Raw genomic sequence first — 57,671 nt, 5'->3', positions numbered from 1 at the left:
ATTGGTGCGCTGATAATCGCCACGCTGAACAACGGCATGACGCTGATGGGCGTTTCTTACTTCTGGCAGTTGGTCATTAAGGGCGCTGTGATCATCATTGCCGTACTCATCGATAAGTACCGCACACGTCATCACGTGGGTTAAGGGTGTACTTGCAACAGGCTGTCACACAACGGCGATCTGCTGGATCGCCAACATAATCAAAAAAGCAGGAGAACATCGACTATGCGTTTTAATCCGATTCTGACCGGACTGCTGGCGGCGACGTTGTTGAGTGCGCCACTGGTGCAGGCAAAAGAACTCAAATCCATTGGTGTCACCGTCGGCGATCTCGCCAATCCGTTCTTCGTGCAGATCACTAAAGGTGCTGAGCTGAAGGCGCGTGAACTGGCCGGCGACAAGGTCAATGTGACGCTGGTTTCCAGCGGTTACGATCTTGGTCAGCAGGTGGCGCAGATAGATAACTTTATCGCCGCCAAAGTGGACATGATCATCCTTAACGCCGCCGATTCCAAAGGCATCGCTCCCGCGGTGAAACGTGCGCGTGATGCCGGCATCGTGGTGGTGGCGGTCGACGTGGCGGCTGACGGTGCCAATGCCACCATTACCTCCGATAACACCCAGGCAGGTGCGATGGCCTGTAAATACATCTCTGATCGCCTGAAAGATAAAGGCAACGTGGTGATCATCAACGGACCGCCGGTGTCAGCGGTGCAAAACCGGGTTGAAGGCTGTATGAACGAGCTGAAAACTCATCCCGATATCAAACTGCTCTCCTATAACCAGAACGCCAAGGGCAGTCGCGATGGTGGCCTGGAGGTGATGACCGGACTGCTGTCTGCCAATCCGAAGATCGATGCGGTGTTTGCGATTAACGACCCAACGGCGATTGGTGCCGATTTGGCTGCCAAGCAAGCCCAGCGCAGTGAGTTCTTTATTGTCGGCGTCGATGGTTCGCCAGACGGCGAAGAAGCCCTGAAACGTAAAGGCTCGCTGTTTGTCGCCACCCCAGCGCAAGACCCGCAGGTGATGGCAGCCAAAGCGGTGGAGATTGGCTACGACATCCTGCAGGGCAAACCCGCACCTGACAAACCGGTGCTGATTCCGGTCACGATGATCGATCGCAATACTGTCAGCAGCTACAAAGGCTGGACGGTGAAATAACGTTGATTTCTTGAGGCGGTCTCTGGGCCGCCCACATTGGGAGCGGAGTTATGCATCGATCCGAAGTGAACGCCATTCTGCAACTCACCCGCGAATTCTTTATGCGACAGGATGTGCACCTGCCGCCCTGGGCCGACTATGGCCTCAGCCAATGGCGTGCGCTGGATAAACGCCACGCAGAAGAGCTGCTGGCGCTGCATCTGGGCTGGGATGTCACCAGTTTCGGCGCTGATGATTTCTCGCAGACCGGTTTAACCCTGTTTACCTTGCGCAATGGCTCGCGCGGCGGTCAGCCGTGGGGAAAACCTTACGCTGAAAAAATCATGCACGTGCGGGAAGGGCAGGTGACGCCGATGCACTACCACCCACAAAAGATGGAAGACATCATCAATCGCGGTGGCGGCAATCTGATCGTCACGCTGCATAACCGCGCGGGCGACCGGCTTGATGACTCACCGGTAAACGTCACTTTAGATGGCATTCGCCAAACTCACGCGGCGGGATCGCAACTGCGTCTTTCCCCGGGCGAGAGTGTCACCTTGCTGCCCGGTATCTGGCACAGTTTCTGGGGCGAAGAGGGCTATGGCGATGTGCTGGTTGGCGAAGTCTCGATGCCCAACGATGACGAGCATGACAACGTCTTTCTCACACCGCTGGCGCGCTTTAATCCGATTGATGAGGATGAAGATCCGCGCTGGCTGTTGTGCAACGAATATCACCGCTGGCTGGCATAAAGGAGTTCACGATGGCACTGATTTCACTGGCGCAGGGCCTGGCCCACGCGCAGCAACATCAATACGCGCTCGGCGCATTTAACGTACTGGACACCCATTTTTTGCGTGCGCTGTTCCAGGCGGCTGAGCAACAACGGTCGCCTTTTATCATCAACATCGCGGAAGTGCATTTTAAGTATGTCAGCCTCGAGCATCTGATTGCGGCGATTCGCACAGAAGCGGCGCTGCATGATATCCCGGTGGTGCTCAATCTTGACCATGGTTTGCATTTTGAGGCGGTAATGCAGGCGATTCGCCTCGGATTTACTTCGGTGATGTTTGATGGCTCCACCCTCAGCTATGAGGAGAATATGCGCCAGACCCGTGAAGTGGTGAAGATGTGCCACGCCATTGGCGTATCGGTTGAAGCGGAATTGGGCGCGGTGGGCGGCGATGAAGGTGGGGCACTGTTTGGTGAGGCTGACAGCAACAAATTCACCGATCCTGCTCTGGCGGCGGAGTTTGTCCAGTCAACCGGGATCGATTGTCTGGCCGTAGCGATTGGCAACGCGCACGGCAAATACAAAGGTGAGCCGAAGCTCGACTTTGAGCGTCTGGCGGCAATTCGCTCGGCGGCAGGCATTCCTTTGGTGCTGCATGGCGGTTCAGGGATCAGTGATGCCGATTTCCGCCACGCCATCAGTTTGGGCATTCATAAAATCAATTTCTATACCGGCATGTCACAAGCCGCACTAGGCGCGATAGAAAAGCAAATTACTCAGCGTGATGCGCGCTACGACTCGTTTGCTGAACTGCTGATGGCGGTAGAACACGATATTGCCAATGTGGTGGCGCAGCAGATGCAGGTGTTTGGCAGCGCCGGGAGGGCCTGACATGGTGCAACGCAACGGTATTCTCGGTGCGGGCAGTATGCTGGTGGATCATGTACAACGTATCACGCATTGGCCAGAACAAGGCTGGTTAGCGGAGATCACCCACAGTGAGAAGTGCAGCGGAGGCGCTGCACTGAATGTGCTGTTCACCCTGGCGCGCATGCAGGTCAATTTGCCGCTGGCCGGTGTCGGCATGGTGGGCGGGGACAGTGACGGTGATTACATCGTGCAGTTGCTGGACGATCATCAGATTGATCGTCAGTTTGTACAACGCACGCGCAATGTTAGCACGGCGATGACACAAGTGATGACCACGCCCGATGGTCAACGCACGTTTTTCCATGCCCGCGGCGCCAATGCCGAACTGGATTTGCCCCATTTTGCTGAAGTTGTCACTTCACATCGTATATTTCATCTCGGCTATTTGTTGTTGCTGGATAGTCTCGACCAGTCTGATGAGATTTTTGGTACGCGCAGCGCGCATCTGCTGGCACAAATGCAGCAACGGGGTTACCTCACTTCGCTGGATTTGGTGTCGCGAACCGGGGAGTATCGCCCGTTGGTGGTGCCGGCGTTACGCTGGCTCGATTATCTGGTGATTAATGAACTGGAGGCGCAGTCACTCACTGGCGTGACGCTGCGCAGCGCTTCGGGGCTGGCAGCACCCAGCGCGTTTGCCGAGGCCGCCGCCTGGTTACTGGAACAGGGCGTGCGCCAACGCGTGGTGATCCATGCCCCTGAAGGTGCCTGGGGACAAGAGAGCAGGGGTGAAGCAGGGTGGCAGCCGGCGTGGTGCCTGAAACCAGAAGAGATTGTCGGCAGCGTTGGGGCGGGAGATGCGTTTTGTGCTGGGGTGTTATATGCCAGTCATGAAGGTTGGCCCCTGCTGGAGACATTGAAGCTGGCACATACCTGCGCTTGTTTCAATTTGCATGCAGCGAATGCGCTGGACGGCACGCGGCCATTGGCCGAGATGCAGCGCTGGATGAATCAGGCAATCTGTGTTTCACGCGCGGCTGAAGCCGGACGCAATACATCAGCGGAAAATACGTAACCGAGGCCACGGATGGTGCGGATAAGGCTGGGTTGGTGTGGATTGGCTTCGATTTTCCGCCGCAGTCGCATGATGAGCACGTCTATGGTGCGGTCGAACACCTCAAGACTCTCATTGTGAGTCAGTTCCAGCAGCTGATCGCGCGTCAGCACTTTGCGTGCGTGACCCACCAGGGCGCGCAACAGGGTATATTCGCCTTGAGTGAGGGCGACACTTTCGCGCTGAGGATTAAACAGCTGACAACGCGCATCATCCAGCCGCCAGCCATTGAATTGCCATCCTTCATCCTGCTGTGCATCAGCTTGTGTCAGACGTCCACAGCGGCGCAGTGCTGCACGTGCACGCGCGACAACCACCCGAGGATTAAAGGGTTTGGCGATGTAATCATCCGCACCCATCTCTAATCCCACCACCATATCTGCTTCCGACCCCATCCCGGTCAGCATGATGACCAACAGGTCCGGCCGCTGCCGCTGCATCTGTTGCAGCACCAGTAAGCCGTTGGTGTCCGGTAGCATCATGTCCAGCATCACCAGGGAGATCTCGGGATGCAGGCTGAGCAGCGCAAGGGCATCTTTGCCCTGATGGCAGCTGTAGACGGTAAACACATGTTCACTCAATACATCGTGCAGCAATTCACACACGGCACGATCATCATCAACGACCAAAATCGCGGGCTTCATTGCGCTGTCTCTTATGTTGCGAAAGGGTTAAAAGCAGTGTAACCCGATGTTTTTGAGCTGCTGTCCTGTGCTGCAGAAACGTGAGCGCCATCGCTGAGCAGTGTGCGAAAGCGTGCGTTGCCGCAATCTTTTTCCTCTGGAAGGCAGTAGAAGGGAAAACGATTGCGCAGCCATGGTGCAATGCACCATAATCGCGCCCTGTTCGGGTTCAGAATTATCCTAACCGCAACCGCATTTTGAAACGTAAACGATTGCGTACGGTGATGGCATAGCTATTGCTATGTGGACAGGGGAAAGCGGAAGGTGTGTCTGCCTTGGGTCCAGCGTGTGTCGCTTTCATCAATACAATAATTAGTTTGTTAACCACATTGGCAAGAGAGAACGTGCACCCGTGCCGTCTCCGCTCATGAGAGATGATGATGTTAGAAAAACTCTTCAAACTTAAAGCGCACAACACCACCGTGCGCACCGAAATCATTGCGGGTATCACTACCTTCCTGGCCATGGCCTACATTCTGTTTGTTAACCCGAGCATTCTCGGTGCGACCGGCATGGATAAAGGTGCGGTCTTTGTGGCGACCTGCTTAGCGGCGGCAATTGGCTGTGTGCTGATGGGGCTGATCGCCAACTATCCCATCGCGCTGGCACCGGGCATGGGGCTCAATGCTTTCTTCACTTATACCGTTGTGCTGCACATGGGCTACACCTGGCAGATCGCACTCGGCGCGGTGTTCCTGTCAGCGGTGATCTTCTTTGCGCTGTCAATTTTCAAAATTCGTGAGTGGATTATTGCCAGTATTCCGCTGCCTCTGCGCGCGGGTATCGCTGCCGGTATCGGCTTGTTCCTGGCACTGATTGCGCTGGAAGGCGCGGGCATCGTGGTGGATAACCCGGCAACACTGGTTGGCCTGGGCGATCTGACCAAACCGGGTCCGCTGCTGGCACTGTTAGGCTTCTTCATCATTGTGGCACTGGAAGCGCGTCGCGTGACCGGCGCAGTGTTGATCGGCATCCTGGTCGTGACCTTTATCTCGATGGGCATTGGTCTGACGCCATTTGGTGGCGTGTTCTCAGCACCCCCTTCTATTGCACCCACCTTTATGCAACTGGATATCGCCGGTGCGTTTAACGTGGGTCTGGTGAGCGTTATCTTTGCCTTCCTGTTTGTGGATGTGTTCGATAACACCGGTACGCTGCTGGGCGTGACCAAGCGTGCGGGACTGGCGGATGAGCAGGGCAATGTGCCGAAAATGGGCCGTGCGTTAATCGCTGACAGTGCGGCTGCGCTGTTTGGTTCACTGCTGGGTACCTCAACGACCACCAGTTATGTTGAATCTGCTGCGGGTGTCAGTGCCGGTGGTCGTACTGGTTTAACGGCGATTGTGGTTGCTGTACTTTTCCTGCTGAGCCTGTTCTTCTCGCCGCTGGCGGGTAGTGTTCCGGTTTACGCTACCGCACCAGCATTACTGTTTGTGGCGGTGTTGATGGCCTCTGGTTTGGCCGAAATTGACTGGAAAGACATCACCACGGCTGCGCCAGTGACCGTCACCGCGCTGACCATGCCTTTGACTTACTCCATCGCCAACGGTATCGCCTTCGGTTTCATTACCTGGACCGTGGTAAAACTGCTGAGTGGTCGTACGAAAGAGATCAATGCTGCACTGGTGATTCTCTCGATTCTGTTCGTCATCAAACTGGGCTGGCTGAGCGCTTAAGTTTTGGTTTCCGGAAGCCCGATCGGGCTTCCGTGTTTTCTGTTTCATCCCCACCAATATTTTATGTGCCATCTCTCGCAATCCCTCACTGTGACTGCTTTTGTTATTTCTCTGCCAGTTTTAACCTGCGCGACGTATTGATGCCTGCCTGAACTTTTTTGCCGCGAATGGCGGGTTCGTGGAATGTTTAAGCGGCTCGAATCTGTTTCACTACGCTGCAAGGTGAAGAGATAGCCGGGACTCTCTGGAGGTTTGTAATGGAATACGCCATGCGTACTGCCCCGTTTCTTCCACCACTTATCTATGTCGTCAGGAATATCGGAGATTCAAAAATGGAAGAATTAACTCAACGAGTCGGATTGCTGGAAAAAACTACGCATCAAATTCAACAGGATGTTGCCGTCCTGACCGCGCGATCCGAGAATTTTGCGACTAAGGCCGATATCGGCACGCTGCGTACCGAATTGCTGGGAGAAATGGGAAAGTCGGAAAAGCGTACCGATGGTAAGTTCGAAAAGATGGCGCTGCACTTTGACGATAAGCTGGGGGGAATGGCGCGGCATTTCGACGATAAACTAGGGACAATGGCGCTGAATTTCGACGATAAGTTGGGAGGGATGGCGCGGCATTTCGACGATAAACTAGGGACAATGGCGCTGAGTTTCGACGATAAACTGGGAAAAATGGCGCTGCATTTCGATGATAAATTGGGAAAAATGGCGTTTCACTTTGACGATAAACTTGAAAAGTTGGAAGTGCGCATCGACGACAAGTTGGACAAAATGGAACTGCGCATCGACGACAAGCTAGACAAAATGGAACTGCGTATCGACGACAAGCTAGACAAAATGGAACAGCGCATCGATGTGAAGTTTGAACGCATGGATGAAAAATTTGAGAAGAAGTTTGTCAGGATCGATGAGAGGTTTGAAAAGCTCAATGTGAAATTTGAAAAGCTGAATGACCGACTCACCTGGTCGATTATGGTGCCCGCTATTCTGGCTGTGCTGGCCTGGTTTGTGAAAGACCTGTTGGTTAAAGTTTGAACTGAAATCCCATGTAATTCCGGCCCCAATGGGACCGGAGTTAAACCTTTACCTGAAAGGGGGTTCATTAAAGGTGCGCAACTTCCTTGAATGCAACTTATCGCCCTCAGCACGCAGCAGTTCTACCGCGCAAATGCCAATCTGCAGGTGCTCAGAAATAGCCCCCTCATAGAAACGATTCGCCTGGCCCGGCAATTTAATCTCGCCGTGCAGTGGCTTATCCGAGACGCACAGTAAGGTGCCGTAAGGTACACGGAAGCGATAGCCTTGCGCGGCAATCGTGGCACTCTCCATATCAACTGCCACCGCGCGACTCAGGTTAAAGCGCAGTGCAGAAGCGGAGTAACGCAACTCCCAGTTACGGTCATCTGTGGTCACTACCGTACCGGTGCGCAGACGCTGTTTCACCTCTTCTCCCGGCATGCTGCTCACGGCTTTGGTGGCGTCATAGAGCGCGCGCTGCACTTCAGCAATGCTTGGAATAGGAATGTCCGGCGGCAGCACACTATCCAGCACATGATCGTCACGCAAATATGCATGCGCCAGCACGTAATCACCGATGGTCTGGCTTTCACGCAGGCCGCCGCAGTGACCAATCATCAGCCAGGCGTGGGGGCGAATCACTGCCAGATGGTCGCAGATGGTTTTGGCATTGGACGGACCCACACCAATGTTCACAAGGGTGATGCCACGGCGATTCGGTGATGTCAGGTGCCAGGCCGGCATCTGGTGCTTCTTCCAGGCCAGATCAGACATCATTGCCGTGGGATCCTGGGTGTCAGCGGTGATCACCACATCGCCAGCACAGGCAAGGCTGTCATAGGGTGTGGAAGGATCCTTAACCTGCTCAATCGCCCAACGCACAAACTCATCGACATAGCGCGTGTAGTTAGTGAAGAGCACAAACGGCTGGAAATGCTCGACGGCTGTACCGGTGTAGTGGCGTAAACGCGCCAGTGAGAAATCAGTGCGCAGTGCATCGAAGTGTGACAGCGGGAAAATGGCATTCGCATGGAACAGGCCATCTGCGGTTTCATCGCCAATCTGCGACAGTTCGGTGGTAGGGAAATGGCGCGCAATGCTGGCGCTCATCGAGCGATCCAGTGTCAGGCCATCAATGACGTACGGGTACGGAATCTCCTGCTGAGAAGGCACCACTTCAACCAGGACGTCGTACTCTTTCTCCAGCATCTGTAATTGCTCACTCAGGTAGTGACGCAACAGTGCCGGGCGGGTAATGGTGGTGCTGTAACTGCCGGTGTGGGTAAAACGTCCCCATGCACGAGTGCGGTTTTGCTGTGGGCCTTCACCCAGCCAGGTGATGCGCAGTTCCGGATAAACAAACAGACCTTTCTGTCGCGCATCTTCATCCGGCAGCGTGCCGGTTGTCGTGAAATCGCGAATCGCGTTGCGCAGTGCTTCCACTGCGCTTTCATACAGGCGCTCCAGTTCATCCAGTGCCTGCTGGCTACTCAATCCGTTCCGTTGCGTATTCATAGATTCTCCTTCAGGAAACGTGGACCGATTTGACCAGAGCATAGCGGATAAACACCCCAGCACGATGAATAATCTGTGATCGACCGCATTCTGCACCATCACGGTGCTGGTGTGCGGCGCAACTCTGGCTATGTTTATGATTAGCAGGGATGTCACCTCGCGCCTCGTCTGCCCTGGCGCGATGCCACTGCAAAAAGCTGCCACCGACCGTCTTCTTTGGCGAGTTTCTTGCTTGATCCTAAATCGTGGCCCTATCGGCTGCATACAGTGCTGCAAAAGTTTCAGAAATTGATTTCTCCCAGGCCGTGGTATGGCTCCGTTCCTGACCCGTTGAGGATTGAAAGCATGTCTTTGAAATTCATGAAACACCCAGTGAAGGTGGTACTTGCAGGTTGTCTGAGCATGGCATTTTACGCTCAGGCGGATATCAAGATTGGTGTGGCAGGCCCGTTCTCTGGTCCAAATGCGACCTACGGGGCGCAATACTGGAAGGGCGCTAGTCAGGCTGCCGATGATATCAATGCCGCTGGCGGTATTAACGGCGAAAAAATTGTGCTGGTGCAGGGCGATGATGCCTGCGAACCCAAACAGGCGGTATCAGTAGCAAACCGACTCGTCGATCAGGACAAAGTGATGGCGGTGGTGGGTCACTTCTGTTCCTCCTCCACCATGCCCGCGTCAGAGGTGTATGACGAAGCGGGCGTGTTGGCGATCACCCCCGGGTCCACCAACCCGCAAATCACCGAGCGCGGCATGAAAACCATGTTCCGCATGTGTGGCCGTGACGATCAGCAAGGCGCGATTGCGGCGGACTTCATTATCGACAAACTGAAAGCGAAAAAGGTGGCGGTAATCCATGACAAAGACACTTACGGTCAGGGGCTGGCCGATGCCACCAAAGCTGCGCTGGAAAAACGTGGCGTGAAAGAGGTGCTGTATGAAGGGCTTTCACGCGGTGAGAAAGACTTCAATGCGCTGGTCACCAAGATTGGCGCGGTGAAACCCGACGTGGTCTATTTCGGTGGTTGTCATCCAGAAGCCGGTCCGCTGGTGCGTCAAATGCGTGAGCAGGGTGTGAATGCCGCCTTCTTCTCCGGAGACTGCATCGTGACGGAAGAGATGGTAACAGCGGCTGGTGGCCCTCAATACACCAAAGGGGTTTATATGACCTTCGGTAATGACCCGCGCACCATTCCGGATGGCAAAGCGGTGATTGAGAAGTTCCGCGCCAGCGGCTTCGAACCGGAAGGTTACACCCTGTATGCTTACGCCTCTGTGCAGGCTATTGCGGCGGCTTACAAAGCGGCGGGTAAAGACAACGCCAAAGCCAGTGACTGGTTAAAAGCCAACAGCGTCGATACCGTGATGGGTAAAAAAGCCTGGGATGGCAAAGGCGATTTGAAAGTCTCGGATTATGTGGTTTATCAGTGGGATGATAAAGGCAAGTATCACCAACTGTAATTCGATACGCGGCCCCGTATCACGGGGCCTTTCGCCATTGGGCGCGAGGTATGCGCTCCCTTTACGCGCGGGATGGATTTATGGACGCCTTTTTCTTACAGCAGCTGATTAACGGCCTGACGCTGGGCGCAGTGTATGGGTTGATCGCCATCGGTTACACCATGGTTTACGGCATTATCGGCATGATCAACTTCGCGCATGGCGAGGTGTATATGGTCTCCGCCTATTTGTGCGCAATAGGCTTAGCACTCCTGAGCTTCTTCGGTATTCACTCCTTTCCATTACTGATTTTCGGCACCTTGCTGTTCACTATTATTGTCACGGCGGCTTATGGCTGGGTCATCGAGCGTATTGCTTATCGACCCCTGCGTAATTCCACGCGCCTTGCACCGTTGATTTCCGCCATCGGCATGTCGTTGATTCTGCAAAACTACGTGCAGCTTAGCCAGGGGCCCAACCAGCAGGGCATCCCGACGCTGCTGACGGGTGTGCTGCGCATGGAAGTGGATGGCGGCATTGTGCAAATCACCTGGACCAAAGTCTTTATTCTGATTGCCGCTTTCTGTGGCATGGCGCTGCTCACCTGGATCATTCAGTACACCAAACTTGGCCGCGTCTGCCGTGCCGTTCAGCAGGATCGGCGCATGGCATCGATTCTCGGCATCAATACTGACCGCGTGATTTCGCTGGTGTTTGTCATCGGTGCAGCCATGGCCGGACTGGCGGGCGTGCTGGTGACCATGAATTACGGCACGTTTGATTTTTATGCCGGATTCATTATCGGTATCAAAGCCTTTACGGCGGCAGTACTGGGCGGTATCGGTTCTCTACCCGGAGCCATGCTCGGTGGACTACTGCTTGGGGTAGCGGAAGCGCAGTTTGCGGGGCTGGTTAACTCTGACTACAAAGATGTGTTCTCGTTTTCGCTGCTGGTGGTGATTTTAATCTTCCGTCCGCAGGGACTGCTGGGTCGTCCGCTGGTCGCAAAAGTGTGAGGAAGCCACGATGAATGCAATGACGCAAAAAGCGGGCGTGCGTGAAGCATTGCTCGACACACTGCTGGCGGGAGTGATTGCGCTGGTGGTGTTTGGCCCGATTGTGGGCGTGGTGCTGGAGGGTTACAGCTTCACACTGTCGCCGCAACGTGTGGCGCTGTTAGTGGGATTAGTGATGGTAGGGCGCTTAATGCTCAGCCTGTTCACCCGTACGTCCTATGGACAACGCTTTACACGCAAGTTTGAAGGCAATGACGATGGCGTATATGTCCGCGAACCGGGTTATCGCTCGCGGATGCGCTGGATATTGCCGCTGTTATTGATTGCCGCATTTGCCTTTCCATTTCTATCGAGTAAATACCTGTTAACCGTGACCATTCTGGGGCTGATTTATGTGCTGCTGGGGCTGGGGCTCAATATTGTGGTGGGGTTGGCGGGATTACTTGATTTGGGTTATGTCGCATTTTATGCCATCGGCGCTTATGGCCTGGCACTGGGCTACGAGTACCTCGGCCTGGGATTCTGGAGTATGTTGCCGATCGCGGCATTAATGGCGGCCTTTGCCGGAGCGCTGCTGGGGTTTCCGGTGTTGCGCATGCATGGTGACTATCTGGCGATTGTGACCCTCGGCTTTGGTGAAATCATCCGTCTGGTCTTAACCAACTGGTTGTCGTTTACCGGTGGACCCAATGGCGTATCGGTGCCTTCCCCGACATTTTTCGGCCTCGAATTTGCTCGCCGGGCGCGGGACGGGGGCGTGCCTTATCACGAGTTTCTGCATCTCGATTACAACCCGAATATGAAATTCATCTTCATCTATGTGGTACTGGTACTCGTGGTGCTGCTGGTGCTGTTAATCAAGCATCGGTTAACGCGCATGCCCATTGGCCGCGCCTGGGAGGCATTGCGGGAAGATGAAATTGCCTGCCGCGCCATGGGGCTTAATCATGTACTGGTCAAACTCTCCGCCTTTATGTTAGGTGCCTCGATGGCCGGGATTGCCGGGGTGTTTTTCGCCAGCTATCAGGGGTTCGTGAATCCAACTTCCTTTACTTTCTTCGAATCAGCGTTAATCCTGGCGATTGTGGTTCTGGGGGGGATGGGCTCGACACTGGGCGTGGTGCTTGCCGCTTTTGTACTGACAGTCGCGCCTGAACTGCTGCGTAGTTTTGCCGAATATCGTGTGCTGCTGTTTGGCATGCTGATGGTGTTAATGATGATTTGGCGACCACGCGGATTGGTTCGTACTGCACGTGTGGGTGTTCCGCTGCGGAAAGGAGTACGCCATGAGTGATGCCATTCTACAAGTTGATCATTTAATGATGCGCTTCGGCGGCATCAAAGCCCTGAACGATGTCAGCCTTTCTGTGGCGCGCGGTTCGGTTACCTCATTAATCGGCCCTAACGGGGCGGGAAAAACCACGGTGTTCAACTGCCTGACCGGGTTTTATCGCGCCACCGGCGGGCGCATCATACTTAATGCCCAACAGCGCAGTACCGATGTGATCCAGGTGCTGGGGCAAAAAATTCATCCGCAGGACTGGCTTCATCCGGCACGGCTGGGTTCGCGCGTGTGGTACAAAATGTTTGGCGGCGCGCACCTGGTTAACCGTGCTGGGCTGGCGCGTACCTTCCAGAATATCCGCTTGTTCCGCGAGATGTCGGTGGTAGAGAACCTGCTGGTGGCGCAGCACATGCAGGTCAATCGTCAACTGCTGGCCGGCGTATTGAATACCCGTGGTTATCGCGAAGCGGAAAATCGGGCGTTAGACCGCGCTTTTTACTGGCTGGAAAATGTGGATTTGGTCTCCAGCGCCAATCGACTGGCTGGCACGCTCTCGTATGGTCAGCAGCGCCGACTGGAGATTGCGCGTGCCATGTGCACGCGACCGGAACTGATTTGTCTGGATGAGCCGGCCGCGGGATTAAACCCGGTCGAAACCGATGCGCTGAGTCAGATATTGCATCGCTTACGCGCTGATCACCGTATCAGCGTGTTGTTGATTGAGCACGACATGCCGATGGTCATGCGCATCTCCGATCACATTGTGGTACTGGATCATGGCGATGTCATTGCACAGGGGACGCCGCAGCAAATTCGCCACGATCCCAACGTTATCGCCGCCTATCTCGGCGCAGATGAGGAGAGCGACCATGACTGAACCGATGTTGAGTTTTGAACAGGTGGACGTGTTTTATGGTCCGGTTCAGGCGCTCAGGCAGGTTTCCCTGACGGTGAACCAGGGGGAAACGGTGGCGCTGATCGGTGCTAACGGCGCGGGAAAATCTACGCTGCTAATGTCGATTTTTGGCCAGCCGCGCATTGCCAGTGGTGACATTCGCTTACGTGGCGAGTCCATCAGCCATCGCAGCACCCATTTCATCGCCGCCAGCGGCATTGCACAAGCGCCTGAAGGCCGCCGCATCTTTCCCGATATGACGGTGGAAGAGAACCTGCTGATGGGCACGATCGCGGTGGGCGATCGCTTTGTGAAAGAGGATAAAGATCGCATGTACCAACTGTTTCCGCGCCTGCTGGAGCGGCGTAAACAGCGTGCCATGACGCTCTCGGGTGGAGAGCAGCAGATGCTGGCGATTGCGCGTGCGCTGATGAGTCGCCCAAAACTGCTGCTGCTGGACGAACCGAGTCTGGGTCTGGCGCCGATTGTGGTGAAGCAAATTTTCAGCATCCTGCGTGAATTGACCCAGCAGGGCATGACGCTGTTCCTGGTAGAACAAAATGCCCGTCATGCGCTGCGACTGGCCGATCGCGGTTATGTGATGGTCAACGGCGAGATCAAACTGAGCGGCAGTGGGGAAGAACTCCTAAATAACGATGAGGTGCGCAGCGCTTATCTCGGTGGTGCAGCGGATCCTGCGGTGGTGGCGACAAAAAGTTTGTAATAATGATTAAATGGTGATGGGAAACACTTTGCATATTTCTTAGTGGCCTATCATCATTATTACTCTTCTTCCTCTCCAAAGTGATTTGGTACTCCCTTGCAAAATCCTGGCGTAGCAGTGATGCGGGCGGTCAGAAATACGGCGTGGTATCCGAAACGTCGCTCTTATCGCACGCTGTTGTGGCGTGAAATTACCCCATTAGCCGTGCCCATCTTTATTGAAAACCTCTGTGTGATGCTGATGGGCGTCCTGAGTACTTTCCTCGTGAGCTGGCTGGGGAAAGAGGCGATGGCGGGGGTCGGTCTGGCCGACAGCTTCAACATGGTGATTATCTCCTTCTTTGCGGCGATTGATCTCGGCACCACGGTGGTGGTGGCCTTTAGCCTCGCCAAGCGCAACGGCAAACGCGCGCGCGCAGCTACGCGGCAGTCGCTGGGCTTGATGACGGTGCTGGCATTCGTGCTGGTGATCGTGATTGAGATCTGGGGACATCTGATTATCGATGTTATCGCGGGCAGCGCGGAACCCAAGGTGAAGGAACTGGCGCTGAGCTACCTGCAAACGTCGGCGTGGAGCTATCCAGCCGCGGCGATCGCCCTGATCGGTAGCGGCTCGTTACGCGGAGCGGGAAACACTAAAATTCCGATGCTGATTAATGGCGGCATGAACATCCTTAACATCGTGATCAGTAGCGTACTGATTTATGGTGCGATGGGGTGGGAAGGGATGGGCTTCGTTGGGGCCGGGTTAGGATTAACCATCTCACGCTATATCGGCGCGGCGGCGGCCATTTATGTGCTGTATCGTGGCATTACGCCGGCGTTAAGAATCAGCATCGCCAGCTATTTCCGACGCTGGGATCGCAACATCCTGATGGAAGTGCTGGGGATCGGGGTGCCGGCCAGTATTGAGTCAGTGCTGTTTAACGGCGGTAAATTGCTGACGCAGATCTTTGTGGCAGGCATGGGCACCAATGAAATCGCCGGTAACTTTATCGCCTTCTCCATTGCCACGTTAATTAACCTTCCGGGCAACGCCCTCGGTTCGGCTTCCACCATCATTACCGGTAAGCGGCTGGGTAAAAATCAGGTGATGCAGGCGGAAAGGCAGATTAAACATGTGTTCTGGCTGGCGATGATTGGGCTGTGCACACTGGCCTTGATCACCGTACCACTGGCGGGCACGCTGGCTAGATTCTACACCCGCGACCCTGAAGTTATTGAAGTCACCAAACACCTCATCTGGCTTAATGCGGCCTTTATGCCGATCTGGACCGCATCCTGGGTGCTACCTGCTGGTTTGAAAGGCGCGCGCGATGCGCGATACACCATGTATGTGTCAATGTTCAGCATGTGGGGTGCGCGCGTGGTTGCCGGCTACGTGCTGGGGATCATGCTCGGTATGGGCGTGGTCGGGGTGTGGCTGGGCATGTTCCTCGACTGGACAGTGCGCGGTGTGTTCTTCTGGTTCCGTTTGACCAGCGGCAAATGGCTCAATAATTACCGTCGTATGCTGGCGAAGAGCCGGGCATAACGGAGTGGGCCGTCGTAGCAGACGGCGGCCTTCAATATATGCATTAATTGGGATTCAATCGCATATCTTATCGTTTTGGTTATAAAGCAAGTTAGGTTTTACTGTCAGGGTCAACCCTTACTGGAGAACCTGACGATGAAAACGACGCTGTCACAGTGGTTCCATCGCCTGATCAACGCCACATCACAACCCGCTGAAGAGCGTGAGTTCGATCTCAGCAATCATATTGATTTGCTGATTCCGGTCAGCCAACTTTATGGCATTGAATTCCATCCGTCGGTGTATCGCTACTATGAGCGATGAACGCCTGCATCACGCTATGCGATACAGTTACTGGAATGAACTGTGCGCGCTGCTTAAAAACCCGCTGCCCTGTCCAGCGGGTTTTTTGTGCCTGAATATTAGCCCTTCCTGACGACTTCTTGAGCAAACCCTGACGCAACCCTCCTGCTGGCACTGATTGTATTAATTATGTAAGGCTACCGTAAAGAAACTTATTCCCAAGCCGTTGCGCTTCATGCAAGAATAAAAAAGTAAATGATAACCATTGGCGTTATCGTTTAGGTGTTGCATCTCAAGGCAGTGGAGATCATGGCACCTTGAGTGTTTTGGTTTGCTTGATGCAATAAGCCCGTCAATAACGATAAGAAATTTACTTTTTAAAATGGATAACAATCGCAATTTGCCGTTTGGCAGTTTCAATTCGCTGACCCTGTTCACCGGGCTATGTATTGGTATTTCTCCTGCTGCTGCTCTGGCCGCTGATAATGCCAACAAAAAATCTGACGACACTTTAGTGGTGACGGCGCAAACGCCTTCTCTGTATGCGCCTAATACTTCTGCCGACCCCAAATTTACCCGTCCGCTGGTGGATACCACCCGCACCATGACGGTCATTCCTGATCAGGTGATCAAAGATCAAGGTGTCAATAACCTGACCGATGCGCTGAAAAATGTGCCGGGGGTGGGGGCGTTCTACGCCGGGGAAAATGGCAGTTCTTCGACCGGTGATGCCGTGTATATGCGTGGCATGGATACTTCAAACAGCATTTACGTGGACGGCATTCGTGATATTGGTAGCGTGACACGCGATACCTTTAATACTCAGCAGATTGAAGTGATTAAAGGGCCGTCTGGCACTGATTACGGTCGTAGCGCGCCGTCGGGTTCAATTAACATGATCAGTAAGCAGCCGCGTCTGGATACGGGCCTGGATGCGTCGGCCAGTGTCGGTAGTGCGTGGATGCGCCGCGGTACGCTGGACTATAACCAGGCCTTCAACGACAACAGCGCGTTTCGCCTCAATCTTATGGGCGAGAAAACCCACGATGCCGCACGCGATAATGTGCAAAATGAGCGTTATGGTGTCGCGCCTTCACTGGCATTCGGTCTGGATACGTCAACGCGTTTGTATCTGAACTATCTGCATGTGCATCAGAACAACACACCAGATGGCGGCATTCCGACCATCGGCCTGCCGGGATACTCGTCACCGACTGCCGCTACCTCTGCACTTAATCATTCGGGTAAAGTGGCGACCAGTAATTATTACGGTACCGATTCCGATTTCGACAAATCCACCACCGATAGCGGCACTATTCGCTTCGAGCACGATCTTAGCGACAGCACCACGATTCGCAACACCACGCGCTGGTCGCGAGTGAAGCAGGAGTATCTGCTGACCGCGGTAATGGGCAGCACCATTACCACGCCAAATCCTAATGATGTTGGCACCTGGACCTGGACGCGCAACGCAAACCTGAAAGATGTCAGTAACCGCATCCTTACTAACCAGACCAATATTACCTCGAAATTCTATACCGGTTCAGTGGGGCACGATGTCAGTGCTGGCGTGGAGTTCACGCGTGAAAACCAGACCAACTACGGCGTCAACGCCATTACTGCGCCTGCGGTTAATATCTACCATCCGATCAGCAGCATTTCCGTGGGTGGGCTGGATCGCAATGGCGCCAATGCCAACGGGCAGACCGATACCACCGGAATCTATGCCTTCGATACGCTGGCTATGACCAAAAACTTCGAGCTGAACGGCGGCATTCGTCTTGATAGCTATCACACTGATTATGACAGTGCTACGGCGTGTGGCGGCAGCGGGCGCGGTGCGCTGGCGTGTCCAACGGGCATCGCACGCGGCACGCCTATCACCACCGTTGATACCGCCAAGTCTGGCAATCTGGTGAACTGGAAAGCGGGTGCGCTCTATCGTTTGACCGAGCAGGGCAATGTTTATGTCAACTATGCGATTTCTCAGCAGCCTCCGGGTGGTAGCAGTTTTGCGCTGGCGGCAGGTGGCACCGGTAACAGTGCAAACCGTACTGATTTCCAGCCTCAGAAAGCTAAATCAAGCGAAGTGGGAACCAAATGGCAGATTCTGGATAAACGTCTGCTACTGAATGCTGCGCTGTTCCGCACCGATATCGAAAACGAAGTCACCGCGAATGACGACGGCACTTACTCACAGACCGGTAAAAAACGCGTTGAGGGCTATGAGCTTTCAGCTACTGGCAACATCACCCCAGACTGGGAAGTGATTGCCGGTTACACCCAGCAGCACGCTTCGGTGAAAGAGGGCGCAGCCGTCGCTCAGGATGGTTCATCTGCTATCGCTTATACACCGAAACACGCCTTCACCTTGTGGACGCAATATCAGGCCACTGATGCGATTTCTGTTGGTGCGGGGGCGCGTTACGTGGGCAGTCTGCGTCGCGGCAGCGATGGCGCGGTAGGCACGCCAGACCATACTGAAGGTTATTGGGTGGCAGATGCGAAGCTGGGCTACAAGGTTAATAACAACCTCGATCTGCAGCTCAACGCGTACAATATTTTCGATACCCACTATGTGGCTTCCATCAATAAGAGTGGATACCGCTACCATCCGGGTGAGCCACGTACCTTCTTGTTAACGGCAAACGTACATTTCTAAGAGTCAACGTGGGGCGTTCGCGCCCCTATTTATGAGAGAACACCGCGATGATGTATCACATTCCTGCAGTGCTGACGCCTGAAGAGGTGGCAAATTTCAGTTCGCTGCTGCAACAGGCCGAATGGATTGACGGACGCGCCACGGTGGGCAGCCAGGGCGCAACGGTAAAAAATAATCAGCAGATTGATACGCGTACGCCGCTTTATGATCGGTTGCAAACAGCAGTGATGCAGGCTTTAAACAACAACCCGCTGTTCTTTTCTGCTGCACTGCCGCGCTCTATTTCTACACCGCTGTTTAACCGCTACGAACAGGGTGAGACCTACGGTTTTCACGTTGATGGCGCGGTGAGACATAATGGTGCTGCCGGGTGGATGCGTACCGATCTCTCGGCCACGCTGTTTCTCAGTGAACCTGACAGTTATGACGGCGGCGAACTGGTAATTGAAGACACTTATGGTCAACATAAGGTGACATTGCCTGCCGGACATCTGGTGCTTTACCCTTCGAGTAGTCTGCACTGTGTTACACCGGTGACGCGCGGCGCACGTGTGGCCTCGTTTCTGTGGATTCAGTCGATGGTGCGTGATGATAAACAACGCGCCATGCTGTTTGAACTGGATCGTAATATCCAAAGCCTCAAAGCGCGTCATGGCGATAGCGAGGAGCTGCTGTCTCTGCTGAACATGTATCACAACCTGCTGCGCGGTTGGACGGAAGTGTAGCGAATGAGGGCAGTTGCCGAGTGCTCGTACACAACCTGATGGCTCAAAGGTTCATTTTTGAACCTTTGGCGTGTTTTCATTGGGAACGTGGGCGTCAAAAATACATAAAAGGGTATGCAAGGTTCAAACATGACCCTTTTGCGATCAGAATCTGGCACAGGATGTCGATGCCAGTTTTTTAGAGACGAGGGAACGCAACGTGATGAAAAGCAAAAAAACCGCTCAGGTTTCCCTGAGCGGGTTTCTTTAAATATGGCTCCTCTGACTGGGATCGCCTTAGCCAGTAACTGGCTAATAAATAAGCTAAACCTGAATAGTAGTTCTGTCAAGACCACCATAATGACCACCACTTGTTGTTGGTTACATAAATCTGGCATGGGGACTTCCACTGCATGGGATGATCATTCATCAGATGGCTGCAACATTAGCAGGCACAAGTTAAGCTACTCGGCTATGTCACCGGTAATGATTGATTCAATGCTTAATGCCATTGGCTATACCTTACTGACGATGCTGGTTTCTGGCCTGGTTTGAAGGGGTTAACGGGTTCAACTGGTTTAACTGGTTGCCGGGTCGCCATTGGGTTTGATAGTGGTGACCAGCTCCGGTGGCATTGCCGAGCATCGGCTGATTGAACATGTGTTGAGGATCATTATCAACGGATTTCGATCCTACCATTTAATATTCTACTGGTGGCGCTGATTCCTTTTACGCGTTTTCTGGTTGGCACGTCGCTTGGAACCTGAGCAGCGATTGTTCCACTGTTGATCACCGCGACGCTTTATTTTGCCCGCGTGGCGAACGTGTCATTGCGCGAGGAGGATCGTGGTTTGATTGATGCCGTACGTATCATGATGGTCAGCTAATTGCGTATCGTCTGGGAAATGTTGGTACCGGAAGCGTTACCGGGCATTCTGGCAGGACTCGTTATTACATTAGTGGCGCTGGTCGGGGCATCCGCGATGGCCGGGGCAATTTGTGCCGGGGGCAGGGTGTTCTCGCGAGTCGTTATGGCTATCAGCGGTTTGAAACTAATGTGATGCTGGCGGTAATCACGGGGTTGATCATTCTGGTGTGCGGTATTCAATGGCTGGGCGATCGTCTGGTGCTAAAGTGGATAAAACGTCATTAGTGACGATTTCCCTGTAAAGGCGCGGTTTATCGCGCCATTTTTTATCTTTCTTCCGTTCATTCCTGCCTGAACCATCCATTCATTTCATTTCCTTTACATTCATGCCGGGCGTTTCTGTCTAAGATGCAGGCGAAATTCTGCGATAAACGGACAAAATATCCGCTTCGTAATGTTTTTTAAGTATAAAAACCTGACCTGTCATGGTTAACCCAAATTGAGTAAACACTTCTTCAATCAGTGCCACTTTGTTTGTGAATTTTTATGAATTTTTGATGGATGGTTTTTTATCTTAAGTGGTAATTTTCTTATGTATTCAATGTTTTTTTGAGAAAAATCTGATTTCAGTAGCGCAAGGCGGGGTAAGTTTCCATTAAATACATTTGTTAAGCAATGTTTATGTATGTTTCTAAGGGGAGCGGACGTTGATATTTTGTCAGGCTTATGTAAATCTTTCGCGGATGTAAATACATGGATGATTATTTGTGCTCGCGAGCGGATTTAACTGAGCTCGTGCGGTAGCTATGGAGCTACAAGTTGATCTTAAATTATTGATTTAGATCGATTGCGATCCATGTTTCTCGCGATTAATATTCGTCACGACTTTTGCACCCTGATTGAGTGGTTTCATATGGCAGGGTGGATTTCAGACCAGGAATGTCATTAGTAAATCTTGTGAACGCTGCTTTACCCTATTTTTGTTGCAAATATTGATCACTTTGATGAATGTTTTCATTGCAACCTAAAATCCTTCCTGGTCTTGCACTCCCTTTTATTGCATCTCAATTACATAATTTGTATTGATCTATTTTAACTTGATATTTGATCTAAAGGTTCCAGAAAACTCCGGAGCCAAACTATCAAATGGTCCTGAATGTATAGGCTTGTCCCTGCATTTAGTGATTTGTTTTGCTAACAACCGGCCAATGGCCATTTTTTAGAGATTAATGGAACTAAACATGAAGAAAATGGTGAATCTCCGCATCGCGTTAAGCCTGCTGTTTGTCCTTGCTATGGCAGGTTGTAAAGCGCCACCGCAAATCACTGATGACACCCTGGAGACCAGCACCGTTGACGGTGTAGCGTTGGTCCACCGCCATGCTGTTATACCACCTGGGCAATTCAGCCCCATCAACGAGGCCTATCGTGCGCTTTACCCGACGTCTGTTATGACCCGTCCTGATTTCGGCGGCAAAGTGGTGACCAGTCTTGAAACCGGTGGAACCTACACCGTACTCGGTATGGTAGAGAACAATTGGCTAGCAATTGGCGAGTTGCCTCAGCAGGCAGAAGCCCCGGCTGAAGGCCAGAAAACCGACGATGCAAAAGCTGTAGCCTCACCAGCCGCAGCTCAGCTCACAGGCTATGTACCGTTCCGTGCGTTGGTGAAAAGCGATCTTTATGATCAAACCCTGAAAGCGGATCAGCCTAAACGCCGTGTACGTAGTGCCAAGAAAAAGACCTGCGTCTCGGTTGATGGCGACAGCAAAGCCTGCCAGAACGGAAACAGTGGTACCTGGATCATCAACTAAGCGCGCTGAAGAAGATGGAGGGAAAGGTGATGGTGATAAACCGTCTGAGAATGTGCTTTCTTCCGCTGTTCGCCTTGCTACTGGCCGCATGCAGTAGCGGGCAGCCTTCAGTGGCGCGTTACAACCTGCATATGCAGGCGCATCCGCAAATCAATTCGGGCGCGCCGCTCAAAGTTCGGGTGATGCTATTAACCTCTGATGCCGCATTTATGTCTGCGGACTTCTATTCTCTGCAAAACCAGCCAGTCACGGTACTGGGCAATTCACTGTTGAACAATCAAGAGTTTTTCCTGAGGGCAGGGCAGCTTAGCAACACGCTCAGTGGCAAAAGCCTGGAGGAAGCGCGCTTCATCGGCATCATGGCGGAATACCAGACATTGGATAGAAAAGTCTGGCGTCTGGCGCTGCCCTTCCCGGATGGGAATAACGGTGCGTTCTGGCAATTCTGGAAAAGTCATGATGGCGAGCTGGATGCCAACATCGTTGCCGATATCAATGGCCTGCGCCTGGTTAAGCAGTAAAGGATGATTATGAACAGAGCCGAAAAGGTGGTGTGGACGGAAGGTATGTTTCTGCGGCCACATCACTTCCAGCAGTCAGAAAATTTTCTGCACAGTACCTTACGTGAATGGGGTCAGTCCCAGCGCGTCTACACCTGGGGATTTTTTGACGTTGAATTTGATGAGGCGCTGTTGCGTCAGGGCAAGCTGGCCTTAAATGCGGCCAGCGGCTGCCTGCCGGATGGCACTTTTTTTGCCTTCAGCCAGCCTCAGCAGGGACCGGCTCCGTTGGATCTGCCAGACAATGTCGATCGGGCAAAAGTGGTGCTGGCGATCCCGACGCGACGCAATGGACGTGAGGCTGTGACATTTCAGGATTCACAAGACTCACTGGCGCGTTATCTGGCATGGGAAAGCGAGGTGGAAGATGACAACGCAATGGCGGTGGGGGCAGCCACGGTTCAATTCGGTAAATTGCGCCTGCGCCTGATGCTGGAGCAGGATCTCACCGCAGAATGGACGGCGATGGGGGTGGCGCGCGTAGTGGAAAAGCGCAGTTATAATCACCTTCGTCTCGACAGCGATTATATCCCACCGATGCTCACCCTGACCGAGAGTCACGGGCTGCAAAGTATGATGAACGATCTGCATGGCTTGATTCTGCAACGCAGCCAGCAACTGAGTCAGCGCACACCGGGTACCGGTCGTTTTAACAGCGCCGATATGGTCGATTTCATGCTGCTGGCCTTGTTAAACCGGCAGTTGGGTCTGCATGCACATCTGCAAAGCTTACCGTTACTGCATCCTGAATCTCTGTTTAGTCATTGGCTACAACTGGCGTCGGAGCTATGCACCTGGTCATCCGCCCGCACGCCGGATGTGTTTCCGCGTTATGACCATGACGATCTGCATGGCTGCTTTACGCACTTGACCTTGCAAATGCGGCAGGCGTTGTCGCAGGTGATGGAGGAGAGCGCCATTCAACTGCCTCTGACCCAGCGCTCACATGGATTGAATGTGGCAACGGTGCCGGAAAGCAGCATGGTGCGCGAATTTGGTTTCGTGCTGGCGGTAAAAGCCAATGTACCTGTCGATGCAATAAAAACCCATTTCCCAGCGCAGATGAAAGTCGCCCCTGTCACCAAAATTCGCGATCTGGTGCAACTTCAGTTGCCTGGCCTGACGCTAATCAGTATGCCGGGTGCGCCACCGCAAATCCCATGGCATGCAGGTTACAGCTACTTTGAACTGGATAAAAACAGTGAGTTGTGGAAGGAGATGGAACGATCAGGCGCCTTTGCGCTTCATCTCGCCGGAGAATTTCCTGGCCTGAATATGGAGTTCTGGGCCATTCGCAGTCAGTCAGAATAATCAAAACTGAGCACGCATGATGCAGCCACAACAGAAATCGAATAGCGATGTCACACAGCCCGACGTGAGCCACCAGAATGCGTTGGTGGCAGCGGCCAACCCGCTGATTAACGCCATCCCGCAGATCCGGCACTCCGTTTCCCATGACGATCCCGCACGTCTGCGTCAGCAATTGATAGACCAGATCCGTCACTTTGAACTGCGTTGTCAGCAGTCGGGCCTGAGTTATGAAGTGATCATCGGTGCGCGTTATTGCCTGTGCACCGCACTGGATGAAGCCGCCGCGCTGACGCCTTGGGGCAGCCGCGGCGTCTGGACCAGCAAAGGTTTGCTGGTCACTTTTCATAATGAAACCTGGGGCGGAGAGAAGTTTTTCCAGTTGCTGGCAAAACTGTCGCAGAATCCGCGTCAGCATATCCTGTTACTGGAATTGATCTACTTTTGCCTGCTGCTCGGTTTTGAAGGGCGCTATCGGGTACTGGACAATGGGCGCTCGCAGCTGGAAACCATCAAACAACGACTGTTGCAGATGATCAAAAGCGTACGCGGCAGCTATGCGGCGGCGCTGTCGTTGCATCCGACCGATCAACCGGTGTTGCGCAAGTTGTGGCGTCCGATGATCCCGCTGTGGGCCTGCGCTGCAGTGGCCGCGCTCGGTGCCTGTCTGTTCTATATCATTCTCAACTGGCGGCTGGGGGACTACACCACACCGGTGCTGGCCAACATCTACCAAACTTCATTACCGGAAATACAGATTCGTCATCCGGCACCGCCGCCACCGGCTGCGCTCAATCTGAAAACGTTCCTCAAACCGGAAATTGATGCTGGCCTGGTCGTGGTGCGGGATGAAGCCGATCAAAGCGTCGTGACGCTAAAAGGGGATGGCTTGTTTACCTCCGGCGCAACCACGGTGCGGGGCCGTTATGAAGCGGTTATCGAACGTATTGCGGCGGCGATGAATAACGTCAGCGGCAAGATTCTGGTGGTGGGTTACAGCGATAACGTACCGATCCGCAGCGCCCGTTTTGCTTCCAACTATGAACTCTCGCTGGCACGTGCCCAGACGGTTCAGAGCTTGCTGCAAAAGCAATTGACCCAACCGGCACGCGTGAAAGCGGAAGGGCGTGGCGAGAGCAATCCAATTGTGCCAAATACCAGTGCTGAGAACCGTGCGCGTAACCGTCGTGTGGAGATTACGCTGCTGGTGGCGCCGGATGCGACGCTAGCTGAACTCAACGGCCTGGCGAGAGGGAACTAATCCATGCTGAATATGCTTTTTGCCGTGCTGACCAGCCGCCTCGCCTGGGGTTTTGTCGGTATCACGGCGCTATCATTTATCATCTGGGTGATTGGCCCGGTGTTCTCGATTGTCGATTCGCGGCCGCTTGAACCTGAGCAGAATCGCGTGATCAGTATTGCCTTGCTGTATCTGGTGTGGGGTTTGAGCCAGGCGATTCCTCGCCTCTACAACATGTGGCTCAACCGTAAACTGATGTCGAGCCTGGAAACCCGCCCGAGTGGCGAATCTGAACAGGACAGAAAACGCCTCACCAACGAGGAGCAAGTGCTGGCGAGCCGTTTTGGCGAAGCGACGGAGATGCTGAAAAAAGCGCATTTCCAGCGTCATAACAGCAAAGGGACGCCGTTTTGGGCACAGCGTTTCAGCCGTCAGCATCTCTACCAATTGCCGTGGTACATGATCATCGGCGCTCCGGGGGCCGGTAAAACGACTGCGCTGGTCAATTCGGGTCTGCAATTCCCGCTGGCGGATAAGTTTGGTAAGGCCGCGCTGCGGGGTATCGGGGGCACGCGCAACTGCGACTGGTGGTTTACCAATGATGCTGTGCTGCTGGACACCGCCGGACGCTATGCCACCCAGGAGAGCCAACAGGAGCGTGATGCCAGCGAGTGGCACCACTTTTTGGGGTTGCTTTGCAAATACCGTGGTCGCCAGCCGATCAATGGTGTCATCGTCACCCTGAGCGTGGCGGATTTACTTAGCCAGACGCCGGAAGCCTTGCGCAATCAGGCCCTAACCTTACGCCAGCGTCTGATGGAGTTGCACGACCGCCTCGGTATTCGTTTCCCGGTCTACGTGCTGGTTACCAAAGCGGACTTGTTGAAAGGGTTTCGTAGCTATTTTGCCGGGCTGGATAAAACCCAGCGCGAACAAATCTGGGGCTTTACCTTTCCCTGGGCGCAGGCGTCTACGGCTGATTTCGAACTGAGTAGCCAGTTCCAGCAGGAGTATTCGCTGCTGCAACAACGTCTGGATGCCGGGCTAGCCGATACCTTGCTGGCTGAAGGCGATGCCCAGTCGCGCGCGGATAGTTATCTGTTCCCGCAGGAGTTTGCCGCATTACGTCCGTTGCTGGCCGAAGCACTGGAGACCTTATTCGCCCGCTCCGATTTTGAAACCCAGTTCGCTCCGCGCGGTATCTACTTTGCCAGTGGTACCCAGGAAGGACTGCCGTTTGACCGCGTGATGGGGGAGTTAACCCGCGCGTTGCATTTGCCGGGACAACAGAACGGTGAATTAGGTCGCTGGGATCAGGTTGGCAAAGATGCACCCATCCCCCCGACCAAAGGGCAAAGCTTTTTCCTGAAAGACATGCTGGAAGATGTGGTATTTCAGGAATCCGGCCTGGCAGCCAGCAATCGCTGGTGGGAACTGCGCAATCGTGCGGGATTATGGTCCGGCTATCTGGCGCTTTTGGTCATTGTGGTCGTTGCAGGGGTGTTGTGGCTGACCAGTTACAGTAAAAATAAAACCTATTTACAGGAGATGGCAGCAAAGACGCCGCAAGTTGAGCAACTTGGCGAACAACTGCAACGCCAGGGTAATGGCGATTTGTTTGCGCTGGTGCCTTACCTCAATACGCTGTTGCATCTGCCGGAGAGCAAAGACTTCTCATTGCAGGAACCACCGCTAACGCGTCGTATGTGGTTATACCGTGGCACTGAAGTAAGTGACGCCAGCCAGGCACTTTACAGCAAAGCGTTGAAGCAATTGTTGCTGCCGCAGGTGGCACAAAACATCACCCGCTGGCTGCGTAATGACAACGGCAGTGATGCGGATTACAGCTACGAGGCGCTGAAGGCATATCAGATGCTGTATCAACCTAAGCATTATGACGGCAAGTTCCTGCAAGCCTGGCTGATGCTGAATATCTCGCGTGAGCTACCGCAGAACGTGACCCAGCAGGAAGTCAAACAGCTGGCGTGGCATCTGCAACAGTTGCTGGAAACGCAAATCCAATCCTCGCCTTATGCGCAGGATGATGCGCTGGTAAAGCGCGAGCAGGCGCTGATTAATCAGATGCCGCTATCACAGCGCGTCTACGGACGCCTTAAGCGCCTGCTACAACGTGATGGCAGCTTACCTACGGTTACCCTCGCCGCGCTCGGTGGCCCGCAAAGCGAACTGGTGTTCTCACGTAAAAGTGGAAAGTCGGTTAACGATGGCGTCGCAAGCCTGTATACCCCGGACGGATACTGGCAGCACGTTGATAAGCAAATTGCGCCGGTAACTCAGGCACTGTATCAGGACGATCGCTGGGTATTGGGCGGCACCACGCAACAGGAAAACAGCCAACAGACCGACTTAGCGGTGCGCCAGCTCTATATGCAGGATTACATTCGTCAGTGGGAACAATTCCTCAGCGATATTCAGCTCAATAACAGCGCTGATCTGGCACAGCGTATTAACACCGCTCGTTTACTTTCCGGCAACCACTCACCATTGCGCCAGTTGGTTATCAACCTGAGTAAAGTGTTGACGCTGACGCGTCCGATAACAGATGACAAAGCAGCACAAACCGCGCCGCCAGCGTCAGACAATAGCGCTACCCGCACCTTGCAGGCGTTATTTAGTGCGCCGAAGGCCAGTGCGGCACAGAACGAAGCGAATCCGGCACCAGAACAGGTAGTGGGTGCGCACTTTGCCTCGATTATCGAACTGGCGCAGCCGTTACAGCAGGGCAGTAAAGTGCTGGCGGTGGATGATTTTCTGCACCAGATTGACGATCTCTATCGTTACCTGACCGCGGTGCAAGATGCGGCTAACAGCGGTATGCCACCGCCATCGAGTGATGCCATTAGCCGCGTACAGGCCAGTGCGGGTCGTTTACCTGGTACATTACAAAACATGGTTTCCAGCATGGCGGTGGGGGCCAGTTCAGACGCCCAGCGTCGCGATATGGATAACGTACGCAAACGTATCCAGATGGCGGTGGGCAGTTTCTGTCAGCAGGCTATCGCCGGACGTTATCCGCTGGTGCGCAATGGTCGCAACGAAGTAACTCCCGATGACCTGGCACGCATGTTTGCGCCGGGAAGCGGCCTGATGGACAGCTTCTTCCGTGACAATCTGGCGAGCAAAGTTGATACCACCCACGCGGCCTGGCGTTTCACACCCGGGATTGATGGCAAAACCTTGCCGGGTGGTGAAGCGTTGCTGCGTCCGTTCCAGCAGTCGCAGTCAATTCGCGATGCGTTCTTTACCAATGGCGCGACCACGCCATCTTTTCGCGTCACACTGCGCACGGTAAAAATGGATAACGAAATCCTCACCCTGACGCTGGATGTCGATGGGCAGATCCTGCGCTACAGCCATGGCCCACAGGCGGTACAAATGGTCAGTTGGCCGGGGCCTGGTGGCACCAGTCAAGTGCGTATGCAGCTTGGCTTAACTAATGGTACCACCTCCACGCTGGTCACCAGTGGTCCCTGGGCGCTGAATCGCTTTTTCGATCGCGCCCGGCTGACACAGTCCGGCGGCCTGACGCGCGAAGCCAACTTTAACGTGGAAGGACATCAGGTCACGCTGTCATTTACCCCCGGCAGCATTCGCAACCCGTTCCAGCTTCCCGCTTTTAGCTGTCCCTGAATCGGAGCCTTACGATGACGCAATACGCAGCACCCGGCTGGTACGGCAAAATCCCCAGTGCGGGGGACTTTGTTAAGCGACGCATTCCCGACAGCTTGCTACGGCAATGGTCACACTGGTTTCAGGTGGGGTTACACCACTGGCAAACCAGTGCCGAAGGGGAGAATGCGCCTTCTCGAGCGTTTCTCAGCGCTCCAGTATGGAATTTTGTCGTGCCACCGATGCTCGGCAGCCAACTGGTGCAGATGGGGAGCCTGACCGCTTCACGCGATAGCGTTGGCCGCCACTATCCGCTGTGCGCCCTGCGCCACTTCAGCCCGACAGAATGGTCGCCTGCCATGCTGGGCTATGCGGGCGACTGGTATCAACAGGTCGGCAACACACTACTGCGTGTGGTGCGCGACGGTAGTAGCCCGGAACAGTTGGATCAGGCTTTGCTCAGCATTCCTCTGCCGCAGCAGCCAGAGGAGGAGGCATCAGAGATTCTGGCGATTATTGGTGAAGGGAGCAGCGTGTCGAACCTGAGCTGGCAACTGCCTTCCGACATCTTTGATCCCCAGTTTTACACCAGTTTCTGGTGGACCAATCAAAGCGACGGCTTCCCGTTATACACCCATGTGCATAGTGGCAACTTCACCGCCCAGTTATTTTCGCTGCTGTTTGACCCGGCAGGCGGTGCGAAGCCCGGACGAAATGGACTTTACCCCCCGATGTTTGAATCCTGAGGTGCAACCGCATGAATATTAATCTCGACGCGTTGCTGGCGCCGATCGGTAATGATGACCCTTGCGGCGACAACCTGGAATATCACGCTGATTTTCAGGCGATGGAGCAGGCCAGCGCGGGTAAAGCTGAGCAACAGTTTGGTGAAACCATTATCCCGGCTGAGCCAGCTGACTGGAACCGGGTAGAAAAGCTGGCGACGGAATTGCTGAGCCGCAGCAAAGATTTACGCGTGATGCTGGCCCTCACCCAGGCGTGGACCCATCTTAATGGCCTGCCAGGCTATGCGCAGGGGCTGGAACTGATTGAAAAAGCACTATTGCGTTACTGGGAACCGCTCTGGCCACGGCTGGAAGAGGACGGCGAACAGGATCCGTTCTATCGCATCAATGCGCTGGCACTGCTTGAAGACGCTTCTGCGTTAACGGCAGCCGTGCGCCAGGCCTGGCTGTTACGTCAAGCCTCGGACGGTATCACGCTTCGTGATGCAATCGCCCTGTGTGATGGCAGCAAATTAGAGACACCTGACTACCCAGGCGGGATGGCGCGTCTGCGCGACGAACTGGCGCAGCAGGGGCAACCCGCCGCTGCCACCTTGCAACACATCTATCAATACCTGCAAAGCCTGCACGCGCTGCTCGCCGAACGTCTCGGGGAAAGCGCGGTGCCTGATATGACGCAGTTGCAGAAAAGTTTTGCCTTGCTGGTCAGCCTGACGCAATCCGCAAACTCAGCGGAGGCACTGCCAGATGCTGCTGATGATCAGCCCGCAGACGTGCCAGCATCTACGGCGACTCGTAATGCGCCAGACTGGCGGACAGTACAGCTTACCAGCCGCGCGGATGCCCAATTGATGCTGGAAAAGGTGAAGCAATACTTCGCCCAGCATGAGCCAAGCCATCCGGCGCCGTTAATGATTGACCGCGTACAGCGGCTGGTCGAACTCGATTTTATGGACATCATCCGCGATCTGGCACCGGACGGCGTTCATCAGTTGCAAAACATCTTCGGACGCCACGACTAACGCCGCGTCCCTCTTTTCATCACGCAGTGACACCTGCGCGCCTTAACCGCGCATCATTTATGGAGAAAATCATGGCCACTATGAAATCCAGCGGGCAGAAATTTATTGCCCGCAATCGCGCGCCCCGCGTTCAAATTGAATATGACGTGGAGATTTATGGTGCGGAACGCAAAATCCAGCTGCCGTTCGTGATGGGCGTGCTGGCAGACCTCGCTGGCAAGCCACTGGAACCGCAGGCTGCTGTTGATGATCGTAAATTCCTTGAAATCGATATTGATAATTTTGACGAGCGCATGAAGGCGATGAAACCGCGTGCGGCGTTTCAGGTTGAAAACACCCTGACGGGTGAGGGAAAACTCAATGTCGAACTGACCTTTGAAAGCATGGATGACTTTTCACCTGATGCGATTGCACGCCACGTTGAGCCATTAAACAAGCTGCTGGAAGCACGTACCCAGCTTGCTAACCTGTTGACCTATATGGATGGTAAAAACGGCGCGGAAGAGTTGATTGGCAAAATTCTGCATGACCCGACGCTACTGCAGGCGCTGACGCATCTGCCAAAGCAAGCCGACGTAGCAGAAGGTAAGGAGGAAGAATAATGAGCGAGAAATTGCAACAGCAGGCGGAAAGCGCATCCAGCTTCAGCCAGGATGAATTCAGCGCGCTTCTCAGTAAAGAGTTTCGTCCGAAGAACGATCAGGCGCGGGAAGCGGTTGAAAACGCGGTCAAAACTCTGGCCCAGCAAGCGCTGGAGAACAGCGTTACCATTTCCAACGACTCGTACCGCACTATCCAGTCACTGATCGCTGAAATTGACGAGAAATTATCGGCGCAGGTAAACCAGATTATTCACCACCAGGATTTCCAAAAACTGGAAAGCGCGTGGCGTGGCCTGAGTTATCTGGTGAACAACACCGAAACCGATGAGATGCTTAAAATTCGCTTTATGAGTATTTCCAAGCAGGAGCTGGGACGTACCCTGAAACGTTACAAAGGTGTGGGCTGGGATCGCAGCCCGCTGTTCAAGAAAATCTATGAGCAGGAATACGGCCAGTTTGGTGGCGAACCTTTCGGTTGCCTGGTCGGTGATTACTACTTTGATCATGGCCCACAGGATGTGGAGTTGCTGGGAGAGATGGCACGTATTGGCGCAGCGGCACACTGTCCGTTTATTACCGGTGCGGCACCCGAAGTCATGCAGATGGAGTCATGGCAGGAACTAGCGAATCCACGCGATTTGACCAAGATTTTCCAGAACACTGAATATGCTGCCTGGCGCAGTCTGCGTGAATCAGAGGATTCACGTTATCTCGGCCTGGTGATGCCACGTTTCCTTGCTCGTCTGCCATACGGTATCCGTACTAATCCGGTGGACAGTTATGATTTTGAAGAGCAAACGGATGGCTCTGATCATGGCAATTACGCCTGGAGTAACGCCGCCTATGCGATGGCAGCCAACATCAACCGTTCCTTCAAAGAGTACGGCTGGTGCACCTCAATCCGTGGTGTGGAATCGGGCGGGGCGGTAGAAAACTTACCGTGCCATACCTTCCCGAGTGACGATGGTGGTGTGGACATGAAATGTCCAACTGAGATCGCCATCAGCGATCGTCGTGAAGCGGAGCTGGCGAAAAACGGTTTTATGCCACTGGTACATCGTAAAAATTCGGACTTCGCGGCCTTTATTGGTGCGCAGTCATTGCAGAAACCGGCGGAATACCACGATGCCGACGCTACCGCCAATGCGCGTCTGGCGGCGCGTCTGCCGTATATGTTTGCCTGCTGCCGCTTTGCTCACTATTTGAAGTGCATTGTGCGTGACAAAATCGGCTCATTCCGTGAGCGCGATGAGATGGAGCGTTGGCTGAATGATTGGGTGATGAACTATGTCGATGGTGACCCGGCCAACTCCTCGCAGGAAACCAAATCACGCAAACCGCTTGCCGCAGCCGAGGTGAACGTTGAGGAGCAGGAAGACAATCCGGGTTATTACGCGGCGAAATTCTTCCTACGTCCGCATTATCAACTGGAAGGTCTGACGGTATCGCTGCGTCTAGTATCGAAACTGCCTTCGCTGAAAAATGACAATACGTAAGTTTTAATAAGGATGTGCGATGCCTGAGTTTTACCAAGCAGAACACATCCTGAAACTTATAGGATGTCAGGCGCTAAATGGCTTTGCGCCTGATGTCTTCTGGAATCATCGCTGTTTAAAAAGGATTCGGGATATGGATTCGCCGAAAAGTATTGCTGATGGCATGCTGGCCCTGTTCAATACCAAAAAGAAATCGGATGTTGAGACGTTTATGGTAAGTGCGCTGAGTGGATTTGCCGCTATTCCAGGTGATCTCTATGCGCTGACCAAAGACTTTCTTGATAGTGACCATCGCTGGGATAACGAAACGGATCGCATCCGCTTGATCAGCCTGCTGAAGAAGGGAGCGACAAGTGATGATCTGCGCAAGTTGATAAAACTCGTGGTTGAGCAATATTTTAAACGGCTTAGCGAAGAGCAGTTAGAAAAATTACTGGTAAAAATGGGTGGTAGTGCAGCGGGATCTTTTGCTTTTAAATACCTGTTTGTTAATGAGATCGTGTCACGATTCTTTATCCGGGTCATCCCTAAGTTTCTTTTTAGCGCGGGGATGACAGGGATCATCACCATTGGTGCTTCTGTTTCAAGGTCAATCTATACCTCGCGGGATTTGATGAAAAAGAATAAGGAGGTCTATGCCATGTTGCGCGGTGCAGGTGATCTCGATTTACTCTATTTTCTGCTACAAGATAATATTGACCCTTGGCTGGATGCGATTGCACTACAACAGAATAATTCGCCACTGGCGCAAGAGGTGTTTTCGAACTTTCTGGAAGGAATACGTGATGTTTAAAAAATCAGCTCTCTATATCATGAGCCTTTTGCTGACCTTTTTGTCTGCGCTGATTTTAATAACATGTGTAGGTTATTATATTCTGTTCTTTGACTGGGATATCTCTTTGGTGGGGAAAGTTATCAACGCAGTTCTGATAATTATTTCAATAACTGCGTCAATTGCAATCTATGCAGTAGCCGAAAAGTTAAAGCGAACTAATTAAACGGACTTTTGTGTACTCTTTTATATAAAATAAAAATAATAGCGATGCAGAGCACTGCAAAGATAATTTTACCGGCAATGATTCCGGTGGAATCGGCATTAAAGTTTTCATAACGAGAAACCAGAACTATTGATTCGATAATATCTGCGATTGAATAGAGTGAGAGCAGCGATAACACTAATATCAGGGATGCTGAGATGACCTTTTTCATATTCGTTCCTTCGGTAAACTTTTGATACGCTGGGCTACTATAGACTATCTGTCAGGTCGCTGTCCATGAAATGAGTGCGTGAAGTTCGGGCATGCAAAAGGGAATCAGGTTTTCAATATATATATCGATTTAAAAACGCATACAAGTTTTTGTCGGATATAAATTCGGCAATACGTTATCTGAAATATTGTTTACGACACTGTTTCAGAAGCAAGGCAAAGGTAAAATATGGACTGTTTTATTCAGCCCCATGCTTTTCTTTTTGCCATATCCTTGCTTTTTTTAAAGCAACAATCTCAATCAATTAAGAGAGAAAGATAATGGCTATTGATATGTTTATGAAGGTCGACGGCGTTACCGGCGAGTCTAAAGACTCAAACCACACTGGCTGGACCGATATTACCTCTTTCTCATGGGGAGCTTCTCAACCAGGCAATATGTCTGTTGGCGGTGGCGGCGGTGCGGGTAAGGTTAATTTCAACGATCTGCACGTCAATGCACTGATCGATAAATCCACCACTGCGCTACTGAAGAACTGCGCCAGCGGTAAGCATCTCACGAAAGTCGAACTCTCTATCTGTAAAGCGGGTGGCACTCAGGTTGAATATGCTCGCATTACACTGGAAGACGTGCTGGTAACTAATGTGAACTATAATGGCTCTGACAATGGCGATACGCTGGGAATGAGCTATTCTTTCCAGGCCTCTAAAGTTAAGCAGCAGTATTGGGAGCAGAGCTCTTCTGGTGGTAAAGGTGCAGAAAGCAGCTCAGGCTGGAACATTAAAGAAAACAAAGAAGCGTAATATTATTTATTTGTTAACTCTGCAGTAATTTGTAGCGGCGCGATTTAGTTTCTTTTCAAAGGTGCGCGATAAATCGCGCCGCTACAATGTTATGGGGCTTAAAGCGGGTATTGGTGTTTACTATGATAATAGTGCGACGGAAAAATTCCAGAACTCCTCGCTGAAATCTATTGCTGAATTACGCAAGGCCTATCTAAAGTAAAACTCAGCGGTCTTCATAAGGACGCTGAAAAATTTTAAACGATAAGGACGTTGGTATGAAAAAGGGAATCATTGTCTTTCTGTTTATCGGTGTGTTACAGAATTACGCTAATGCAGAGGATGTTTGCGGCAAAGCTGTGAATGATGGTGAGGTTTTCTCCTGCTTTAAATCCGCAAAACAGACAGCAGAAAAAACGTTAAATGAAGAGTATCTCGCAACAAAGAATAGAATCGCGGCTGAGTATTCCGCCTCACCGGCAGCTTTGCAAAGCTATACGTTAACCTTAACCGAGTCACAGCGCGGCTGGCTAAAGTATCGCGATGGTCAATGTAACCTTGAGTCTTTTATGGCTGAGAAAGGAACCGTTACTTACGATGCGCTTAAGGATAAATGCATTGCCAGAGTTGACCTGGAACGTGTTGAGCAACTTAAATCGATTCCTTATGAATAATTATTGCTAATTACTTCTTCTTGCTGACTCCTGTTTGGGGGCCGCTGCTTGTAATAAACTCAAGACAAATAAAATTTCTAATTGTTTAATTATTATATCTTCTCTCTCATCTTTTTTTGATAAATCCCACATTCTATAGTGAAGCGATTTATCGCGCAGTTTTAAACTAATAATCAACCAGCTAAAAAGAGCGCGATAAATCGCGCCGTAGCCCGTCATAAAAACGCTTCCTATATTCCGCCTCTTTCACGAGAGAGGCGCGATATAGATGCCGAACAGCCAACCGCAGGAATCCGTTATGCGCTTTACGATAATAACGACTAAACCCGGCCATCAGCCGCCGCAGACTCTCTTTAACTTCTTACCTCCCGGCGGCACCATTGGTCGTGGGGTGGATAACAATCTGGTATTACCTGATGATGACCGTACCATTTCCCGATTACAGGCCATTGTGCATATTACTGCTGACGGTGAATGTCGTCTGACCAACCGTGGTAATGTCACTCGCGTGCTTCTTAACGATATTCCGCTGGAACGTGGGCGTCAGGTGGAATTGCAGGACGGCGATATTATTGGCATTGATGATTATCAGTTGCTGGTTAACGATACTCACGCCGCATCGTCTGCCAGCGTGGTCGCTAAGCCAGCCGCCAAAGCGGCAATCATTGTCGATGAGCCAGCCACAGCGGTGAGCAGCACTGCCGCAATCCCCAGTGAGATCTGGGACAGCCTGGCGAAAGAATTTTCCATCTCTGACGATTTATCGCAACGTAACAAACCTGCGCCAGCGTCATCCGAAGCTCATCCGCTGACTGCTCCCGCTGCCGCCGAACGTAATCCGGAAAATCCACTGGCTGCGCTGATCAGTGATGCGCCACTGGATATCGGCCAACAGCCGACTCATCGCAGTTTGTTTGATGAAGAGGATGCGTTGTTTGCCCAGGACAGCATTTTTGATGATGCGACCCCGAGCGCGCTGGTCGGGCAGAAGAGTGTTGCGGCCTCTGCACCGGTTGAGAAGCAGCCTGATGAGCTGGATCCTCTTAGTCTGTTTGGCTGCCAGAATACCCCCGATCCCCGCCATCACGATGACCCACTAGGTTTAATGATGAGCGGGGCGGTTCCGCTGGCGCAACCCGAAGTACCGCCGCTGCCAGAAGTTGAACCAGAACCAGAACCAGAGCTAAAGCCAGCTTCGGTCGCGCCTGACGCCGTTGATCTGGCTGAACTTAGCAGCTCGCCATTATTTGATGATACCGACACGGCGCCTGCGCCAATAGTGGCTGAAGAAGCTGAAGAAGCTGAAGAAGCTGAAGAAGCTGAAGAACCGACCGAAACCAGCCCGACACCGCTTGAATATGGTGGTATCACCTTGCCGACGCCGCAGGCGGTGCAGCGTACTCCATCACCTACCCCTAAAGGGCGTCTGCGCATTGATCCGGTGGCGTCTCACAGCCAGCGCGAGGCGGCGGCTCAAAGCAGTGGTGATGCGCTGAAAGGTGAGTTACTGGATGCCTTGCTGGAAGGAATGGGTCTACAGGATTTGCAGCCCACGCCGCAGTTCGATTGCGATCAGATGCGCCAGTTTGGCCAGATGCTCAGCATGTTCTCGCAGGGTACCGTCGCATTACTCTCATCACGTTCCATTCTCAAGCGTGGCGTAAAAGCAGATATGACGGTGATCCTCGACGATGCCAATAACCCGTTCAAACTGCTGCCCTCTGGCAAAACCGTGCTGATGCAGATGTTTGGTAGCCGGATGCCCGGCTTTATGCCGCCGCGCCAGGCGGTACGTGATGCGCTGATCGATCTTCAGGCGCACCAGTTAGGGATGATCGCCGGTATCCGCGCCATCATCGCTTCTATGCTGCAATCCTTTAATCCTGATCAGCTAGAAGCAGAAGCGCGCGAGGCAGGTTCCGTATCTCGCCTTGGTCTGCCGGGGAGCCGTAAAGCGGCGTTGTGGGAGCATTTTGTCGAGCGCTACGGCGAAACTGCTGGCGAGATCGAAGATGACTTTCACACCCTGTTTGGCGAAGCTTTCCTGCACGCCTACGACATGGAAGTTAATCAGTATAAAGATTCACAAACCCACACGGATGACGCATGAATATCACTATTGCTTCCACGTCGAATCAGGGCGACCGCGCCAGCAATCAGGATCAGACCGGTGAGATTATCGGTGAACGTTCAGCCTGCTTTGTCGTCTGTGACGGCGTGGCCGGTTTCCCGGGTGGAGACGTCGCTGCCACTATCGCCCGCAGCAGTTTAATGGAGACGTTTAACGGCGAAACCCATCTGAATGCGCAGTCGATACGTAACTATGTCAATCACGCGAATCACTCCATCCGTCAGCAACAAAAGGCCAGCAGCGAGCACAGCCGGATGGGCACAACACTGGTGAGCCTGTTTATCGATCGTGATTACGGCCTGGCTTACTGGGCACACGCCGGTGACAGTCGCCTTTATCTGTTTCGACGCGGTTATCTCTTCCACGTCACCACTGACCACAGCCTGGTGCAGCAAATGAAAGATGCCGGGCATCAGACCGAGGGCATCAACACCAATTTGCTCTATTTCGCGCTCGGTATGGGCGACGAGCAGCGTGATGCCAGCTACAGCGATGTGGTGGCGATTGAGGACGGTGATGCCTTTCTCCTGTGTACCGACGGCTTCTGGCATGGGGTCACGCTGGAACAGATGCAGCAGTCACTGCATATGGTCAACACGCCGCAAGAGTGGCTCACGCTGATGCAGCAAATCATTAAAAACGAACAACCGGAACAGGGGCAGCAGGACAACTTTAGTGCGCTAGCCGTGTGGGTTGGTTCACCTCAGGACACCACCTTACTGCACTCGCTCTCAGATGCGGCGCAGTTTTTCCCTCTTCGCGATTGAGAACGCCAACATGAAATATGGATTATTGGGGCTGGCTGCGCTGCTACTGAGTACACAGGCCTTGGCTGAGAACTACCGCATTGTGCAGTCCCCGGCACAGAAACTGGATGTCTGGATCGATGACGTCAAAGATAACCAGCTGGCGAGTTGGTGTCAGAAGAGTGTGGATCTGCGTATCGTCAGCAAAGGTGAAAAAAGTGCCAGCGTGCTGGATGGCTTCCTGCCGCGTGTCGCCGGATTAATGGCGTCGCAGTGCAAATCGCTGCAACAACTGCACTGGCAATTGCAGGATGCAGAAGGTAATGCACTGGCAGAAGGTACTGCCGAGCGGACGAAAGATTGGCAGCCGGTGGTTACCCCGCCACCGCAGGCGGCGATCCCAACACCTCAGGTAGCCACCCCGACACCGACTATCAGTTCACCGCCTGCGGACACCACGCCCTGGCAGCAATTCAGTCTGTTAGATGGCTGCCACTTCCGCACCTGGTGGCAGCAACCGGCTCAATTCAGCGCCATCTTTGTGCCGACAAAGCAGGGGCTGGTGTGTGGCAAGGATGGCTGGTTGAGCGGCAACAGCAATCTGACACAGATGGGTAACGGGGCCACAAAATCAGTCTCTGTGACTTATTTACAAGGTTTCCCGATTGCCGGGTTAAGCAGCGGGCAGTCGACCAGCGAACTGACCATCACCACCGTCAACCGTGAACGTATGGTGCTGGCTAATGAGAAATCCCCGGAAAGCTGGTTGGTGCTGCCGTTCAGTACCCAATTTAATGGCTGGCAGGCACCGCAGCAGGTGGTAGTGCAGATGCACGCCAGCGATGCAGCCGATGAAAGCGCACTGCGCGCCCGCTTGCAGGAAGTGCGCAAAGTCTGGTTGCCGTGGTTGAAAAGCGCCGCGCCGCTGAAAGTACAACTGGTGGAGCAACTGCATCCGGAATTGAAAGATCCGGCCGCAGCGGCTTACCGCACCCTTAACTAGCGCAAAAGGAGTTTGCATGGAGTCATTACAACAACGTCTGGCTGATGCATCACTGGCAGAGAATCTGGCCCGTACCACGGCGCAGATTCAGGCCAATCCTGCCGATGCCAACCTGCGAGCCACCTTTGTCCAACTGCTGTGTATGGCCGGTAACTGGACGCGTGCACAGACACAACTGCAATCCTGGCTGGCGCTTACCCCACAGGCACAACCCACCATCACTCTGTTGCAACAGGCGATTGCCGGGGAATTACAACGTGCGGCGGTGTTACGCGGTGAGTCGCAGCCCCAACTGCCAGGCAGTGCCTGGGCATGGAGTGAAACCCTGCTGGCGGCGTTGCAAGCCGAGGTCAAGGGGGATGAGGCACGCGGCGCAGATCTACGCCAGCAGGCGCTGGAGCAAGCCGACGCCAATCCCGGTACCTTAGAGCAGCAGGACCAGTCAGTGGCGTTCCCGTGGTTGATGGATGGCGACAGCCGTTTTGGTCCAGTATGTGAAGCCATCGTCAATGGTCGTTATTACTGGGTGCCGTTTGCCGCTATCCGGGAAATGCAGTTCCAGGCACCGGCCAGCGTAACGGATTTGGTGTGGCGTCATACGCTGATCCAACTGGTGGATGGCAGTGAACAGGTGTGCCAGATTCCGGTGCGCTATCCCTTACCGGCGCAAGCGGAGGAATCCTGGCTGCGCGCCAGCGTCACCGAATGGCAGCCGCTGGGCAACGTTGACAGCCAGTTTATCGGTCTGGGACAGAAAGTCTGGCTAAGCGACAGCGCGGAATTCTCACTGATGACACTTCAGCGCATCACTTTTAACGATATCGGGCCAGCTTATGAGTCGTGAAGACGGCTATGCACAGCTGCACGGCGGCTATCGTGCACGTAAAACCCGCGACACGCTGACCTCACGCGACAAGTTGCAGTCCTCGCTGCTCGATCGCCTGACAGATGATGCACCGGATAAACGGAGCGAGCCGAACAACAGCGTCCTGATTACCCATAACACGCTACGCCGCCATGTGCTGCGCGATTTACAGTGGCTGTTTAACACTATCAATAACGAAGCGCAGCAGGATCTCAGCCCGTTTGGTGAGGTACAGCGATCGGTATGGAATTTCGGTGTCGCGCCGCTGGCCGGACAAAACATGTCGGATATCGAATGGCCGGACATCCAGCGCAAAATGACCAATGCCATTTTGCATTTTGAACCACGCATATTGCCACAGGGTTTGCAGGTCCGTTGTGTCAGCGATCTGACGGCGCTAGACCTGCACAACGTGTTATCGATTGAGATCAAAGGTCGTCTATGGTGTGTGCCTTATCCGCTGGAATTTCTGTTTCGTACCCAGGTCGATCTTGAGAATGGCCATTTCGAACTACAGGATGCGGGGTAATCATGGACAGCAAACTGCTCGACTACTACAACCGTGAACTGGCCTATCTGCGTGAGATGGGCGCCGAGTTTGCCGAACGTTATCCCAAAGTGGCAGGTCGGCTGGGGATGGGCGGCATTGATATCGCCGATCCTTACGTAGAACGGTTAATGGAAGGCTTTGCATTTCTCACCTCACGTGTTCAGCTAAAAATGGATGCGGAATTTCCGCGCTTTTCTCAGCGAATGCTGGAGATGATTGCACCTGGCTATTTAGCGCCAACACCGTCAATGGCGATTGCCCAATTGACGCCGGATAGCCGCAAAGGGAATATCAGCAACGGTTTTCTGGTGCCGCGTGGCACCATGATGGAGAGCCAGAGCCTGAAGAAATCGGGCGTCACTTGTAGCTATACCACGGCGCATGACGTGATGTTGCATCCGTTACGCATCAGCGATGTGACGCTCGGCGGCGTACCCGGTGACATTCCGCTGGGTGAGCTGAAATTGAGCGCTCTGGGTGCAGCCAGCGCATTACGCATCAGAATTGAGTGTGAAGGCGTTTCCTCCCTAAGCCAACTGACAATCGATGAACTGATGCTTTACCTCAGCGGCCCGGATATTCAGGCGCTAAGGTTGCTGGAACTGTTGATGCAGCATCGTGTGGGCATCGTGCTGCAATCGGTGGAGCCACAGCCGCAGCGTCAGGTACTGGCCGATAACGCGCTGCAACAACAAGGTTTTGCGCCGGAGCAGGCATTGTTACCGGACGATTTGCGCAACTTCGATGGCTACCGTCTGTTGCAGGAATATTTTGCTTTTCCGGCAAGGTTTCAGTTTATCAGCCTGCATCAACTGGCGGCGCTATTGTGCCGTTGCGAACATGCCACAGCCTTCGACATCATTATTCTGCTGGATAAGGCCGATGCCGAACTCGAGAGTGTGGTGGATCGCAGCCATCTGGCGCTGCATTGTACGCCGGTGATTAACCTGTTCCCGAAAATGGCAGAGCGACTAAAAGTCAGCGATAGCCAACATGAATATCACCTGGTGGTGGATAATATACGCCCGCTGGATTACGAAGTGCATTCGGTGCAACGCTTGTTTGCCAGCGTACAAGGGCAGCGCGAGGAACAGGTATTCCGACCCTTCTGGAGCACCTTCAGCGCGGATAATGGTGACTACGGCGCCTATTTTTCCCTGCGTCGTGAACAGCGCACGCTGTCTGAGCATGCGCAACGCTATGGCACTCGCACCGGCTATATTGGCTCTGAAGTGTTTCTCTCGCTGGTGGATGAACACCACACACCGTGGCGCGATGATATGCGCCATCTCTCCGCTGAGGTCATGTGTACCAGCCGTGATTTACCGCTGATGCTGCTGCAACAGGAACACGGCCAGTTTGTGATGCCGGATTCAATCCCGGTGAGTCAGCTGACATTGTGCAAAGGGCCAACGCCACCGCGTCCGGCGCTGGCAGAAGGCTTATCCTCCTGGCGGCTGATAAGCCATCTGCAAATGAACTATCTGAGCCTGATGGACAGCGCTGACGGAGAAGGGGCAGCCGCCTTGCGCCAGTTGTTAAGTCTGTACGCCAATCTGGCGGAAGCGCCAGTGGCGCGCCAGATTGAGGGCATTCGCCATTGCCAACTGAGTGCGGTACATCGGCGAGTGCCGGAACCGGGGCCCGTCGTGTTTGCACGTGGGGTCAGTATTGCGCTGGAAGTGGATGAGCAGGTGTTCTCCGGAGCCAGTCCATGGCTGTTTGGCAGCGTGCTGGAACGGGTCTTCTCGCGATTGGTGGCGCTCAACAGTTTCACCGAACTGACGCTGAGCAGCCAGCAACGTGGCGAAGTGGGTTACTGGCCGCCGCGTATGGGCAAGAAGGCGCTGCTATGAGTGAGGTTGCACAGATTATCCATCTATCGCGCGCCAGCCGTCTGCCGGACGATTTCTGGCCAGCGGTGATGGCGACTCCCTGGCGCTATGACCTGTTCCAACTGTTGCGTCGGTTAAATGCGCAAAGTGGTCAGCGTTATGCGCTGGGGCGTGCACCCCTGCCAAAGTTCGAAAGCCTGCGCATCGGCCAGATGCCCTCCCTGACCTTCGCCCCGGCGACGCTCGCCTCGGTGCGCGAGCGCAAGGAAGAGGGGCGTCATGATGTCTCCATCTACAGCTTTGGCCTGTTTGGCCCTAACGGGCCGCTACCTACGCACTTGACTGAATATGTTCGCGAGCGTATCGACCATCATCAGGATCACAGTCTGGCGGCTTTTGCTGACCTGTTTCATCACCGGGCCACTTTACTGTTTTACCGCGCCTGGGCGGATGCGCAGCCGACCGCTTCTCTCGATCGCGGCGATGATAAACGTTTTCAGGATTATCTCGCCTGTCTGGCCGGGATTGGTTTTCCGGCTCAGCAACAGGCCAGCTCGCTCAGCCTGCATGCGCGCCTGATGTTGGTGGGGCATCTCAGTCGCCACGGACATGATGCGGAAGGTCTGGTGCGCATTTTGCGCCTTTATTTTGGTATCCCGGTGCGGCTTGAGCAAAACCAACCGCAGTGGCTGACGCTGGATAGCCGCGATCAGGCACGCCTGGCCGCCGGGCGGCACATGCCACGCCTCGGTGAGTCGGCTTTTCTCGGGGTGGCGGTGCGCGATGTGCAGCACCGTTTTCGCCTGCGTTTGGGACCACTCACCGCCGCGCAATATGCCCACTTCTTACCCGATGCGCCAGGGGCATGTGAAGTGCGCGACTGGGTGCAGCACTACATCGGTATTGAAATGCAGTGGGATCTTAGCCTGATCCTTGCCGCGAATGAGGTCGAGGGTACGGCCCTGGGCGGCAGCGCCCGACTCGGTTACACCAGTTGGCTGGGACAACCAGCACAGCCTGTCGATCGTGAAGATTTTGTTTTTGAAGTTGAGGCAGCCTCACGCTAGCCCATCGCCTTTTCCTGTCACATAGCCTGCTTCTTCTATTATAGAGATTCGATATGTCAGAAATCAGCCGCGCCGTGTTATTCGGCAAACTGGACACGCTGTTATTTACCTCGCTGGAAAGCGCCACCGCCTTTTGTAAGCTGCGTGGCAATCCCTATGTCGAGTTGGTGCACTGGTTGCATCAACTGATGCAGCAACAGGACGGGGACTTACAGCAGATAATCAGTCATTTTTCACTGGATGAAAACGCGCTGACGCGGGATATCGTGGCGGCGCTTGACCGTCTGCCACGTGGTGCGAGTGCCGTATCCGATCTTGCCGAGCACATCGACAGTGCCGTGGAGCGCGCCTGGGTCTATGCCTCGCTCAAATACGGAGCCAGCCGCATTCGTGGCGGTCATCTGTTGATCGGTCTGCTTAAAACCTACAGCCTCGCCAGTGTGCTGAAAGGTATTTCAGCGCAGTTTGCGCGTATTAACGTCGATGCTCTGCTGGATCAGTTCGATGCTTTACTGAGCCAGAGCAAAGAGGCGCAGCAGGCGCTGTCCCAACCGGATGTTGCTGCAGCCCCGGCAGCCGCCGGCAGCAGCACGCTGGCGCAGTACGCCCAGGATCTTACTGCGCGAGCACGTGAGGGCCGTATCGATCCGGTCTCCGGTCGCGATGAAGAGATTCGTCAGATGGTGGATATCCTGATGCGCCGTCGCCAGAACAACCCGCTGCTGACCGGCGAAGCCGGTGTCGGCAAGACGGCGGTGGTGGAAGGGCTGGCACTGCGCATTGCTGCGGGTGATGTGCCTGCGCCATTACGCGATGTACAACTCTGGCTGCTGGATATCGGCATGTTGCAGGCCGGTGCGGGGATGAAGGGGGAGTTTGAAGCGCGTCTGCAAGCGTTGATCAACGAAGTGCAGTCGAGCGCGACCCCGATTGTGCTGTTTGTGGATGAGATTCACACCCTGGTCGGCGCGGGTGGACAGCAAGGCACGGGTGATGCCGCTAATCTGCTTAAACCGGCACTGGCGCGCGGACAGCTGCGCACCATCGGCGCCACTACCTGGGCCGAATATAAAAAATATATCGAGAAGGACCCGGCACTGACGCGTCGCTTCCAGACCGTGCAGGTGCAGGAGCCGGATGAAGCCAAAGCCATCCAGATGCTACGCAGTACGGTTAGTGCGCTGGAGAAACATCATCAGGTGCTACTGCTGGATGAAGCGGTCAGTGCAGCGGTCAAGCTGTCGCACCGCTACATCCCGGCGCGGCAGTTACCGGATAAAGCAGTGGCGCTGCTGGATACTGCCTGCGCACGGGTCGCCGTCAGTCAGGGGGCACAGCCTCCGGAGCTGGAAGATTGTTTGCATCGTCTGGCGGCACTCGACATTGAAGCGGAAATCGCTGGGCGCGAGGCGAAAGTCGGGCTCGGTGCCCCTGAGCGCCAGCAGGAAATTGCCCGGCAGCAGGCATCACTCAGCGCTACGCGAGAGGCATTGACCGCGCGCTGGCAGCAGGAACGAACGCTAGTGGATCAACTTATTGCGTTGCGTGCACGTTGTGTCACTGAAGATGAAACTGCGCTGCGCAGTGAGCTGGATGCCACCCGGCAGCAGTTGCATGAATTGCAGGGTGAAGCACCGCTGCTGTTTGCCGCCGTGGATGCCAGCGTGGTGGCGGCCGTAGTGGCAGACTGGACCGGCATCCCCTTAGGACGCATGGTAAAAAACGAGATCGATGCGGTGCTGAACCTGGCGGAAACCCTGAACCAAAGAGTCATCGGCCAGCGCCATGGGCTGGATCTGATTGCGAAACGTGTGCGCACCTCACGCGCCCGTCTGGATAACCCCAACAAACCGGTCGGCGTGTTTATGTTGTGTGGCCCGTCTGGTGTGGGGAAAACCGAAACCGCGCTGGCGCTGGCCGAATCGCTGTATGGCGGCGAGCAGAACATCATCACCATCAATATGAGTGAATTCCAGGAAGCACACACCGTTTCCACCTTGAAAGGCGCGCCTCCGGGCTATGTCGGTTACGGCGAAGGGGGTGTGCTGACCGAGGCGGTTCGCCGTCGGCCTTATAGTGTGGTGCTGTTGGATGAAATCGAGAAAGCACATCCGGATGTGCATGAACTGTTCTTCCAGGTGTTCGACAAAGGCTGGATGGAAGATGGTGAAGGACGCCATATCGATTTTCGTAACACCATCATCATCCTGACCTCCAATGTGGGCACACAGCTGATTAGCGCATTGTGTGCCGATCCGGAACTGTTACCGGAACCTGACGCGCTCAGCAATGCACTGCGCAAGCCGCTGCTGGAGGTGTTCCCGCCCGCGCTGCTTGGACGCCTGCTGGTGGTGCCGTACTACCCGCTCAGCGATGCGATGCTGGCACAGATCGTCCGATTGCAACTGGCGCGCATTGTGCGCCGTCTGCAGGAGAACCACGGAATCTCAGCGGAAATTGAAGATAGCGTCGTCAGCCAGATCGTGCAGCGCTGCACCGAAGTGGAGTCCGGCGGACGGATGGTCGATGCCATTCTCACCAATACCCTGTTGCCGCAAATGAGCCAGATACTGCTCAGCGCCCACGCCCGCGATGAACGTTACCGTCGGGTGCTGGTGCGTTGTGAACAGGGTGAGTTTGTTTGCCAGTTTGATGTCTAAAGCCGTTCGTTATCAGAGAGTTTTCGTCTATGTCGGAACACGATAATCACCTCAATGTACCCAATGCCTTGCCGCTGGGTTATCGGTTTAATGAGTTTGAGATAAAAGAAGTCATCGGTGGTGGCGGCTTTGGCATCGTCTATCGCGCCTGGGATCATCAGCTGGAGCGCGATATCGCCATCAAAGAGTTTATGCCGGCCTCGTTGGCGGTGCGTAGCGATGGGTTGAATCTGGTGTTGCGCAGTGAGCGGTTCAGCAAAACCTTCCACGCCGGTCTGAACAGTTTTATCCAGGAAGCGCGCTTGTTGGCACGTTTTAATCATCCCAACCTGTTACACGTGCTGCGCTTCTGGGTACAGAATGACACCGCCTATATGGGGACGGCGTTTTACAGTGGTTCCACGTTGTCCAATCTGCGTGCGCGCAATCCACAGCAGATCGACGAAGCCTGGATTCGTCGTCTGTTGCCCCCCCTGCTCGGGGCGATAAAAACCATTCATGATGCTGGCTATCTGCACCGCGATATTTCGCTCGATAACATCCAGATCCTGAGCAATAGCGAACCCGTACTGCTCGATTTTGGTTCCGCACGTAAAACCATCGGTAACCTGTCTGATGAAAGCGAGACCATGTTGCGTCCTGGTTTTGCGCCGATCGAGCAGTATAGCGACAACGATGAAAGCGAGCAGGGTGCCTGGACTGATATCTATGCGCTAGGGGCAGTACTGCACATGTTAATCACCGGTGCGCCGCCGCCGGTTAGCGTGGTGCGCAGCATCGAAGATAATTACCAGCCACTGGTGCAAAGTCGCCCTGCTGGCTATTCCACGGCGCTGCTGAATGCGGTCGACCAGGCACTGGCGTTGAAAGCCGAGGATCGCCCACAAAACATCGATGCGTTTGCGGAACTGATGGCGCTGCCCGAGCACGAATCTGAACCCTTGCTCGCGGCGAAAATCAGTGGGCCTGGCACCATGCTGGTGCCGATCGAAGAGGTGGAAGCCGAGGCTCCGTTATCGCCAGCGAAACGTTTTCTGCAACACCGCTTTGCGCTGCCAGGTTTGGTGGCGGCGGGTGTGCTGGTCGGGCTGGGCGTGGGGGTATTGATGGCCGGAGGCGGTGATGACGTGCCCGTGCAGGCGCAAAACACCACGGTGGCTCAACCCGCTACACCGCCCCCGGTGGTGGCAGAGAAACCGGTGGCCAAGGCCGAAGTCCAGACCGCACAGGCTAAAGTGGAACCCGCGCCGCCCCCGGTACCAGTGGCACAGGTTTACATCCGTCTGCAACCGGGCGAACACGTGCAGGTCAACGGCAAGCAGCAGGCCGTGGTGCCTGCGGCGAATGGTTTTGGCGCGCTGCAACTGGCACCGGGCAACTACACCTTCTCTATCAGCAGCCATAACGGCGCTCGTGAACAGACACTCACCATCAGTGCGGAAGGTGTCTGGCTGCTCGATCCTCACAGTTAATTATTTTCCGGGATTTACTTATGTTCTCACGCATCACCGTCCAGCTACCCACGGAGGGCCTGCTGTTCTGGAAACTCAGCGGGCGTGAAGCCCTGTCGGAATCATTCACCCTCCAGGCGGAGTTGTTGGCGACCGATGCGCGCATCGATCGCCATGCTCTGCTGGGCAAGTCGGTGACTTTTACGCTGCCGACACAGAATCTACTCACGCCACGTTACTTCAACGGCAAAATCACCCGCGTGGCCGTGCGCAGTGAGGAGCTGAATGGATCGCGCTATGCAGTTCATGCCCTGACCGTTGAACCCGACGTGTGGCCAATGAAACGTGATCGTAACCTGCGTATTTTCCAGAGCCAGACCGTGCCGCAAATCGTGCAGACGTTGCTGAAAGAGTACAACGTCAACGTCGAATCAAAACTCGCCAGTAGCTACCGGGTATGGGAATACTGCGTGCAGTATCAGGAGAGCAGCTTCGATTTCATCAGCCGCCTGATGGAACTGGAGGGGATCTACTACTGGTTTCGCCACGAATCCGATAAGCATACGCTGGTTCTGTGCGATGCAGCCGACCAGCATCAGGCGTTCAGCGGCTATGCCACCATTCCCTACCACGTAGCCCCTTCCGGTGGCAGCATAACGGAAGAGGGGATCAGCCAGTGGTCACTGGCCGAGAGCGTGACGCCGGGAATGTACAGCACGGATGACTATGATTTCCGTAAACCCAATGCCTGGATGCTTCAGGCGCGGCAGAACCCGGTTGCGCCCACGCCGGGTTCGGTGGATGTCTATGACTGGCCGGGTCATTTTGTTGACCACAGCCACGGCGAGTTTTACACCCGCATCCGCCAGGAAGTGTGGGAAGTGGAGCATCACAGCGTCAGTGGCACAGGTACGGCGAGCGGCATTGCGCCTGGTTACACCTTTGGGCTGCTCGATGCACCGCATTTCAGCGATAACGGCACTTATCTCACCACCAGTGCCGAATATAAATTCGAAGAAAACAGCTATGCCAGCGGTGATATTACCTCCTCGCACAATATCACCTTTACCGTGCTGCCGACCGCGATCACTTTCCGTGCGCCGCCCCGCACGCCATGGCCAAAAACCCACGGTCCACAGACGGCGAAAGTAGTGGGCCCCAAGGGAGAGTCGATCTGGACCGACCGTTATGGCCGGGTCAAGGTGAAGTTTCACTGGGACCGGCTGGCAAAGGGCGATGATACCAGTTCGTGCTGGGTGCGTGTTTCCAGCGCCTGGGCGGGCCAGGGATTTGGCGGCGTGCAGATTCCGCGTGTCGGCGACGAAGTGGTGGTGGACTTTATCAATGGTGATCCGGACCGTCCGCTGATCATTGGTCGCGTGTACAACGAGGCAAGTATGCCACCCTGGGCGCTGCCTGCAGCGGCGACGCAGATGGGTTTTCTGAGCCGGTCGAAAGATGGCACGTCAGACACCGCCAATGCTCTGCGCTTCGAGGATAAGTCCGGGCAGGAGCAGTTGTGGATCCAGGCGCAGAAGAACATGGATACCAACGTTAAAAACGACGAAACCCACAGCGTGGGGGGGTCGCGTACCGTCAGTGTCACTCAGGACTACAACGGCACAGTGTCGGGCAGCCACACCGAGGCGACGCAACTGGCCCATTCCCAATTGGTGGGCGGTGGTTTTATTCAGCGTGTGCAGGGGGCGATTGTGCAGGCTTCCGACAGCGGCATTCGTCTGGTGGCGGGCCAGTCGGTGCTGGAATTAGGCGCTAACGGCCAGGTCACGTTGCAGTGCGTGAATTTTAATATCGATGCTTCCGGCACCGGGCAGATCAACACCGGCGGTACGCTGGATCTGAACCTGAAACAACCCGGAGCATTACCCGCAGTGGAACCAACTCCAGCGCAAATCCAGGACGCCGTTAAAGCGGCATTTGATCAAGGAAAAGATAAAGCATGAAAACCGTTCCTTTTGCCCTCTCAGAAGGCGTACTTAACCTGCCCGCCGCAGTCCAGGACCACAGCATCAATGTGCTGAAATTCGCCGATGCGACGTTGGTTATTACCCGTGCCTGGGATGTCCCGGCAGGAGATGAGGAGAAATACCTCAGCCAGCAACTGGGCAAAATTAAACGCAATATGAAAAAGGTGGTAATGGGTGAGATCGCCGACAGCGATATCGCCGGTATGCCTGCCCGCGAGGTGGCGCTGCGCTTCGAAAATCAACATGTGATGGTGTATGAAAAACTCGCCGTGGCACGGGTGGATGACCACTTGCTGGCGTTTACCCTTAGCCGCATGCAGCCGTTTGATGCAGATGGCGATGCCTTCTGGGCCGCGATCAAAGCGGGTTTGCAACCGGGAGGCTGAGGATGACAGATTATCTCGCGGCGCGCATTGGCGATCCGCTGGTACACAGTTCGGCGCTGGCGGATTTTGTCGGCGGCCTGGTGGAAGGAGCGATTGTCGCAGGCATCATGATCGCCGCCGGCACCGGCGTTGGGGCGCTGCTGGGTGGCGTGGCCATTGCTACGCTGGTGTTCAGTGGAGGGCTGGAGAAGATCGGCAACGCGGCGGCATCGCTGGTCGACAGCCTGATCGACCCCGGACCGCCGGATGCGTTTATTGTCAGCGGGTCCGGCAACGTCCATATCAAAGGGAAGCTGGCGGCGCGCGCGGCGGGCAGCGTGTCACGTGATTACCTCAACGCGCCCGCGGCGGCTGACAATGGCATCGACTGGGCGGCGGTTGGCATGCTGGCACTGACCGGTGTGGCGGCGGCGATGAAGACCGCGCTTAACCCTGGTGCCGCGCTGATGGCGGTAGCCGAGCGCGCCAGCCATCTCTCAGTAGATGATGTAAAGGAGTGGGGCAAGAACGTCTGGACCAGCCTGATGCAGCCGGTGGTGGAGAGCGCCAGTCCGTATGCAACGCCACTGCCGCTCGATACCGTGGCCTGTACTAAAGGTCATATGGTCACCAGCAGCAATTTTATTGCGCAGGGCTCGAAAAAGGTGCTGATCAACAATCAGCCTGCCGCACGTAACGGCCACAAAAGTACCTGTGAAGCGGAGATCAAACTGAGCGAAAACCCGCGCGTACGCATCGGTGGCGATACCATCACGGTGCGCGATATCCACAGCGGTAAAAACATCTGGGCATACATGGCCGGTAACCTGATTGGCGGGGCGCTGGTAGGTATTCTGCCGGAGCTCTACCGCTTCGGCTTCAGCCGCCTGATTTTACGCGGGCTGGCAAAAGATATCGTTTGCCCCATCGGCGGGAATATCGTGATGGAAGGCGCTGTCCAGACGCTACACCCGGTGAATATTGCCACCGGGGCGAAAATTCTGGCACGGGAAGAGGATCTCGATTTTGTGTTGCCGGACCGCATGCCGCTTTACTGGCAGCGCATCTACCACAGCCGCAATCTGGCGACCGGGATGCTCGGTACTGGCTGGATGCTGCCGTTCGAGGTGCGCCTCTGGCGCCTGCCGGACAATCAACTGATCTACCAGGACATGACTGGCCGTGAGCTGGGCATGGGGGAAGTGCATGCGGGCGATGTGATTGATTTCAAGGGCGAGGGGCTGAAGCTGTTTTGCAGCCCGAACGGCGCGATGGTGATGCAAACCAGTGAAGGTGAGCATCAGCTGTTTGAGCCGGATCCCACGCGACCGGGGGAATGGCGCATCCACCGTATTTATGACCGCCATGAAAACGTACAGCATTTCAGCTGGAACGATGAGGGCAGGCTGCTACGTATCTCCAGCGATAACGATGCGCTGGATGTGGAACTGGAATATGACACCCATTACGGGCGTCTGAGCGCGGTTTACCAGATAGCGGCAGGATCCCGGCATCTGCTGGTTACCTATGATTATAACGACCAGGGGCAACTCACGACGGTGACGGACGCCGACGCTGTCGTCACGCGTCGTTATGGCTGGGATCAGGCGAGCGATAAGCTGGCGTGGCACAGCTATTCCACTGGACTGAAGGTCCAGTATCAGTGGCGGCCCGCACTCAACTCACGGCACTGGCGTGTCGATGCTTATCAGGTCTGTGACGAACAGGGTGACGTGCTGGAGAGCTGGCGCATTGAAACGGATGAGCAGCAGCGGGTGGCGCGTGTCAGTAATGATGAAGGCGTCAGCAGCGAGCACCACTGGGATGCATTGAGCCGCATCACCGCCTGGACCGATGCACACGGCGGACACTGGACATATACCTGGAGCGGCGACAGCGAACAGTTGCTGGCGATGACGCAGCCGGGGGGCGCACGCTGGGAATACGCCTGGGATGAACGCGGCAATCAGACGATGGAGCGTGACCCGCTGGATCGCACCCGCATCACCACCTGGCATCCGCTGTACGCGTTGCCCCTCAAAGAGGTGCTGCCAGATGGCGCACAGTGGCAGTATGACTATAACCTGGCGGGTGATGTCGTCGCACTGACCGATCCCACGGGCGGCGTGACCCGTTTCGAATGGAATGAGCAGGGGGATCTGACGCGGCGTATCGATGCACTGGAAAACAGCCATCAATTCTGGTGGGACATGCGCGGACAGCTGATCCGTGAAGAGGACTGCTCCGGCTACCAAAGTCAGCGCCAGTACGACGCCTGCGGAAAACTGCTCAGCACCACTGATGCACTGGGTAACACCGACCGCTACCAGTGGAGTGCAGCGGGACGACTGCAGACCTGGGTGCGCGCCGACGGGCGGGAAACGCTGTTTAAGTACAACAAAGCCGGGTTGGTGTGCGGTCAGAACATCGACGGCATGCTGGAGCGCAGGGTGACGCTTAATGCACGCGGTCAGGTCACCGAGGCGATTGACCCTGCCGGACAGGTGACGCGCTATGACTTCAGCCGCGCCGGGCGGCTGGTGTCGCTCACCAACGGCAACCGGCAGCAGTGGCATTTTGCGTACACGCCAGCCGGGCTGCTGACGCAGCAGCAGGATTACGCCGGACGTCAAACCGAATACCAGTACAACGGCATGCAGCAGGTGGAGAGCGTGATCCGTCACCCGGTGCAGGACAGCCCGCTGGCACCGCAGGTGGTGAATTACGACTACGACGTGCTGGGCAGGATGACGGTGCGCGAAACGGCACAGCACCGGACCGAGTATCGCTACCACGCCATGAGTACGGAGATCCACCGCTTCCCCTACGCTGCATGGCGGCAGGCCATGATCAGCGAGTGTGAACCGGCAGAGGCGGAAGTGATCGTTTTTCAGCGTGATGAGCTGGGCAGGCTGGTCAGCGAGCAGAACCACTCGGGCACTTATCAGCATCAGTATGATGCGCTGGGCAACCTGAGTGCCTCCGTCTACCCTGACGGACGTGAAATGCAGTTCCTGCGCTACGGAACCGGCCATCTGCTGGAGATGCAGCTGACGCTCGGCGGGCGTACGCATGCGCTGGCGGGCTACCGGCGTGACCGTCTGCATCGCGAAACTCACCGTACGCAGGGCGAGCTGGAGCTGGAGACGCAGTACGACATTGCCGGGCGCATGACCCGGCGACGCAGCGTGGATAATTTGCGGCAGCGTCTGGTGTCTGAACGGCGCTACCAGTGGGACCGTGCCGATCAGATTATTCGCCAGATTGTCACAGATGGCGCCCCGTCCAGCCCGTCAGAAAAATACAGCCAGTCACTGTGGGGCTACGATGCGGCAGGCAGAATGACGCGCAGCATTCAGCCGGACGGCGAGGAACGTTTCTGGTATGACGCGGCGGATAACCGCACCGGCGAAGATCTGCACCCGGTGTGGAATAATCTGCTGAAGCGTCTCGAGGGTATCCGCTGGGAATACGACGGTTTTGGTCGTATGACGGAACGGCACGACACCCGGCGCGGTATTGTGCAGCGCTTTCATTACGACGATGAACACCGCATACGTGAGGTGCTTATAGAGGGTGATGCCGACTACACCCGCGCGCAGTATCAGTATGATGCGCTGGGGCGCCGCACCGGCAAGCAGGTCTGGCGGCGTCATGCTGTGAAGCCGGAATGCACGCACTACTCGTGGTCCGGCATGCAGATGGTGGGTGAGCACAGCGACAGCAAACCCGATGCCGCAGTGCAGTATGTCTATGCAGAAAACAGCTACGAACCGATAGCGCGCGTCGACAGCAGTCAGCAGCACGCGGAGGTGTACTGGTATCACTCGGAGATGAATGGCCTGCCGGACAGAGTGACGGACAAGCGGGGTGACACCGTCTGGCAGGGGGCGTTTACCGCCTGGGGCCGCACGAAGCGGGAAAGTAGTGGAGTTGACTGGAAAGTGCCGCAGAACCTGCGGTTTCAGGGACAGTACCTTGACCGTGAAACCGGTCTGCACTATAACACTTTCCGGTACTATGACCCGTGCGGTGGGCGGTATACGCAGCTGGATCCGATAGGGTTGATGGGTGGGTTGAACCTGTATGGGTATGTGCCGGATCCGCTGGGCTGGGTGGATCCGCTGGGGTTGAGTCCCTGCAAGCCAACAAAAGTATTGCCTGATGCAGAACAAGGAATTTATAACTATAGGGGGATTCATAAGGGGCACCCTGAATGGGACAATGCATTGAGAGGGAAAGTAGTTCCGGGCAATATAAACTCTAAGCTCTCTGCAGAAGAGCATAATCTTGGTGGTTTCTCTGCAAATAGCCCATACACCTCTTGGACAGATGATCCAAATGTTGCGAGAAGATTCGCAGGAGAAGATGGTGTTATCTTAAGAGTCAAAACAGGTGCACCTAAAGCTGGAGATACTTGGTCATGGGATATATCTGTTGACGATTATTTTGAAAGAGAAATATTACTCAAAGGTATTCGAAGCAATGATGTTGAGGTTTTCTTACCATGAAAAATTCTGATGATATAAATTTGTTAAGGAAATTCACTCCGAATAATATAAAGAGTGAGGTTTTTTCTTCGGAGATTATTTTTTTTAAGCATTATCAAAGGAATAAAGGTGAAGAGCTTCGTGAGCTAATAATTCACATTGAGAATGCTAATTATTCAGGTCTGTCAATTAATGGTGGTGATACTTCTGTTCGCATCTTGACAGAATTTAAAGGTGAAACTATTAGCATTCTGGCAGGAAAAAATAGTGTTTACTTTTTTAAGTTGTATATAAATGAAAATATGGAGGACCTCATTTCATTTATCTTAATTAAGAGAAATAAACGGACAAAAGAAGAATTACAATCGATGGCCAAAAAATTAGGAATCAAAGAGATACCATATTAACGCTAAAAAACCGGAATCGAACTCAGCGATCCTTCCGGCTTTTAAAGGTCAGCCACTGACCTGCGCCAGCAAGGTCTCGATCTGTTGTCGGGTCTGTCTGGCGTCCCGCTTCTGCTGCACATAGCGGGCCACTACATCATTCACACGGGCCGGGCTGAAATCTTCGGATAGCCGCCCATTACCTGCACGCGAATGCGCATACCCATACTCACCTCAAACACCGTCTGAGTCAGTCACTTCCCGGCAATGTTCACCTGCGGCGTGCTCCGGTCTCCCCGGTGCGAGCGGTATCCCAGAACATACTGCCGTTCCCGCTTTGCAGCTTTATCTGCGGTAGTGCCGCGTTCCAGTCACGATAATTTCCTCGCTTAGTTACTATGGAGAGCAGTGATCAAGGTTGTCCACCCTTTATTGCCGCGTTAAAACCTGTTCCGATCAGCACGCGCCTTGCAATTATTTCTTCCAGGAAGGCCTAAGCGTTAAAGAAATAGCGGATAGAATATTGGATGATGAGCCCATCCATTTATAACAAAAAGACGTATGCGAACTCTACGATCCCTCGGCTTATTATATTTAGCGGTAATAAATCAGAGTGAGTTAGCCCTGTTCAACTTTCACCGTTACCTTCTGTCCGCCTCAAATTAATTCTAGTTCTGTAAAATGTTAACAAACTGATTAGTTGTAATGGTCCTAAGCATGAAAGCTCCTTTTAAGAAATGTCCTAGAATGAGTTAGTGTTGGTCCAAATAGTTGAAATAAAGATTGATTAAGATTATTTATTAATACCGTTAATCATTCTATATAAGCAAAGGAGCCTGATATGGCCGTAGATATGTATCTGAAAGTAGAGGGAGTCAATGGTGAATCTAACGACTCAAATCATAAAAACTGGATAGATATTCAGTCCTTTAACTGGGGAGCCAACCAACCAGGTAATATGTCAGTAGGTGGTGGCGGGGGCGCAGGCAAAGTTCAGTTCAGCGACTTTGCTGTGCAGGCTTTTATTGATAAAGGTACACCGGCCATTATGAAGTTTTGCGCATCTGGTAAGCACGTTAACAGCGTAGAACTGTCAGTATGTAAAGCCGGAGGCCAAAAAGTTGAATATGCCCGCATAGTACTCGAAGATGTCCTGGTCACTGGCTGTAAATTCACTGGCGTTGGAAGTACCGATAAAATCATGGTCAGTTATTATTTCCAGTCGGCAAAAGCCAATGTTCATTACTGGGAACAGACAGAACAGGGTACGAAAGGTGCAGAAACGCAAGCGGGATGGGATATTAAACAGAATAAAGAAATTTAATTACTGGGGGCTTCAAAATGGCTGGAATAGCATCCTCTATAACCAATGCTATCAATAATGGCGGTTCATTCAATAGTTCAGAGATGGAATTATTGGTTGATATTATCAATAATACTCATGACGATGATTTATATAGTTTTGCGAATGATGATGTTGAACAGGCTATGAAAACCTATACATCACTTCTTGCAAACAGCAGTGGTCGTGCTTCTGTAAGAGGTGATGATCTTGAAATGGGGTTATTAGCAAACAGAGCTAATTTAGTCCTGTCGACGCCAGACAATAAAGGTTTTTATAATAAATATAAATCTGGGAATTCCGAGTGGTGGAATCCCTTAAAGGTTAGAGATGTGTATAACAAGTCATCAAGAGACTATCTCTGGGAGATTTTAGCCCCAATTGGGACCTTTTTGACTTCTGGCAGCACAATTGCCGCAATAATGAGAGAAGTAAGTGTTAGGGTGGCGCTGTACTCTGCCGGTTCAACTTCAATATTTGTATCTTTATTATTAATCTTGAGATCTAGAAATAAAGACGATCAACTTAAAAATAATAAAGATCTGATGAACTCATTTAAGTCTCTTGCCAAAGCCAAAATTGAATTAAATAAATCTTATTTAAAGATGCTTTCAAAGCTAAGGAATGATTTAGGCCCCCATGTAAAGGATGATAAAAAGGAAGATACCATAGCTAATCTAAATAGTGATTTAGGTCTGTGGAATGCGAGTTCTAATATGAGGAGCTTTGTAAACGAAGGGTTTCTTAAAGTTTCGGGTGATGCTAACCCTCAGATTAAAATAGAAGGTAATGATTGGTTTATTAAATTTGATGACAGCATGACATTTAGCAAGAAAGATGTGGAAATTCTTGAGAGGCTGTCTTAATCACTTGCCATTATCGGTATTAGTTACGGCGCAGTTGCGCATGATATTGTGCGTAATTCGTAAATGCCTTTACAAGTCTCAAATTGTATTCTGCATGCTAAGCTATGGCCAAGAGCAACAGTTTTGGCCTTTTATCCCTCTGCATTTTAGCAGATATCCACAATTCAACACTATTATGTCCAGGACTTGCACCATACTCTAACCCGGGATCTTCAAACAGATTTTTATCGCCAGTGCTTCCCAGTTAAAATCGTCCAAGATATTAAAGGTATAGAATGGTACGCCACAGGTCACTTCTGATTTGGCGCATAACGTGTGGCTAGCGGTGCAGGGCTGAGCATCGACAAAATTGCTTACACTTGCAAAGGGAATTCGGTTTCAGCTTGCAGTAGATGCGGTGAGCAAGTTTATTACCTAATCGATCAATATTCGCATGTGATGTGTCTTTGTCTATGTCTATCTGACACCAGATTTGACCACCAATTTTCCCCGATGCGGAGGGTAAAATGAAAGTACATCGGGTAGAGTTTTCACGCTCACCTGTTGAATCAAAATAATGCAGAAATTCGCAAGGATGCATGAGAACTGGAAATTGGCTCCTCTGACTGGACTCGAACCAGTGACATACGGATTAACAGTCCGCCGTTCTACCGACTGAACTACAGAGGA

At 53.7% G+C, this 57,671-nt stretch carries 48 protein-coding genes and 1 tRNA gene (1 of these 49 running past the window's edge); 43 read left to right on the top strand and 6 right to left on the bottom strand.

The window, feature by feature from the left end; translation table 11 throughout:
• The 5 genes from QMZ65_RS22270 to QMZ65_RS22250 all read left to right on the top strand — a co-directional run.
• A protein-coding gene (locus tag QMZ65_RS22270; RefSeq protein ID WP_097116723.1) for an ABC transporter permease subunit crosses the window boundary here: on the top strand, positions 1 to 144 show its 3' end. 840 nt of this gene lie to the left of the window's left edge; the window shows 144 of its 984 coding nt (coding positions 841-984); its start codon lies beyond the left edge, outside the window; its stop codon occupies positions 142 to 144.
• A gap of 81 nt (positions 145 to 225) precedes the next feature.
• Positions 226 to 1,164 carry an ABC transporter substrate-binding protein gene (locus QMZ65_RS22265; protein ID WP_058962098.1) on the top strand — a complete coding sequence of 313 codons (939 nt, stop codon included), beginning with the start codon at positions 226 to 228 and terminating at the stop codon, positions 1,162 to 1,164.
• Positions 1,165 to 1,214: 50 nt separating this feature from the next.
• Positions 1,215 to 1,898, top strand: coding sequence for a D-lyxose/D-mannose isomerase (locus tag QMZ65_RS22260; RefSeq protein WP_160832768.1), 684 nt, complete (start codon positions 1,215 to 1,217; stop codon positions 1,896 to 1,898).
• A gap of 11 nt (positions 1,899 to 1,909) precedes the next feature.
• Positions 1,910 to 2,770 (top strand): ketose 1,6-bisphosphate aldolase, encoded by an 861-nt coding sequence (locus QMZ65_RS22255; protein ID WP_160832769.1) that lies wholly within the window; start codon positions 1,910 to 1,912, stop codon positions 2,768 to 2,770.
• Position 2,771: 1 nt separating this feature from the next.
• Complete coding sequence (locus QMZ65_RS22250; protein WP_160832770.1) at positions 2,772 to 3,824, top strand: carbohydrate kinase family protein; 1,053 nt, start codon at positions 2,772 to 2,774, stop codon at positions 3,822 to 3,824.
• On the opposite strand, the gene QMZ65_RS22245 is transcribed toward QMZ65_RS22250, so the two are convergent.
• Positions 3,761 to 4,507, bottom strand: a complete 747-nt coding sequence (locus QMZ65_RS22245) for a response regulator (protein ID WP_058959928.1) — start codon at positions 4,505 to 4,507, stop codon at positions 3,761 to 3,763. The two genes, QMZ65_RS22250 and QMZ65_RS22245, sit on opposite strands and share 64 nt — an antisense overlap.
• Positions 4,508 to 4,923: 416 nt before the next feature.
• Between QMZ65_RS22245 and QMZ65_RS22240 the strand changes: the two genes are divergently transcribed.
• Positions 4,924 to 6,222: an NCS2 family permease gene (locus tag QMZ65_RS22240; protein WP_211728366.1), complete on the top strand. Its 1,299-nt coding sequence runs from the start codon at positions 4,924 to 4,926 to the stop codon at positions 6,220 to 6,222.
• A gap of 257 nt (positions 6,223 to 6,479) precedes the next feature.
• Positions 6,480 to 7,268, top strand: coding sequence for a hypothetical protein (locus QMZ65_RS22235; RefSeq protein ID WP_160832772.1), 789 nt, complete (start codon positions 6,480 to 6,482; stop codon positions 7,266 to 7,268).
• 48 nt (positions 7,269 to 7,316) lie between these two features.
• Here the strand turns inward: QMZ65_RS22235 and QMZ65_RS22230 are convergent, their stop codons facing one another.
• A complete protein-coding gene (locus QMZ65_RS22230) occupies positions 7,317 to 8,765 on the bottom strand; it encodes an AMP nucleosidase (RefSeq protein WP_283216696.1) in 1,449 nt (482 codons plus the stop codon).
• 402 nt (positions 8,766 to 9,167) lie between these two features.
• Here QMZ65_RS22230 and QMZ65_RS22225 point away from each other — a divergent pair, with 402 nt between their 5' ends.
• The 9 genes from QMZ65_RS22225 to ybiX all read left to right on the top strand — a co-directional run bounded on the left by QMZ65_RS22225 (position 9,168) and on the right by ybiX (position 19,327).
• Complete coding sequence (locus tag QMZ65_RS22225) at positions 9,168 to 10,226, top strand: branched-chain amino acid ABC transporter substrate-binding protein (protein WP_160868152.1); 1,059 nt, start codon at positions 9,168 to 9,170, stop codon at positions 10,224 to 10,226.
• Between the two features lie 80 nt (positions 10,227 to 10,306).
• On the top strand, positions 10,307 to 11,221 hold the full coding sequence (locus QMZ65_RS22220) for an ABC transporter permease subunit (RefSeq protein WP_283216695.1): 915 nt from the start codon (positions 10,307 to 10,309) through the stop codon (positions 11,219 to 11,221).
• A gap of 10 nt (positions 11,222 to 11,231) precedes the next feature.
• Positions 11,232 to 12,515 carry a high-affinity branched-chain amino acid ABC transporter permease LivM gene (gene livM / locus QMZ65_RS22215; RefSeq protein ID WP_283216694.1) on the top strand — a complete coding sequence of 428 codons (1,284 nt, stop codon included), beginning with the start codon at positions 11,232 to 11,234 and terminating at the stop codon, positions 12,513 to 12,515.
• Positions 12,508 to 13,383, top strand: coding sequence for an ABC transporter ATP-binding protein (locus tag QMZ65_RS22210; protein ID WP_097116732.1), 876 nt, complete (start codon positions 12,508 to 12,510; stop codon positions 13,381 to 13,383). Before livM ends, QMZ65_RS22210 begins: the two co-directional genes overlap by 8 nt.
• On the top strand, positions 13,376 to 14,125 hold the full coding sequence (locus tag QMZ65_RS22205) for an ABC transporter ATP-binding protein (protein ID WP_097116733.1): 750 nt from the start codon (positions 13,376 to 13,378) through the stop codon (positions 14,123 to 14,125). Before QMZ65_RS22210 ends, QMZ65_RS22205 begins: the two co-directional genes overlap by 8 nt.
• Before the next feature lie 120 nt (positions 14,126 to 14,245).
• Positions 14,246 to 15,658, top strand: a complete 1,413-nt coding sequence (locus QMZ65_RS22200; protein ID WP_160832776.1) for an EmmdR/YeeO family multidrug/toxin efflux MATE transporter — start codon at positions 14,246 to 14,248, stop codon at positions 15,656 to 15,658.
• A 135-nt stretch (positions 15,659 to 15,793) separates the two neighbouring features.
• Positions 15,794 to 15,961, top strand: coding sequence for a hypothetical protein (locus QMZ65_RS22195; protein WP_166932180.1), 168 nt, complete (start codon positions 15,794 to 15,796; stop codon positions 15,959 to 15,961).
• A 361-nt stretch (positions 15,962 to 16,322) separates the two neighbouring features.
• On the top strand, positions 16,323 to 18,602 hold the full coding sequence (locus tag QMZ65_RS22190) for a catecholate siderophore receptor Fiu (protein ID WP_283216693.1): 2,280 nt from the start codon (positions 16,323 to 16,325) through the stop codon (positions 18,600 to 18,602).
• Between the two features lie 47 nt (positions 18,603 to 18,649).
• Entirely contained in the window at positions 18,650 to 19,327 is a 678-nt protein-coding gene (gene ybiX / locus QMZ65_RS22185) for a PKHD-type hydroxylase YbiX (RefSeq protein ID WP_283216692.1), read from the top strand.
• Positions 19,328 to 19,828: 501 nt separating this feature from the next.
• Here ybiX and QMZ65_RS22180 read toward each other — a convergent pair.
• On the bottom strand, positions 19,829 to 20,005 hold the full coding sequence (locus tag QMZ65_RS22180) for a hypothetical protein (RefSeq protein ID WP_283216691.1): 177 nt from the start codon (positions 20,003 to 20,005) through the stop codon (positions 19,829 to 19,831).
• A 1,398-nt stretch (positions 20,006 to 21,403) separates the two neighbouring features.
• Here QMZ65_RS22180 and QMZ65_RS22175 point away from each other — a divergent pair.
• From QMZ65_RS22175 to QMZ65_RS22130, 10 genes are all read left to right on the top strand, one after another.
• On the top strand, positions 21,404 to 21,988 hold the full coding sequence (locus QMZ65_RS22175; RefSeq protein WP_097116736.1) for a hypothetical protein: 585 nt from the start codon (positions 21,404 to 21,406) through the stop codon (positions 21,986 to 21,988).
• A 29-nt stretch (positions 21,989 to 22,017) separates the two neighbouring features.
• A complete protein-coding gene (tssJ, locus tag QMZ65_RS22170) occupies positions 22,018 to 22,509 on the top strand; it encodes a type VI secretion system lipoprotein TssJ (RefSeq protein WP_097116737.1) in 492 nt (163 codons plus the stop codon).
• 9 nt (positions 22,510 to 22,518) lie between these two features.
• Complete coding sequence (gene tssK, locus QMZ65_RS22165; protein ID WP_283216690.1) at positions 22,519 to 23,859, top strand: type VI secretion system baseplate subunit TssK; 1,341 nt, start codon at positions 22,519 to 22,521, stop codon at positions 23,857 to 23,859.
• A gap of 16 nt (positions 23,860 to 23,875) precedes the next feature.
• Complete coding sequence (locus QMZ65_RS22160) at positions 23,876 to 25,117, top strand: DotU family type VI secretion system protein (RefSeq protein ID WP_097116739.1); 1,242 nt, start codon at positions 23,876 to 23,878, stop codon at positions 25,115 to 25,117.
• 3 nt (positions 25,118 to 25,120) lie between these two features.
• Positions 25,121 to 28,747: a type VI secretion system membrane subunit TssM gene (gene tssM / locus QMZ65_RS22155; protein WP_097116740.1), complete on the top strand. Its 3,627-nt coding sequence runs from the start codon at positions 25,121 to 25,123 to the stop codon at positions 28,745 to 28,747.
• 14 nt (positions 28,748 to 28,761) lie between these two features.
• Entirely contained in the window at positions 28,762 to 29,472 is a 711-nt protein-coding gene (gene tagF / locus QMZ65_RS22150) for a type VI secretion system-associated protein TagF (protein WP_097116741.1), read from the top strand.
• An 11-nt stretch (positions 29,473 to 29,483) separates the two neighbouring features.
• Positions 29,484 to 30,494 carry a type VI secretion system protein TssA gene (gene tssA, locus QMZ65_RS22145; RefSeq protein WP_097116742.1) on the top strand — a complete coding sequence of 337 codons (1,011 nt, stop codon included), beginning with the start codon at positions 29,484 to 29,486 and terminating at the stop codon, positions 30,492 to 30,494.
• 71 nt (positions 30,495 to 30,565) lie between these two features.
• Positions 30,566 to 31,096 carry a type VI secretion system contractile sheath small subunit gene (gene tssB / locus QMZ65_RS22140; protein WP_045813586.1) on the top strand — a complete coding sequence of 177 codons (531 nt, stop codon included), beginning with the start codon at positions 30,566 to 30,568 and terminating at the stop codon, positions 31,094 to 31,096.
• Complete coding sequence (gene tssC / locus QMZ65_RS22135; RefSeq protein ID WP_097116743.1) at positions 31,096 to 32,592, top strand: type VI secretion system contractile sheath large subunit; 1,497 nt, start codon at positions 31,096 to 31,098, stop codon at positions 32,590 to 32,592. Before tssB ends, tssC begins: the two co-directional genes overlap by 1 nt.
• A 19-nt stretch (positions 32,593 to 32,611) precedes the next feature.
• Positions 32,612 to 33,385 (top strand): Ssp6 family T6SS pore-forming effector, encoded by a 774-nt coding sequence (locus tag QMZ65_RS22130; protein WP_234472763.1) that lies wholly within the window; start codon positions 32,612 to 32,614, stop codon positions 33,383 to 33,385.
• A 197-nt stretch (positions 33,386 to 33,582) separates the two neighbouring features.
• Here the strand turns inward: QMZ65_RS22130 and QMZ65_RS22125 are convergent, their stop codons facing one another.
• Positions 33,583 to 33,801 (bottom strand): hypothetical protein, encoded by a 219-nt coding sequence (locus QMZ65_RS22125; protein WP_097116745.1) that lies wholly within the window; start codon positions 33,799 to 33,801, stop codon positions 33,583 to 33,585.
• A gap of 320 nt (positions 33,802 to 34,121) precedes the next feature.
• On the opposite strand from QMZ65_RS22125, the gene QMZ65_RS22120 reads away from it, so the two are divergent.
• Positions 34,122 to 34,604, top strand: coding sequence for an Hcp family type VI secretion system effector (locus QMZ65_RS22120; RefSeq protein WP_045813581.1), 483 nt, complete (start codon positions 34,122 to 34,124; stop codon positions 34,602 to 34,604).
• Between the two features lie 257 nt (positions 34,605 to 34,861).
• Positions 34,862 to 35,257 carry a lysozyme inhibitor LprI family protein gene (locus QMZ65_RS22115; RefSeq protein WP_038646144.1) on the top strand — a complete coding sequence of 132 codons (396 nt, stop codon included), beginning with the start codon at positions 34,862 to 34,864 and terminating at the stop codon, positions 35,255 to 35,257.
• Positions 35,258 to 35,263: 6 nt separating this feature from the next.
• Here the strand turns inward: QMZ65_RS22115 and QMZ65_RS22110 are convergent, their stop codons facing one another.
• A complete protein-coding gene (locus QMZ65_RS22110; protein WP_097116746.1) occupies positions 35,264 to 35,476 on the bottom strand; it encodes a hypothetical protein in 213 nt (70 codons plus the stop codon).
• Positions 35,477 to 35,555: 79 nt separating this feature from the next.
• On the opposite strand from QMZ65_RS22110, the gene tagH reads away from it, so the two are divergent.
• The 15 genes from tagH to QMZ65_RS22035 all read left to right on the top strand — a co-directional run bounded on the left by tagH (position 35,556) and on the right by QMZ65_RS22035 (position 57,002).
• Positions 35,556 to 37,367 (top strand): type VI secretion system-associated FHA domain protein TagH, encoded by a 1,812-nt coding sequence (gene tagH / locus QMZ65_RS22105; RefSeq protein WP_283216689.1) that lies wholly within the window; start codon positions 35,556 to 35,558, stop codon positions 37,365 to 37,367.
• A complete protein-coding gene (locus QMZ65_RS22100; protein WP_038646150.1) occupies positions 37,364 to 38,155 on the top strand; it encodes a PP2C family protein-serine/threonine phosphatase in 792 nt (263 codons plus the stop codon). The genes tagH and QMZ65_RS22100 overlap by 4 nt, the downstream gene beginning before the upstream one ends.
• Positions 38,156 to 38,165: 10 nt before the next feature.
• On the top strand, positions 38,166 to 39,137 hold the full coding sequence (locus tag QMZ65_RS22095) for a hypothetical protein (RefSeq protein WP_176505713.1): 972 nt from the start codon (positions 38,166 to 38,168) through the stop codon (positions 39,135 to 39,137).
• A gap of 16 nt (positions 39,138 to 39,153) precedes the next feature.
• Complete coding sequence (locus QMZ65_RS22090) at positions 39,154 to 39,981, top strand: type VI secretion system accessory protein TagJ (protein WP_097116749.1); 828 nt, start codon at positions 39,154 to 39,156, stop codon at positions 39,979 to 39,981.
• A complete protein-coding gene (tssE, locus tag QMZ65_RS22085) occupies positions 39,971 to 40,531 on the top strand; it encodes a type VI secretion system baseplate subunit TssE (RefSeq protein ID WP_097116750.1) in 561 nt (186 codons plus the stop codon). Before QMZ65_RS22090 ends, tssE begins: the two co-directional genes overlap by 11 nt.
• 2 nt (positions 40,532 to 40,533) lie before the next feature.
• Positions 40,534 to 42,408, top strand: a complete 1,875-nt coding sequence (gene tssF, locus QMZ65_RS22080) for a type VI secretion system baseplate subunit TssF (RefSeq protein WP_283216688.1) — start codon at positions 40,534 to 40,536, stop codon at positions 42,406 to 42,408.
• The gene (tssG, locus tag QMZ65_RS22075; RefSeq protein ID WP_282996554.1) at positions 42,405 to 43,454 is read left to right on the top strand and encodes a type VI secretion system baseplate subunit TssG; all 1,050 of its coding nucleotides are present in this window, start codon (positions 42,405 to 42,407) and stop codon (positions 43,452 to 43,454) included. Before tssF ends, tssG begins: the two co-directional genes overlap by 4 nt.
• 53 nt (positions 43,455 to 43,507) lie before the next feature.
• Positions 43,508 to 46,114, top strand: a complete 2,607-nt coding sequence (gene tssH, locus QMZ65_RS22070; RefSeq protein WP_097116753.1) for a type VI secretion system ATPase TssH — start codon at positions 43,508 to 43,510, stop codon at positions 46,112 to 46,114.
• 29 nt (positions 46,115 to 46,143) lie between these two features.
• Positions 46,144 to 47,586 carry a serine/threonine protein kinase gene (locus QMZ65_RS22065; RefSeq protein WP_097116754.1) on the top strand — a complete coding sequence of 481 codons (1,443 nt, stop codon included), beginning with the start codon at positions 46,144 to 46,146 and terminating at the stop codon, positions 47,584 to 47,586.
• A 20-nt stretch (positions 47,587 to 47,606) separates the two neighbouring features.
• A complete protein-coding gene (locus QMZ65_RS22060) occupies positions 47,607 to 49,529 on the top strand; it encodes a type VI secretion system Vgr family protein (RefSeq protein ID WP_097116755.1) in 1,923 nt (640 codons plus the stop codon).
• A complete protein-coding gene (locus tag QMZ65_RS22055; protein WP_097116758.1) occupies positions 49,526 to 49,939 on the top strand; it encodes a DcrB-related protein in 414 nt (137 codons plus the stop codon). Before QMZ65_RS22060 ends, QMZ65_RS22055 begins: the two co-directional genes overlap by 4 nt.
• Before the next feature lie 2 nt (positions 49,940 to 49,941).
• The gene (locus QMZ65_RS22050; RefSeq protein WP_176505714.1) at positions 49,942 to 54,429 is read left to right on the top strand and encodes an RHS repeat-associated core domain-containing protein; all 4,488 of its coding nucleotides are present in this window, start codon (positions 49,942 to 49,944) and stop codon (positions 54,427 to 54,429) included.
• The gene (locus QMZ65_RS22045; protein WP_097116760.1) at positions 54,426 to 54,815 is read left to right on the top strand and encodes a hypothetical protein; all 390 of its coding nucleotides are present in this window, start codon (positions 54,426 to 54,428) and stop codon (positions 54,813 to 54,815) included. Before QMZ65_RS22050 ends, QMZ65_RS22045 begins: the two co-directional genes overlap by 4 nt.
• An 820-nt stretch (positions 54,816 to 55,635) precedes the next feature.
• Complete coding sequence (locus tag QMZ65_RS22040) at positions 55,636 to 56,118, top strand: Hcp family type VI secretion system effector (protein WP_097116761.1); 483 nt, start codon at positions 55,636 to 55,638, stop codon at positions 56,116 to 56,118.
• Between the two features lie 17 nt (positions 56,119 to 56,135).
• Positions 56,136 to 57,002: a BAR domain-containing protein gene (locus QMZ65_RS22035; protein WP_045813563.1), complete on the top strand. Its 867-nt coding sequence runs from the start codon at positions 56,136 to 56,138 to the stop codon at positions 57,000 to 57,002.
• 593 nt (positions 57,003 to 57,595) lie between these two features.
• Here QMZ65_RS22035 and QMZ65_RS22030 read toward each other — a convergent pair.
• A tRNA-Asn gene (locus tag QMZ65_RS22030) sits at positions 57,596 to 57,671 on the bottom strand.

The organism is Pantoea sp. EABMAA-21, assembly GCF_030053335.1.
Lineage (GTDB): Bacteria > Pseudomonadota > Gammaproteobacteria > Enterobacterales > Enterobacteriaceae > Pantoea > Pantoea communis.
Note: the sequence above shows the minus strand (reverse complement) of the source record. Positions and strands in the feature narration are given on the sequence as shown.

What these genes read in the sequence shown, in the direction of transcription:
- QMZ65_RS22050 (WP_176505714.1), top strand. Translation starts at nt 49,942, where the DNA reads ATGACAGATTATCTCGCGGCGCGCATTGGCGATCCGCTGGTACACAGT.
- QMZ65_RS22110 (WP_097116746.1), bottom strand. Translation starts at nt 35,476, where the DNA reads ATGACGGGCTACGGCGCGATTTATCGCGCTCTTTTTAGCTGGTTGATT.
- QMZ65_RS22220 (WP_283216695.1), top strand. Translation starts at nt 10,307, where the DNA reads ATGGACGCCTTTTTCTTACAGCAGCTGATTAACGGCCTGACGCTGGGC.
- QMZ65_RS22225 (WP_160868152.1), top strand. Translation starts at nt 9,168, where the DNA reads ATGGCATTTTACGCTCAGGCGGATATCAAGATTGGTGTGGCAGGCCCG.
- QMZ65_RS22130 (WP_234472763.1), top strand. Translation starts at nt 32,612, where the DNA reads ATGCCTGAGTTTTACCAAGCAGAACACATCCTGAAACTTATAGGATGT.
- QMZ65_RS22240 (WP_211728366.1), top strand. Translation starts at nt 4,924, where the DNA reads ATGATGTTAGAAAAACTCTTCAAACTTAAAGCGCACAACACCACCGTG.
- tssE (WP_097116750.1), top strand. Translation starts at nt 39,971, where the DNA reads ATGAGTCGTGAAGACGGCTATGCACAGCTGCACGGCGGCTATCGTGCA.
- tagF (WP_097116741.1), top strand. Translation starts at nt 28,762, where the DNA reads ATGACGCAATACGCAGCACCCGGCTGGTACGGCAAAATCCCCAGTGCG.
- QMZ65_RS22060 (WP_097116755.1), top strand. Translation starts at nt 47,607, where the DNA reads ATGTTCTCACGCATCACCGTCCAGCTACCCACGGAGGGCCTGCTGTTC.
- QMZ65_RS22235 (WP_160832772.1), top strand. Translation starts at nt 6,480, where the DNA reads ATGGAATACGCCATGCGTACTGCCCCGTTTCTTCCACCACTTATCTAT.
- tssF (WP_283216688.1), top strand. Translation starts at nt 40,534, where the DNA reads ATGGACAGCAAACTGCTCGACTACTACAACCGTGAACTGGCCTATCTG.
- QMZ65_RS22040 (WP_097116761.1), top strand. Translation starts at nt 55,636, where the DNA reads ATGGCCGTAGATATGTATCTGAAAGTAGAGGGAGTCAATGGTGAATCT.
- tssM (WP_097116740.1), top strand. Translation starts at nt 25,121, where the DNA reads ATGCTGAATATGCTTTTTGCCGTGCTGACCAGCCGCCTCGCCTGGGGT.
- QMZ65_RS22045 (WP_097116760.1), top strand. Translation starts at nt 54,426, where the DNA reads ATGAAAAATTCTGATGATATAAATTTGTTAAGGAAATTCACTCCGAAT.
- QMZ65_RS22100 (WP_038646150.1), top strand. Translation starts at nt 37,364, where the DNA reads ATGAATATCACTATTGCTTCCACGTCGAATCAGGGCGACCGCGCCAGC.
- QMZ65_RS22210 (WP_097116732.1), top strand. Translation starts at nt 12,508, where the DNA reads ATGAGTGATGCCATTCTACAAGTTGATCATTTAATGATGCGCTTCGGC.
- tssJ (WP_097116737.1), top strand. Translation starts at nt 22,018, where the DNA reads ATGGTGATAAACCGTCTGAGAATGTGCTTTCTTCCGCTGTTCGCCTTG.
- tssK (WP_283216690.1), top strand. Translation starts at nt 22,519, where the DNA reads ATGAACAGAGCCGAAAAGGTGGTGTGGACGGAAGGTATGTTTCTGCGG.
- tssA (WP_097116742.1), top strand. Translation starts at nt 29,484, where the DNA reads ATGAATATTAATCTCGACGCGTTGCTGGCGCCGATCGGTAATGATGAC.
- QMZ65_RS22250 (WP_160832770.1), top strand. Translation starts at nt 2,772, where the DNA reads ATGGTGCAACGCAACGGTATTCTCGGTGCGGGCAGTATGCTGGTGGAT.
- QMZ65_RS22090 (WP_097116749.1), top strand. Translation starts at nt 39,154, where the DNA reads ATGGAGTCATTACAACAACGTCTGGCTGATGCATCACTGGCAGAGAAT.
- QMZ65_RS22180 (WP_283216691.1), bottom strand. Translation starts at nt 20,005, where the DNA reads ATGGTAGGATCGAAATCCGTTGATAATGATCCTCAACACATGTTCAAT.
- QMZ65_RS22125 (WP_097116745.1), bottom strand. Translation starts at nt 33,801, where the DNA reads ATGAAAAAGGTCATCTCAGCATCCCTGATATTAGTGTTATCGCTGCTC.
- tssC (WP_097116743.1), top strand. Translation starts at nt 31,096, where the DNA reads ATGAGCGAGAAATTGCAACAGCAGGCGGAAAGCGCATCCAGCTTCAGC.
- tssG (WP_282996554.1), top strand. Translation starts at nt 42,405, where the DNA reads ATGAGTGAGGTTGCACAGATTATCCATCTATCGCGCGCCAGCCGTCTG.
- QMZ65_RS22205 (WP_097116733.1), top strand. Translation starts at nt 13,376, where the DNA reads ATGACTGAACCGATGTTGAGTTTTGAACAGGTGGACGTGTTTTATGGT.
- livM (WP_283216694.1), top strand. Translation starts at nt 11,232, where the DNA reads ATGAATGCAATGACGCAAAAAGCGGGCGTGCGTGAAGCATTGCTCGAC.
- QMZ65_RS22115 (WP_038646144.1), top strand. Translation starts at nt 34,862, where the DNA reads ATGAAAAAGGGAATCATTGTCTTTCTGTTTATCGGTGTGTTACAGAAT.
- QMZ65_RS22265 (WP_058962098.1), top strand. Translation starts at nt 226, where the DNA reads ATGCGTTTTAATCCGATTCTGACCGGACTGCTGGCGGCGACGTTGTTG.
- tagH (WP_283216689.1), top strand. Translation starts at nt 35,556, where the DNA reads ATGCGCTTTACGATAATAACGACTAAACCCGGCCATCAGCCGCCGCAG.
- ybiX (WP_283216692.1), top strand. Translation starts at nt 18,650, where the DNA reads ATGATGTATCACATTCCTGCAGTGCTGACGCCTGAAGAGGTGGCAAAT.
- QMZ65_RS22200 (WP_160832776.1), top strand. Translation starts at nt 14,246, where the DNA reads ATGCGGGCGGTCAGAAATACGGCGTGGTATCCGAAACGTCGCTCTTAT.
- QMZ65_RS22055 (WP_097116758.1), top strand. Translation starts at nt 49,526, where the DNA reads ATGAAAACCGTTCCTTTTGCCCTCTCAGAAGGCGTACTTAACCTGCCC.
- QMZ65_RS22230 (WP_283216696.1), bottom strand. Translation starts at nt 8,765, where the DNA reads ATGAATACGCAACGGAACGGATTGAGTAGCCAGCAGGCACTGGATGAA.
- QMZ65_RS22035 (WP_045813563.1), top strand. Translation starts at nt 56,136, where the DNA reads ATGGCTGGAATAGCATCCTCTATAACCAATGCTATCAATAATGGCGGT.
- QMZ65_RS22195 (WP_166932180.1), top strand. Translation starts at nt 15,794, where the DNA reads ATGAAAACGACGCTGTCACAGTGGTTCCATCGCCTGATCAACGCCACA.
- tssB (WP_045813586.1), top strand. Translation starts at nt 30,566, where the DNA reads ATGGCCACTATGAAATCCAGCGGGCAGAAATTTATTGCCCGCAATCGC.
- QMZ65_RS22245 (WP_058959928.1), bottom strand. Translation starts at nt 4,507, where the DNA reads ATGAAGCCCGCGATTTTGGTCGTTGATGATGATCGTGCCGTGTGTGAA.
- tssH (WP_097116753.1), top strand. Translation starts at nt 43,508, where the DNA reads ATGTCAGAAATCAGCCGCGCCGTGTTATTCGGCAAACTGGACACGCTG.
- QMZ65_RS22255 (WP_160832769.1), top strand. Translation starts at nt 1,910, where the DNA reads ATGGCACTGATTTCACTGGCGCAGGGCCTGGCCCACGCGCAGCAACAT.
- QMZ65_RS22160 (WP_097116739.1), top strand. Translation starts at nt 23,876, where the DNA reads ATGATGCAGCCACAACAGAAATCGAATAGCGATGTCACACAGCCCGAC.
- QMZ65_RS22095 (WP_176505713.1), top strand. Translation starts at nt 38,166, where the DNA reads ATGAAATATGGATTATTGGGGCTGGCTGCGCTGCTACTGAGTACACAG.
- QMZ65_RS22190 (WP_283216693.1), top strand. Translation starts at nt 16,323, where the DNA reads ATGGATAACAATCGCAATTTGCCGTTTGGCAGTTTCAATTCGCTGACC.
- QMZ65_RS22260 (WP_160832768.1), top strand. Translation starts at nt 1,215, where the DNA reads ATGCATCGATCCGAAGTGAACGCCATTCTGCAACTCACCCGCGAATTC.
- QMZ65_RS22175 (WP_097116736.1), top strand. Translation starts at nt 21,404, where the DNA reads ATGGAACTAAACATGAAGAAAATGGTGAATCTCCGCATCGCGTTAAGC.
- QMZ65_RS22120 (WP_045813581.1), top strand. Translation starts at nt 34,122, where the DNA reads ATGGCTATTGATATGTTTATGAAGGTCGACGGCGTTACCGGCGAGTCT.
- QMZ65_RS22065 (WP_097116754.1), top strand. Translation starts at nt 46,144, where the DNA reads ATGTCGGAACACGATAATCACCTCAATGTACCCAATGCCTTGCCGCTG.